Source organism: Flavobacterium johnsoniae (assembly GCF_001879205.1).
Classification (GTDB): domain Bacteria; phylum Bacteroidota; class Bacteroidia; order Flavobacteriales; family Flavobacteriaceae; genus Flavobacterium; species Flavobacterium johnsoniae_A.
Genome location: NZ_MLFK01000010.1, coordinates 1 through 57,671 on the forward strand (window position 1 = coordinate 1; position 57,671 = coordinate 57,671).

Sequence of the window (57,671 nt, forward strand, 5' to 3'; positions counted from 1 at the left end):
CCTGCAGCATTTACTGTCGCCGTAACGGCTAAAGTGGCACTTGCTCCATTAGCAAGATTACCAATCGTCCAGTCCGGTGCCGACCAAGTTCCTGCTGACGGTACAGCGCTCACAAAAGTATAACCGGCAGGAAGCACGTCATTAACCGTAACTCCCGTTGCATTTAATGGCCCTGCGTTTGAGGCTGTGATCGTAAAAGTAATGTTCTCCCCTACTTTTGGATTAATTTTATTGACTGTTTTTACAACGCTGAGATCACTATAACAATCTTCTGTTTCTAAATCTTTTGTGGTCACAGAAGTTCCTCCACAATCTGAAACAACCGAATACTGTACTTTGATGATACCTACACCGGTAAAAGTCAATGTATTTCCCGATAAAGTTCCAGGGCCGCTGACAATAGACAAGGTACCACCTGCTGGTGTAGGTGTTAATTCTACTGATGAACCGGAGCAATATTTTGTAGTTGGTCCAGTTCCTGCTGAAACAGGCAGAATAGCCGGAATAGATTCTACTCCGCATATCTGTACTGCCGCCGTATTAAAATTAAATATTGATTCCGCTGAGTCGGTATTTGTACCATCTCCCATACTTCCTCTGATTCGATGTCCTGCATAACCAAATTTGGTATCGCATTTTCTCACGACCATAGTCGTATGTCCTCCTGTTTCAACAGCTAAAATATTGTCTGCAGCTGCAATTCCTCCGGGCATAGCAGGATTTGAAGGATCTGTCGACAGCGCTAAGAGTGAATTGTTATTTTGTCCAAATGCATAAAGATTGTTCGTGTTGTTGATAATATTTACAGCAGCATACTGATCATCATGCTCCTGCGGACTAACCCATTTCACGTTATTCATTAACGGATTTCCTGCAGAAGGGTAACGAGGCTGAACCCACGACTGTCTATCTGTTGTGCTTAGATCTCCTAATTGTCTGTTACTATTTTCTCCTAAACCATATAGATTTCCATCAGTTGCTAAAACATAATAAGAATGATTACTTGTAGCTATATTTACTGTAGCACCAATCATTTTGGGTGTAATCCCAGCCGGTAAAGTCATTTTTGCCGCCAATGGCTGTGCTGCAACTATAGGCGTGTTGTTTCCAACATATATATTGTTACCCCAATTATATACAGTTCCATCTGATTTTAAAGCCATTAAACTTCCAGCTGCACCTCTACAAGCAACAACATCACTTAAAAAAGGGTTACCGGGATCATTTGTAGTGACTCTGTACCAAGTTGTTGCATTTCCTGTCGCTCCATTTCCTCTAACATTTGCATTTTGCGAAATAACCCAGACATCACCGCTGCAGGTAGTAATGGCTAATGTTTGATACGTTGCAAACAACATCTTAACATCACCCGGATTTACCCCGGCCGGAAGTCCATTGGCATTTCCTCCAATAGATATTTTCTGAAATGTGGTATTTGTTGTAAGTGAGGCATCTAGTACAACTCCTCGCGCTGACCATGCATAAAGACCATTTGTTGCCAAAATAATTCCCTGCACAGTTGTAGCTGATTTACTTCCAAGAGCTGCTTTCAAAGGTACAGCAGTCCCTAAAGCGGGATAATTAGCTGCATTTATAGTAAGCGGTGCTAATAAATCGGCCAAACCGTTATTCCCCATATCTTCTCCCCATACCTCAAGAGCTCCGCTTGAAGTTCTTACAATTGTACTATGAAAAGACGATACAAAATTATCATACTCGATAGTTGCCGCATTATTATTTGAATTAGCTCCAAAATTTGATAAGTCGGTATTGGAACATCCAACCGGCGGTGACGAACACTGACCATAAGATTCAATTCCTAAAAAAAACAATATGAAAAATAGAACTAAAAAATGTCTAAAATTCGGTATGAGTCTGGTTTTTAAGTAATTTTTTATCATAAATAACTCAATTAGTTTATTATTTGTTGAAGATTGAATGACTGTACCTCATCATTAAAATCATAAAAATCAAACATGAGGTAGCTTTCTTTATCCACTCTTCCGGATATTTTATATTTAAATACCTGAGTTCCATTTTTAATTTCAATTGTTCCGTTTACAGGTTGTGCCAGAAGTGAAGTACCTACTCCTGTAATTAAAAGTTCGGGCGCTTTAACCTCATTGGCTGTTTTCCCCTGAATATTTATTTTTCCCGGAACGCTTACAATTAGATTGTCGTAATTTATTCCTCTTCTTATTTTTTGAGAAAATCCTATTTTAGAGAAATCAAAAGACAATTTCACTGGATTTACTTTTACAATAATCTTTTTAGGAAAAGCAGGATGGTTACATCCCTCATCGTGTTTTTTTGTTTCGGAAAATTGGATTTCATACTCCCCGGCATACTGGAATATATAATCATTGATTTCACTACCGTTGAGTGTAACCCCAATCCCTTCTTTCGAATTTGTAATATTCCATCTTGCTGAAGTCTCAATCGATCCAAAATCAATTTTATCTCCAAAAGAAATTATCCTGTAGTATCCTGCTGGGTTACTATCAGGAAAATTCCCGCTGTTGAATTTGTTTTGAGCCATTATTGTATAACTTACCATAGTTAAAATGGAAAACAAAAAGTTTCTGATTACGTACATGTTTGAACTTTTAGGTTTTGAATTAAATAAATGAGTGTTTTTTGAGTCATCTCATGTTGAAATGACTCCTGTAGAATTTTTCATGCAAAGCTGGATATTTACATTCAAAAAAAATATCACTACTCTTTCTCGATTACGTAATAGGGAAATTATTTGCTCAACAACAAAAACTAAATACTTTAAATCCAAATACTTACAACTACAACAAATAGTAGTAAGGCTAAAGCTGGCCTCTTTAAAAATGGTTAAAATGCCGTAAAAAGTGTTTTTTTTAATGAAGAAAACAATTTGGGAACTGCATGTAAAATTTTTAGTTGTACAAACGACAACCCACAATCTGGTTCATTTAAGGAAGTATTCTCAGCTCAATATGTTTTCTAATGCCGGCATCTTAGGATTAAACATCAAAGGCTGCATCAATTAACAGGAAGTATCTTTCTTATAGGAGTTTACACAAAAAAATCAGAGAGAATATTTTACGTTTTGCGCAATTAGACAAAAAACTAAACCATATATCTGCTATCCTTTTATACTTTTGTGTCAAATTTTTTTGATAAATGCTGAACAAAAAATCAAAGTCAGATTCTGTTTTTTCAGAGTCGAAAAGGTTCAGACAAAAATCAAACAAATTAAAATCTTCCGACAAAAAATAGAATCATACGCAATCGAACAAAGCTGCAAATTTGAACAGAAATAAAATCGCAGGACTTTTTAACAATAAATAGTCTAAAACGTTTTTTGTTTTCTTTCTCAAATAATATCTTTCCGCTGCGTATTTTATTTGCATAAAGCCTGCTTGATTAATATTAAAATGCGAGACTAATATTCAAAGCAGTGTATAATCCGCCTTTACTATATTTTATACTCTTATGAATTTTAAATTAGTGCTTTTACTTGTTAGTTTATCCCCTTTTAGTTCTTTTTCCCAAGACTCTGAATACGATAAAATATATGCTGAAACTTCACAGGTTTTATTGACTTCGAACCCTAAACAAGCATTAAAAAATACAGATTACCTCTATAAGATTTCGAAAAACAATACAGAACGGATTAATACTTATATGCTGCGGGCAAAACTGCTTAGGCAATATGATATCAATAAGGAAGCCATACATTCTTTGGTAAAAGCAGACAGTTTAGCTAAAATTGATAAAAACCATGCTATGCGTGCCCGTATCAATGGATTTTTATCGACTCTTTATCGTGAGATAGGCGTTCCAAGTATTGGGAGTTCTTACTTAAAACAAGCCGTTAATTCAAGTAAAAAAATAGAGGACAAAGGTGCGCTGTACCGTTTTTTTGGTAATTTATGCCAGGAATTGGCTTATTATGAAATGTATAATCATAATTATGCCAAAGCCAATACCTATTTATTAAAAGGAGATAAATTCTTTTCGAATGCAGGGCCAGAAATTGATAAATCTTTTCATCTGGCTGTTAACAACGAAATAATTGCTAAAAATTACCTTGCGCTTCACCAAATTGATTCTTCACTATTTTTTTATGAAAAAGCACAGAAACAACTAAGTGCGTCGCAATCTCCGGACAGCCCTTTGAAAGGTTTTATTTATAACGGATTAGGGAATATTTACACGGGAATGGGAAATTATGAAACGGCTCTTACCAACTACACAGAAGCACTAAAAATAGCCGAATCATCAAAGTTTTACACCCTTCGTCATGAAGTATACAGTGCAATGCTTGAATATTATAAGAAAACCAAAAATAACAAGATGTACATTGCCTACAATGAAGATTATCTAAAGATGATAGAATCTGAAGAAGGCAACAGAAAAGCCATTGCTGATAATCTTATTGCGCTGCTTACTGAAAAAGCAAAAGTAAGTCATTCTAAATATCAGCAGAAAGTTTTTATTATTGTCGGAGTTTCCCTTTTGATTATTCTAATTATTGCCGGAATATATTATTACAAGAGAAAACAGGATTATAAAAAATTCAAAGATTATATTATCAAAAAGGATGAAAAGCTTCATACAGCAATAACAAATCCAGAAAAAGACATCGAAGAGAAAAAGGAAGCACAGAAAGATTATATGTCGCAGGAAACAGAAGAAAGTATCTTAAAAAGCATACGGGAATTTGAACGTGGTGAATATTATCTGGGAAAAGAACTTTCGCTGAATGTAATGGCTGCCGAATTGGGAATCAATCACCGTTACTTGTCGTATGTAATCAACAAGCATAAAGAGAAAGATTTTGCGAGTTATATAAACGAACTTAGGATTAATTATATCGTAGACTGCCTAAGAGCTGATCCTGCTTTACTGCGTTATAAAATCAGTTATCTTGCAGACAAATGTGGTTTTTCATCTCACAGCCGCTTTACCATTACCTTTAAAAAAGTAACGGGAGTATCTCCACTTACATTTATTACGTACTTAAAAGAAGAAGCTAAAGAAAAAGATATTCCGGCGGCAAGCTAAATAAACGATTTTCAAATTTATATTACAGACAATCCATTTTGTATTGTCTTTGAGAATTATCTGAAATAAAAAAAAGTAACAGCAATTTAATACTGTTACTTTTTATCTTTTATATAGAAACTAAAGTGACTTACTTTTAAAAACAGTTAATTTTTCTCTTGTCATATCTTCTATTGTATACGAAATACCTCCCATCCCCAGACCTGAAGAATCCCTGCCTCCAAACGGCATCCAATCTACCCTAAATGCAGTATTGTCATTGATCATGACTGCAGTTGCGTTTAGTTTTTTGGCTGTATCTAAAGCTGCATCAATGTTTTTTGTAAAAACAGCGGCCTGAAAATGAACATTCAATGCATTTGCTCTTTTTATGGCTTCTTCCCTATTTTTAAAAGGATATACGCAAACCACGGGACCAAAAATTTCATTGGTCGATACTTTAGAACCTTCTGAAGGATCAAACAAAATGGTAGGTTCAAAACAAGTATCCGAAATTCTTTTACCGCCTGTAATTAATCTAGCGCCTTCGGCAACAGCTTCGTTAACCCATTCTTCAACACGATCAACTTCTTTGGGTGTAATCAGGGAACCAACATCTGTGGTTTTATCAAACGGATTACCTACAATCAATTTATCCACTGCCTCAGAAAATTGTTTAATAAAGCGATCACTAATTTCCTGATTAACGTAAACTTTCTGTACAGAAACACAAACCTGCCCTGCGTGATAAAAACCTCCTTTTACCAAATCTGGAATCATTTCGGTAAAATCGGCATCACTTTCTACAATTACCGGCGCCGCGCCTCCGTGTTCTAAGGCGCATCTGGTTCCGGCAGCCAATTTACTTTTTAAATACCAGCCTACTTTCGCCGAGCCAATAAAGGTTAAAAAATGGATTCTGGGATCTGTAACTAACAATTCAGCTGTTTCATTATCACACAAAACGATCTGCAGCCATCCGTTGGGTAAACCCGCTTCCTTTAAAATAGCCGCTAATGCAATACCTGATAACGGCGTATTGCTTGAGGGCTTAAATATAACCGGACAACCTGCGGCAACAGCAGTAGCAACCTGGTGCACCGCTAAATTTAATGGATGATTAAAAGCACTAACAGCAGCAACCACTCCAATGGGTTCTTTTGAAGTAAAAGCAATTCTGTTTACTGATGCTTCTGTAAGTCCCATCGGGATTTGTTCTCCTTTTAGCTGCGATATATGCTCCGCCGCTAGTTTTACGCCTTTTATTGCTCTAAGTATTTCTGCTTTCGAATCTTTATACGGTTTTCCTCCTTCACTTATAGCGATATGAATCAGTTCTTCGCTTCTGTCGTTCATTATGACAGCTGCTTTTTCTAATATTTCAATTCTTTTATAAGCAGGAATCCAATTCGGCTGATCGTTAAACAATTGCTCAGCAGTAACCAATATATCTTCAATCTCGTTTTTATTTAGCAGCGGTAATTCTTTTACAATACTTTGATCGTATGGGAATCGTATTTGTGTGGTACTTTCCATAAATATTATTTTTTAACAGGCAGACTTAAAAAACACTCTTATTTTTAAGTCAATCTCTCTTTTATTTGTTCCTTAAATTTAACTCAAAAAATCGATGATTACAACCTCTTGCTCCATAATGTAGAAAGATGAAGGATTATTTAGGAAAATAACTTCCCTTTATAACCAGCTTTACAGATCCTATCATAACAGAAAGCGTTACAATATTCATTAAAATAAAAACTGTTAAAGCCAGCCCATTAATATTTGAATTAACAGCTGTAAAAGCAGATAATCCCTGCGATAATGTCGCAATTCCGAAAGTATACGCCCAATATCCGGGAGCAAAAGCCTGCTGCTTCAGCCATTTTAATGAGAAAGTTAAAGCTGCGAGAATAAATAAAGCATATCCCATTAAAGCGTATGCGAACGGTAAATTAAATCCTGAACCCGATAACCCCAGATATGCTGTAAATAAAACTACTGAAGGTGCCATGTAAATACCCATAAAATTTCTGGTTCTAACTGATAGTCCCCCAACAGTTAACTGCTGCATAATTACAGAATCCATAATAATCCAGGAGATAGTTCCTATTCCTAAAAGTGTAAAACCATAACTGATATATCCAAAAACTCCAGCTGCGAGTGCATTTACCATAATGCTTGCTGTATAGGTTAGAAACAAGGAAGGCGTTACGTGTTCAGCAGGACGCTCCTGAGTCCACATTTGTGAGAGTTTGAATGCACCGTAAAGTAAGTTCAGCACAGAACCAATCCAAAATATACTAATGGCAAAATTTTGATTGTAGGTATGAATGGCTAATGCTACTAAAATAATAGATTCCGGAATCAAAGCGATAAAAGAGGATTGAACAGGGTCTTTCAGTTCGCTGACCGCAGCAGTCTTGTGGCTGATCCATTTATTTATATAGACTGTAATCCACCATACAAAAGAAATGACTGCCAGAATCTCAAAAAATTCACCAATAAAAACAGGGAGCTTCCAGATTACAGAGGCATTCCGCCATGCATTACCAGTTTCCGCCAGACCAAGCGTCATGGCAAAAAATGAAACGGGTGCTAAAGGCAGTGAAAATTTGTTTATTATACTTGTGTTAGATTCTGATTTTGAAATTACTTTGTCCATATTTAAGATTTTTAATTTAACTTTACGCAAAATTATACTGAAATAACACAATTATATCAGTAAAATAATTCGTTAATTTAGTACTATCTTGTAATGGGAAACAGTAAAAATCTACATCAGCCTTTCGAAATTGTTTTCAAAAACATAACTGATTCGCTTACAACCGAAGTAGGGAATAATTTTTTTGAATTGTTATATGTACTTTCTGGTACTGGTGTTCAAATTATCAATGAAAACAAACTGTCATTTCAACCGGGACATCTTTTTTTAATTACTCCAGAAGATTCGCATTCATTAGAAATAAGCAGTCCGTCAGCTGTTTTTATATTACGATTTAATAATATTTATATAAAGAACAGTCCTTTCAGCTCCAATAGCATTTATAAACTTGAGTATATATTGCAGCACGCCAATCATATGCCCGGCTGTATTTTAAAAAAGCAAACGGACAAAAATCTGGTTCGTCCCATTGTTGAAGCATTACTTCATGAATACAACAATAATCATCTGTACAATACTGAATTAGTACAATTACTTATTAATACTCTGATTGTACTGATTGCGAGAAATATTTCAGAATTCTTCCCACAAACCATTACGAAACAATCTGATAATAAATCGCATGCGATGCTCGAATATATTCAAAACAATATTTATCAGCCCGAAAACTTAAGTGTAAGCATCATGAGTAAAGAATTTGGAATTTCAGAACGGTATTTAGGCCGGTATTTTAAAAACCAAACAAATGAAACGCTGCAAGATTATATTTCGAAATACCGCATAAAACTCGTAGAAAACAGACTTCTTTATAGTGATTTTCGTGTTGGAGAAATTGCTATGGAACTTGGGTTTAATGACGAAAGCCACCTCAACAAAATATTTAAAAAACACAATGGAACTTCTCCATCCAATTTTAGGAAAACAGCAAAACAGCGAAGCACCTCAGCAGAAGCACTTTCTAATTGAATTTTGATTCATTACTCTTAAAATATATACATTAAAGCATCTTAGCATTTTTTTGAATTACTGCTATTAATATAAGGCAGACTCCCAGCCATTGTTTCATAGCAACCTGCTCATCGAGTAAAAAATGTGCAAATAAAACTGCCACAGGAATTTCAAGTGAAGTAAGAATAGCTCCAAGTCCCATTCCTGTTAAGGGCATGCCTTTAGTAAATAATATAGGAGGCAGTATTGTACCAAATACTGAAATTAGAATACCCCAGCTTAAGAAAATACCAAAAGAAAATCCCTTTAGAAGAGAAGAACCAAATACAATAAGAACAATAATAAAACCTCCGCTTACCATTAAAAAGCTTCTTTTGATGGGTAGAAGATCCAGTTCGATGTTGTTTGATGAATAAATTGTAGCGGTATAAGATAATGCCCCCAGAATGCCCCAGCCGGCTCCTTTCCAATTAATTTGATTATAGTGATTCCATACATCCGTTGCGATGGTGGTTCCAAAAATGATTATTACAACCGTAATTATTTCATAGAACTGGGGCTTCTTCTGCTTTTGTATCATCTCTGCTACAAGACTCATCCAAACAGCCTGAACAAGAAGTACAATGCAAATACTCACGGGTATATATTGTACAGACATATAATAAAAGATACTTGTTAGTCCCAGTGAAGTTCCGGAAATGATTAGTTTTAGGTAACTCCTTACACCATTGGCAGTTCTCCTTTCAACCGATGATGATTTTCGGGAAATAACATTAATTATAAGCAATGTCAGAAAGCCCAGGAAAAACTGGGATATTGTTACCTCAGCAGTGTTATAGCCATCCCGGTAAGCCAACTTAACAAAAGTTCCCAGCATTCCGTAACAACAGGCTGCTAATATTAAGTACAAGCTTCCTTTCAAGGTATTGATATTTGCCTTCATTTTTTTAAATACAAAATTAGCGGGGTTTGGTAAGCATATCATATACCAATTCAAATAAAACACTGGATCCAGTTTGTCTTTATCCCAGCTATGATATCGGTCATTCACTTACTATTCCAATTTCATCTGGGTCCTATAGTTTGGCAAATCTGGGGTAAATTAAAAACATTCACTATAAATACCTTTGCCAATAATAATTACATAAATTAAAAATCATGGATGATAAATTTAAGATCCCGCAGCTGCTGCTAAGATATGCACTGGGGATAACGTTCCTAACTCCGGTTTCTGACAGATTAGGTCTTCTTGGTGCCGCTGGTACCGGAAATATTGAATGGGGTAACTGGCAGAATTTTATTGATTACACAACTACCCTTATGCCGGTTTTTGACAGGCCAATTGTGAATATTCTTGGAGGTATTGCCACAATCGCTGAATTATTTATTGGAATCTTTTTGATTATTGGGTTTAAGACTAAATGGTCAGCTAGAGCGGCATCACTTCTTACCCTGACTTTTATTGTCTTTATGACACTTTCAGTAGGAATTCAAAAGCCAGTAAACTATGGTGTATTTACTGCCAGTGCGGCGAGCCTGCTTCTTTCATTTATTCCAAATTATAAATGGAGCTTAGATAATCTTCTTGCGGAAAAATAATCTTCCTCCCGAATAAAATCTCTTGTACAATGAAAATAGAAGATGTAATAAAATCCGAAGTCATAGTATCAATAAATAAAAAAGTTTTATTGAATATATTATACACGCAGCATATTCTTAGTGATGGCCTGAGTAAAATATTAAAATCTTACAGCCTCTCTCATGAACAATTTGGAGTTTTGGTTTTATTAAAAGACTTAAACGGAAAATGTGCAAACATGTATATGATACAGCAAAAAATGGCTTCCAAAACAAGCAATACAACCCGTCTTGTAGACAAATTACTTCTTAAAGGACTTGTAACCAGAGAAACCTGCAGTGAAAACCGCCGGAAAATAGAAATATCAATTACCCAAAAAGGGCTTTTTATACTTAACAAAACAGAGCCCAAAATACAAGCTTATGAAACAAAGCTTGCTGATAATTTGTCTTTATATGAGATAGAAGATCTCAACCGACTATTAGAAAAATACAGAACGATCAACAACAAATAAATAATTAAAAAATGAAAACACGTATTAAAATCGATCAGACAGAACCGGCAGGATACAAAGCAATTCTTGGTCTTGAAAGTTTTATAGAAAGCACTCCACTGACCAAAACACATAAAGATTTGATAAAGATCAGAGCTTCGCAGATAAACGCTTGTGCATTCTGCATAGACATGCATACTAAAGAAGCCCGTAAAGCCGGTGAAACTGAACAGCGTATTTATGCACTCAATGCATGGCGCGACACTCCCTTTTTTACAACTGATGAACGTGCAATTCTGGCCCTTACGGAAGAAGTTACACTTATCAGCGGACACGTAAAAGACGAAACCTATCAAGCTGCCTTAGAAATATTGGGAGAAACCTATCTTGCGCAGGTTATATTGTCCATTATAACAATAAACGCCTGGAACAGAATTGGAATCACTACACAGCTCGTCCCTGCATAAAAAAATACCTCAAAAATTAAAAAAGCTGCTCCGTTTTTCATTTCGGGCAGCTTTTCTATTTGCAAAAAACGCTTACTATTTTTCTTATAGTTACAGTAGAAAATAATAAATTTACTAAATCGCCTGAGAATATATTCAATCTAAAATAATTGATATGCTTCCTTATAAATCACTAATACAGCTTAATAGAGATTCTAACGTTTCCCTGTATGTACAATTGTGCAATAATTTTATTCAGCTCATTACCAATGGCACCTTAAAACCTTCGGATATTCTGCCAAGCACAAGAGTACTTTCGGAATTAACAGGTATCAGCCGCAATACGGTGAAAGTTGCATACGAAGAGCTTATGAGCCAGGGCTGGGCAGAATCTGTTGAACGTAAAGGAATATTTGTACTTTCTAAGCTTCCTGAGCTTTCAGAAAAAAGAAAGCAGACTTCTATAATACCTTTAAAAGACCAAACAGAATCCTTTATCTGGAATAATCCTTTTTCAAAAACATTTGCCGCTGAAGATTTTCAAAAATCAATTTTAACAATCGATGACGGTTTCCCTGATGTACGTCTTACGCCGGTAGACCTACTTATGCGCGAATACAGAAGTATCTCTAAAAGATTTTACGGTAAAAACTTTCTGAAATATGGTGATCCCAAAGGTTCAGAACATCTGCGTATAGCATTGTGCCGTTATCTTTCTGAAACTAGAGGTCTTGCTGTAACTCCCGAAAACATAATCATTACAAAGGGAAGTCAAATGGGTATTTATCTTGCCACACAATTATTACTTACACCTGGAGATAAAATTGCGGTTGGATCCTCGAATTACCGTTCTGCCGATGACATATTTAAGCACACGGGAGCGTCTCTTTTAAGAATACCTGTTGACGAAAATGGAATGGACATAGATAATCTAACAGATATATTACAGAAACAAAAGATTAAAGCCGTTTACATAATTCCACATCATCACTTTCCCACAACCGTTACCATGAGTATGGATAGAAGACTGAAACTTCTTAAACTAGCAGAAGAGTATGGTTTTGCGGTAATCGAAGACGATTATGATTATGATTTTCATTATAACAACAAACCATACGTACCACTGGCCAGCATTGATCATAACCGTAACGTTATTTACATTGGCTCTATCACTAAGACCTTTGCCCCTGCACTTCGTATAGGATTTTTAATTTCAAGCAGCCAGTTTACAAATGCCTGTGCTTCTTTGCGCCAGCTGATCGATAAACAAGGGGATTCTTTACTGGAAGAAGCTTTCTCATCTCTTTACGATACCGGTGAAATGGAAAGACATTTTCGTAAATCTATTAAAATATACAAACAGAGAAGAGATCTTTTCTGTGAGATTCTTGAGGCCAATTTTAGAGACGCAATCACTTTTAAAATACCTGAAGGAGGATTAGCAGTATGGTCTTTATTTGATAAAAAAATAAATTTAAAAGAATTGGCCGTGCGAGCAGAAAAGAAAGGATTAAAAATTCCGGATGGTACATTTTATAACAATGAAGTTTTTAAACCCAATGGTCTGAGGCTGGGCTTTGCTTCCATTAATGAAAAAGAAATCGAACATTCACTTTCTATTCTCCAACAAATTATCTAAAAATAAAATCCAGCTGTTTTTTACATTGATACACTAATTCCTGCCATGCACCTGCCTGTTCCTTGCTCATGGTCATAAGCAGGCATAATCCATACCGTTGCTTTTAGTTTTGTAATGGTATATCTAAAATTTGGCCCCAGACCATGATATCGCCAATCCATGATACCCAAACTGCTATTCGCAGAAAATTCATAGAATACGTTTACCTTATACAAATAATTATCTGCACCTCTTCCCTTCTCAATTAAGGCAAGAAAACTCAAGGTTTTGTTATTTAACGCAATACTAAAAGAGTATCTAGGTGACTTCTGTCCATGTTCAATACCAGCACTGGCAGAAATAGTAATTTTTTCTATTGGAGAATAAGAGAGTCCTATTAAAGCCTGCCCCCATTTTTCCCTTGTCAGACCAAAAAACGTTAGTGCAAATTGATCATTTATTTTTCTGCTTCCAAAATAGTCTATTATGGGTTCAACTGAACCATCACTATTAAACTTAGAATATTGCTCGAGCTGTGCTTGTGCCAGCATTGGAAATACAGCAAAAGAAATAAACAAAAAGCTTTTTTTATTACAGCTCACAATATTTATACTTCTTAGAGAAAGCGTACAAATTGTTGTTTTTAAAACATTAAGAAGTAATACTGCTGCATTTAAATTTTTCATTTGTGGTATATCTGTGATCAAAGCAAAAGTAATGTCACAATCTTCCGGACGCAGACCCCAGCTGAAAGAAATCGGCTAACCCAGCGGATTTTAAGAACCTGTTTCAATAATAAACTTTGTACATTGGTTGAATTCATTTTGTACCTTTACGAGAAAATATTTTAAATCAAAATGCTTACTCCATTACAGAAATATCTGGTTGAAAAAATAACACTCTCTGAAGAAGAATTACTATTGATTGATTCTGTATCAATACTAAAAAAGATAAGGAAAAAGCAATTTCTGTTTGAGGCAGGAGAAGTATGGAAATACAATGCATTTGTTTGCCGCGGTCTGGTCAAAACATTCTCTGTTGATAAGAATGGAAAAGAACATATTATTAATTTTTCTCCGGAAAACTACTGGTTTGGAGACCGGGACAGTTTAACAAATAATACTCCTTCAAAATTTAATATTGACGCAATCGAAGATTCGGAAATCATATTAATCAAAAAAGAAGATTTTGAAATGCTTTGCCATAAGATTCCCAGTTTAAACAATTTAGTAAATACCATTTTACAAAAGAGTTTTGTGGTTTCTCAAAAACGCATCCATGACAGCATAAGTCTAGCTGCAGAAGAAAAGTATCAAAACTTTTTAGACTCCCATCCTTCCCTAATAAACCGCATTCCCCAGCATATGATTGGGGCTTATCTCGGAATAACGCCGGAAACCATAACCCGTATCCGTCGTAATTCTAATAAGTGATTTTCAGCTGTTTTTCCTTGACATTTGTCTGCTTTTTTTTCAAACAAATGTCAAGAAAATTTAATGCCCTCCTTATAGAACTTTGTATTGTTAAATTATAAATCATTACACAATGACAAAGACAATTTTTATTACCGGAACCAGTACCGGATTCGGGAAACTAACCGCCATAACACTATCTAAAGCAGGACATAATGTAATTGCAGGTATGCGTGCCGTAAATGGCAAAAATGACTTGGCGGCCAAAGAACTTTCTTCCTACCCAAATATCGATGTTGTAGAAATAGATGTTACTGATGATCTTTCGGTTCAAACTGCATTTGAAAAAGTACTTCATAAATACGGCAGTATAGATGTGTTGGTAAATAATGCCGGACTAGCAGGTTTCGGATTAGTTGAAGCTTTTTCAATCGATCAGATTAAGAACTTTTTTGAAGTAAATTTCTATGGAATCATTCGCACTTATCAGGCAGTGCTTCCTTCTATGAGAAAGGCAAAGAGCGGTTTGGTTATCAATCTTACTTCGGGCGCGAGTGGTCATTCTCTTCCTTTTATGGGTCCCTATCTTGCTTCTAAATTTAGTGTAGAGGCAATTACTGAGTCTCTTCAGGATGAACTAAAACAATTTGATATTGAAAACGTAACCATTCAGCCGGGCGTTTATCCTACCGAAATGAATAATGGAGTAAAAACGGGCAATAATGCAGATAAACCGCAAGTTGCAAAAGAGTATGATCCCATTGCAAGTGAAATGTTTGCTGCTATTGGCGCAGGATTATTTGGAAAAATGGAGCAGTTTAATATGGATCCGCAAACAATTGCTGATGGGATATTAGAACTAATTAATATGCAGGATGGCACAAGACCGCTGCGTTTTCCTCTGGATGCCATTGCAGAAGGTACGGATATCGCTTTTATAAACTCAAGAGCCGAGCATAAAGCCTTATGGCTTACTAAATATACGAGCTAAAGGCTTAGGGTAAATAAGCCAGTAAATAATATAAAACGCCTCCAATAGTGAGGCGTTTTTTTGTTTAAAATCTATGTGTGGTTACTATTTATAAAACTGTAATTCAAATAAAAACGCTTCAATTTAACACCCTAAACTGTATTTTATCATTATATTTTTAATTAAATTTACGTAGCAATTCTCAATAAATATCGTATGGAAATAAATTATTCGGAATTAGTTTCCATTAAAAATGTAAGTGTCCAAAGGATAGAAGACGCTGCAGTATCCTCATTCTTGGATACCCTTTCAATAGAAGAACCTCTTGAAATAAGAATAACTTACGGATCTAAAACAGAGCGGGTCGAGAAAAATATTTCGGTTACAATGCGCACTCCGGGCCATGATATTGAACTCGCTGCCGGCTTTTTGTTTACCGAGGGAATTATTACTTCTTTTGAAGATGTAAAGGATGCTTACCACGTAAAAATGAATTGTTTGTCACAAAAACAAAACATTGTTCAGGTTGATCTTAAGGAGAATTTCAGCCCAAATCTTATGCAGACAGACCGGAATTTCTATACTACTTCAAGCTGCGGTGTGTGCGGAAAAAGCTCCATTCAGTCTATAAAAACGGTTAGTTCTTTTGGCCATTTGTTAAAACCTTCGGTTAGGATTGAGGCATCTGTATTTTATCAGCTTCCTCAAAAATTAAGAATGGCTCAAAGTGACTTTGCCGCTACAGGCGGTCTTCATGCATCTGGACTTTTTGATAATAAAGGAGAATTGATTCTTTTAAGTGAAGATGTAGGAAGACACAATGCATTAGACAAATTAATAGGCCAGTCTTTTATTAATAAATCACTGCCGTTAAATGAGCATATTTTACTCCTTAGCGGAAGAGCCAGTTTTGAACTGATTCAAAAAGCTGCAATGGCCGGCATTTCTACTATCGCTTCTATTGGCGCTCCTTCTAGTCTTGCTGTTGAGCTTGCATTAGAATTCAATATAACACTTTTGGGATTTCTCAAAGAAAACAAATTTAATATATACAGCAGCTCAGAGCAAACCGTGATTATTACGGCCTGAAATAAATTATTCTGATACCGTAACTCAATACAAATTAAACCAAAATGTAATGAAGGAAGATCAACAAAAAGTAACAGCTGATTTAACAAATAAATTACCTGATCCGGAAAATCCATACAAACTTTCAGAACTTAAGCTGACAAAAGTAGAAAAATGGGCTGCCGGCGTACCTGCGGTAATAGCAGCGGTAAGTGATCTTATTGAAGATAAAACAGTTTTTAGAGGCGGTAAAGCTCTGTTTAAAATGAACCAAATGGGAGGTTTTGACTGCTCAAGCTGCGCCTGGCCAGATCCTGATGATGATCGGTCTCCCTTGGGCGAATATTGTGAAAATGGAGCTAAAGCTTTAGCTGAAGAAGCCACAACCAAAAAAGTTACTGCTGCTTTTTTTAAAGAAAACTCCGTATATAGTCTTTCAAAACTAGACGATTACCAAATTGGAAAAATGGGAAGGCTGACTGAACCAATGTATTTGCCTATTGGCGGTACTCATTATCAGCCCATAAGCTGGGATGATGCTTTCAAAAAAATTGCGGTTCACTTAAATTCACTCGAATCTCCCAATGAAGCGGCTTTTTATACTTCCGGAAGAACAAGTAATGAGGCTTCCTTTCTTTATCAGCTTTTTGCTAAAGAATTCGGGACCAATAATATGCCTGATTGTTCTAATATGTGTCATGAAACATCCGGAACAGCTTTAAAAACGACTATTGGTATAGGAAAAGGAACTGTCACACTAGAGGATTTTTACGATACGGATGTAATTGTAATAATAGGACAAAACCCGGGAACCAATGCACCACGAATGCTGAGTGCATTAGAAAAAGGCAAAAAAAACGGAGCCAAAATTATTGCTATTAATCCTTTGCCCGAAGCTGGTTTAATGGGATTCCATAATCCGCAGGCAATAAAAGGCATAATAGGCTCAGGCGGTAAACTTACCGACCTTTTTCTTCCCATAAAAATAAATGGCGATATGGCACTGCTAAAAGCCATTGAACTTTTATTGATTGAATTTGAAAACAAAAACCCGGGAAAAGTTTTCGATCATGAATTCATCAAAGAAAAAACAACCGGTTTTGAAAATTTTAATAAACAGTTTGAAAATGCAGATCTGGACAACCTTGCCTTTCTCTCTGGAGTTCCTAAAGATTTAATTATTGAAGCTGCAGAGATACTGGCCTTTAAAAAAAGAATTATTGTCTGCTGGGGAATGGGCCTTACACAACAGCCTAATGGTGTTGACATGATTAGAGAGATTGTCAATATTTTATTGATAAAAGGAAGTATCGGCAAACCCGGAGCCGGTGTATGTCCTGTTAGAGGACACAGCAATGTCCAGGGAAACAGAACCATGCTTATAGACGAGAAACCTACAAATGAGCAATTAGACCGTCTGCAGGCTTATTTTGGCTTTAATCCCCCAAGAAATCACGGTTATGATGTGGTTGGCACTATAAAAGCCATACACGATGAAAAAGTAAAATTTCTGTTTTGCATGGGTGGTAATTTTCTATCGGCCGCACCCGATACCAAGTATACTGCAGAGGCATTCAGAAAATTGAAACTTCTGGTGTGCGTATCAACAAAACTAAACAGAGGACATTTAATACACGGAAAAGAATCAATTATACTTCCTACCCTTTCCAGAAGTGATATGGATATCGTCAACAACGAAGTACAAATTATCAGTACAGAAAATTCTATGGGAGTAGTTCAGTCTTCAAAAGGCGTGCTTAAACCCATATCAGATCAATTGATAAACGAAACACAAATTGTCTGCCGTATGGCCATGGCTGTGCTGGCAGATAAATCGATTATTAATTGGCAGCGGTACCACGACAGTTATGATGCCGTAAGAGAAGCTATTGAAAATTGCATTCCGGGTTTTGAAAACTATAATGTCAGAGTCAGAGAAAAAGGTGGTTTTTATCTGCCAAATGCCCCTCGTCATGGCAAATTTACTGCTAAAGAATCAGCAGATCGTGCTTCGTTTACCATAACTGAAATTCCGGATAATGAATTGGCCCCAGACGAATATATGATGGCAACCACACGTACTCATGACCAGTTTAACACCACTATTTACGGTCTTGACGATCGATATAGAGGTATTAAAAATGAACGAAGAGTAATTTTCATGAATCAAAATGATATCGATAAAGCAGGATTTAAATCCGGAGAAAAAGTAGATTTATTTAACTATGATGACGGCATCGAAAGAATTGCACCTTTATTTATTATCGTTTCCTATCAAATACCGGAGCGAAATACGGTTACCTATTTTCCGGAAACCAATGTTCTGGTTTCAGTAAATAATGTGGTCAAAGAAAGTAATATGCCGGCATCTAAATATGTAAAAATAAAAGTACGAAAACACGATCCTGCTATTTATGAAAAGATAAACCTACTATGATTTTAAACTTTCGCTGTTTATTTTGAAAAAAGAAAAGAATATAAAACTTCATTCCTTAATCTAGATTAATCGATAAGTCTTTTCTTCCCTTATAAATTTGTACCAGAAATCTAATTCAAAAAAACAAATCAAAACTTAGACATTATAACAATATCAAATTAGGACATCCTAAATTTATTAATCTAAAACCAAAAAAGATGAGTACAATTACAGTAAAAGACGGAACAGAAATTTATTATAAAGATTGGGGAACAGGACAACCTATTGTTTTTCATCATGGCTGGCCTTTATCCGGCGACGATTGGGATGCTCAAATGATGTTTTTCCTAAAACAAGGATACAGAGTTATTGCCCATGACAGACGCGGACATGGCCGTTCTGGGCAAAGTTCAGAAGGAAACAACATGGAAACTTATGCATCAGATGTTGCTGAATTGACCGAAGCACTAAATTTAAAAGATGCAATACATATTGGCCATTCTACCGGCGGCGGTGAAGTAATTCGATATGCGGCAAAATATGGAAAAGACCGCGTTGCAAAAGCAGTAATAATTAGTGCCGTAACACCAATAATGATTAAAAATGAAGCCAATCCGGATGGTGTTCCGTTATCCGTTTTTGATGAAATCAGACAAGGCACAGGATTTAACAGAGCACAATATTTCTATGATTTCCCTATTCCTTTTTACGGATGGAACCGCGAAGGAAAAACAGTTCAGGAAGGGATTAAGCACAATTGGTGGCGTCAGGGAATGATGGGTTCTGTGCTTGCTCATTATGAAGGAATAAAAGCTTTCTCTGAATCAGATTTTACAGAAGATCTTAAAAGTTTAGATATTCCGGTTCTTGTGCTTCATGGCGAGGATGACCAGATAGTACCTTACAATCAGGCACCAAAAGCAGCTAAACTGTTAAAAAATGGAAAACTAATTTCGTATCCGGGATTTCCTCATGGTATGCCAACTACAGAAGCCGAAACTATTAATAAGGATATTTTAGAATTTATTAAAGCGTAATTAGAAACAACAGATTGTTTTTTAAAATAGAAAACCTCCAAAGTCAAATGATTTTGGAGGTTTTTGAGTTTAAGTCAAAAGACCTATTTGTATTGTTCAATATAGTTTTTGAATAACTGCTTATTTTATATCAAACCATAGTTTGGTAGTAAGCAGGTCTTTTCCCTGAACAGCTATTGCGGCCTGATAACTAGTTCCGTTTAAGGACTGTTCTGTACCCGGGTAAAAGAAACGTGAAGGTATTTTTCCGTCTAAAACCGTAGCCGGACCTGCTGTTAATACCGGATAGTCAAGTCTTCTCCATTCTGTAAAAGCATCAAGACCTTGTCCAAAGAAGGCAATCCATTTTTGTGTACCTATCGATTTAGCATAATTTGCCGCATCATACTTCACAGAAGCCTGATTAAGATAATTAGAAATAACCGTTGCATTGGTAATTCCAAATTGATTGAATGATGCCGTAATTGCATCTTTATATAATTGTTCTGCATCTCCAGCAATATAACCACGCGCTGCTGCTTCTGACAAATTAAACAATACTTCAGAATACGAAACAATTACCGCAGGTGAAGCCGATGTCAGGAAGTAAGTACCCGGTTTAGATGTTTTAGCAAAACCTTGGCTATTAGCATCACTATTTGATAATCCGTTAGCACCGCCAACATATTTACCCACACTGGCATCTGATGGTAACTGTGCATAAACTGGTAAACGAGGATCTGTTAGTTCAGTTAATTTGTCAACCATTGTTTTTGAAATACGGAAATCGTCACGAGTTTCAAACCAAGCCGAAGCCGGATTTTGTTGAGGTGAACTGGTATAAGTAAACTTAAAAGTATCATTGTTACTGGCCAGTACCCCCGCTGCATCACTTGTTGCATCAATTGCGGCTTGTTTTGCCAAAGCCGGTTCTCTGTCTGAAATTCTCAAAGCAATACGTAAACGAAGTGAGTTTACCAGTCTTTTCCATTTCAAAATATCTCCCTTATAAGATAAGTCACCAGTTACAGCACCATTTCCTACACCTAACAAATCCTGAGCATTTTTCAAATCTTCCAGTAATCCTGTATATACTTCTTTTTGTGTATTATATGCCGGAGTTACTTTTAAGCCTGCCTCTTTATAAGGAATGCTTCCGTAAGCATCAGTCAGTAATAAAAATGTCCAAGAACGAAGCGTTAATGCAATCCCTTTATAATTTGAATTGGCCTGGTCAGCAGGAAAATTCAAAATGGTGTTCAAATCTGTAATTAAAGTTGCATATCCTGTATTCCACAAAGAAGTGAAAGACGTATTCGACACATCATATCTGTCCGGTTCTGTATATTGGATTTTAGCCCAATGCTGTACAAATAACAAAGATGAATTAAAGTTATTTACATCTCCCCAGTATAAGTCAGCACTCTGCTTTAATGTTCCTGTTAACAGGTACGGTGCCAATGGTGTTTCAGTTGCATTTGGATTTTTATTAATTTCATCCAGGGTATCGCTGCATGAAGTCAGCGACACTGCAAATAGCGTTATATAGGCTAGTTTTTTTAGCATGATTCTGTGTTTTAAAATTTAATATTTAAATTAAGACTGAAATTTCTTGTTGTTGGCAAAGCTAAACTCTCCAACCCTTGCGCATTTCCAGTATTGAAAGCTGTTTCAGGATCGATATTTGGTGCATCTTTATAAATAAAGAACAGGTTACGACCTACTGCAGTTATACTGGCTCCTTCTAATCCTAATCTTTTTGCAAATGACTTATTGAAATTATAAGCCAGTTTAATTTCTCTCATTTTTACAAAAGTTGAGCTGTAAATGTAAGCTTCACTAATGTTGTAAGAGGCTTTGTAATACTCTTGTGCACTTAGTACTGTATTATTTGGTGTTCCATCAGCATATACTCCTTTAAAGATCATTCCATCATCATATATTACGGCACCACCCGGAGCTGTTCCGCCTGTAACTAAAGTTTTTGTAGTACCATCTAAGTAGTAACTTAATCCGCCATTCTCTGCCCCGCGTCCCGGAAGCGTCTGAGCTAATACACCTGTATAATTACCCGTTCTGTTTGTTCCTGAGAAAATTTCTCCACCTACGCTTGCATCAACAAGGAACGAAAGTTCAATATTTTTATAAGTCAGGGTGTTGGTAACACCAGCTAAGTAATCAGGAGTATAATGTCCTAATACTTTCTTTTGCGGATCTGCTTTTGGTAATCCGTTTGCACCCACTACTATATTGCCGCTTGCATCACGCTGATAAGCTGTTCCGTAAAGTGCTCCGTAAGCCTGTCCAACAGATGCTAATACATCAACACCTCCCGAAGAACCAATGGTGTAATTCTGAATCTGTTTATCGTAGTCAAGAATCTTTACTTCGCTTATATTCTTTGAGTAATTTGCACCCACATTCCATCTGAAATCTTTAGTTTGAATAGGAGTTCCATCCAGTTGGATTTCGATACCGCGGTTGTTTATCTTACCTGCATTGATCAGTTGAGAATTATAGCCGCTTGAAGCTGTTGTTTTTATTTCCAGAATCTGATCAAAACTATTCGTGTTATAATAAGCAGCATCAAAATGAAGTCTGTTTTTCCAGAAAGAAGCCTCAAGACCAACTTCCGTAGAACGAGTTGTTTCTGGTTTCAGGTTCTCATTAAGTTTCTTTTGAGAAGAAGTCTGGATTGGATTTCCGTCGAATGCAGTTTGAAAATTATAAACCGTAGACAATTGATATGGATCTGCATCATTACCAACTTCAGACCATCCGCCGCGAATCTTTAAGAAATCCAGTGTATTGCTTTTCAAATTGAAAGCTTCAGATAATATTAAACTTCCATTGATAGATGGATAAAAATAAGAACGGTTATTGCTTGGCAGTGTAGATGACCAGTCGTTACGCGCTGTTAGGTTCAGGTAAGCATAATTTTTATATCCAAATTGTGCAGAAGCATAAGCACTGTATACTCTTAATCTTGATAATATGTTTGATGACGTTAGCGGATCACGTGAATTAGTCAGTGTGTACAAATCAGGTACAGCCAAACGTGGCGCTTTTTGATAGTTGTTTGCATCGCTGTGATTACGGATATTGAATCCGGCAAGAGCATCCACACTAAAATCATCATTTAGTTTTTTAGTGTAAGTAAAAATACCTTCTGTATTTTGTTCATTTACAGTATAAGCATCTTCGGCATAAGAACCAAAAGGAGTTCCGTTTGTACCATATTTAATTTCGTATTTTCTACGATCATTATAATAGTCAACTCCTGTGCGGAATTTAAAATTAAGACCTTCAGCAAGTTTTGCATCTAAGTGAATATCCCCTATTAAACGATTACGCTGCTGGCTGGTTGTATTATAATAAGCATTCCAATACGGGTTGCTGTAATAACTGTTATTCCAGTTAACATTTCTATTATTTCTAAGTTCATTGATATCTACCTGACGTCCGAACCAAAGAAACTGAAGCATTACACCCGCAGCACGGTTACCAGACGGTCCTCCTGGCAAAGCCGGAGCATCTGTAACAATATAGTTGGCATTTACCCCTACTTTTATACCTTTAGATATTTGATAATTTGTATTAACCGTAAAGTTTGTTTTGTTTACTTCACTGTTAGGAACTGTTCCTGTTTGTTTTTGATTGTTTACTCCGATACGGAAATCTGATTTTTCATCTGATTTGGCTACGGAAATACTATTATCATACGTTAGACCTGTGTTGAAAAAGTCCTTCACATTATTTGGGTGAGCTACGAAAGGTACTGCCTGTCCATTTGAATAAAATTGAGGAATAAGACGGCCATCCAATCTTGGTCCCCAGCTTTCATCAACACCATCATTAACACCTCCACCTTTACCATCTACAAAACTGAATTTTCCGTTTGATCCTTGTCCGTATGAATTCTGGAAACTAGGCAATGTAGCAACTTGAGAGATTGTTATACCTGTATTAAAAGTTATTCCCAATCCTTTTTGATTTTTTCCTGATTTTGTAGTAATAAGAACAACACCATGCGCTGCACGTGATCCGTATAGGGCAGCGGCATTTGGTCCTTTCAGCACCGTTAAGGTTTCAATATCCTGAGGATTTAAATCGGCAATTGCATTTTTGAAATCACGAGTAGCTCCACCAACGCTTCCTAACTGAGAGTTATCTACCGGAACACCGTCTACCACAAATAACGGCTGGTTATTTCCGGCAATAGAAGTTTCACCACGAATAATAATACGAGAAGATCCCATATCACCCTGAGAATTGGTAATACGCACTCCGGCAAGTTTACCGCTCAAACTATTTAAAAAGTTCGTTTCTTTTGTATCAGATAACTCCCTGCCTTTTAGTGCCTGAGTAGTATAACCTAAAGATTTCTTTTCTTTAGAAATACCTAATGCAGTAACAACTACTTCTGACAATGCATTTTGTTCCTGAGTAAGACTAATTACAACTGAATTTCCGTTAGCTACAACTTCTGTTCTTTTATAACCCAAAAAACTTACTACCAGCGTGTAAGGGAATTTTTGTCCTGTTTGGAAAAAAAACTTCCCGTCGAAATCTGTTATAACACCATGTGTAGTACCTTTTATGTTTATCGAAGCACCAATAATAGGTTCTTTTGTAGCGGCATCTATTACTGTTCCTTCTAGTTTCGACTGGATTAACGGTTTGGTTTCCTGAGCACTAACCCCTATGGAAATCAAGAAAATACATAACCATGCGTATCTATTTAATTTTTTTTTCATTACTTTTTTTTAGTTTAATAAATAAGGTGAACCGAAGACAGATTTGCGTCACTCCCGCTTCCCTTATAGAGATGTACAATTTCTTTAAGCTTCGCCATTTCTGCCGGGACAGAAATGTTTTTTATCTGCTACACATTCGTTTTTTCATTTTTATTTTTTTTTTGATTACTATTATTAAAATTGATTTTTTACAAGATTTTAATTCCAAACTTTAAAATGCCTTCTATTCAAAAAATTTGCATGAATTGGAGATTACAACATTTTTAACAGAGGTGGTTCATTAAATTTAAATTGTTAAATGATTCTGTCTGTTCAAAAATAAAATGTCTCTAAAAGTCATAAGTCCTTTTATTTCCTGATATATTTTTAAATTCTACTAATTTGATAGAACAAAAGTATATTAAAAATATTTACCCAAAAAGTTTATTCGTTTTTTTTGCAAAAAAAAAGTTAAATAAATTTTTAGTAAACTTTTAAACTACTACAAACAAGACAGTTAATAGTTTTTATATTTTTGGAGTCATGTAAGAATTTTTCTAAACGGAAAGAAATAAATTAGAAAAAGACATCCATTTTTTACTTCATTATTAACAGAAGAAATCAAATTATCGCCAATTTATGACAATGAAATGATCGTTTATTGCAAGAAAGCTGCTATTCTTTCAGTAAAAAGATTTCAAAAAAAATAGAGAAAAAAATCAAGGGAAATTCCTCCTGACTTATTCTCTATTTTTGTTAAATTAAGATAATTTAAGAGTGCCGTTCAAAACAGCATAATCCTGGTTTTATTTCGCACAATTAAGCTGTAAAACATTCGCATTTAATGGCTGCTCGATTTTTCTTTCGAGTTTTTCATTGTTCACCGTTATATAAACTTCCATTGAACCCGTACCTACTTTTAAAGCCAGAATATGTCCGCCGTAAGCATCAAATTTTTCGTCTGTTGCAACTCCATGAATATGCAAAGATGGTTTTCCTTCGTTCCATGCAATAGAACCCGTTAAACTTCCCATTTCAACTTTATTGAATGTCTTTGGATTAAATTTCTTTTGGCTGAAATCATAAAAACCAAAAGTGACTTCCTGCGCAAAACCAATTCCGGTAAAGTTTGCCGAAGGAATCTTTTGTTCATTTGCCAGGTTTTCGATTAAGGCCAAAACATTATCTCCTTCACGAAGAACCATTAAATAACCATAAGTTGTTTTCGTATAACGGCATTTTTGGCTGTCATCTTTCTGCTGGGCATTTGCAAAACTTACAATCAGGCAAAGCGCTACTGCTGATATTATTTTTCTTGATAGTAAAAACATAGTATTGAATTTAAGTTTAAAGTATTACAATGGTTTTAATGAAGCATCCAACCATAAAAGCAATCCTAAAATTACGTGTATTTTTTCGTATTTTTGTATAAATTCAATCCTATCACATGAAACGTTCCGGCACAGCAGATCTTCCCTTGCATTATGGGCATGTTCCATTATGGCTGGCCGAACGCATGTCTAAACTGGGTTTTGCCATTGTAGAAACGATTGCAATGGAATTTTCTACTTCAGAGGTGATCAGCAAACTAAGTAATCCTTTCTGGTTTCAAAGCTTTGGCGCCGTAATGGGAATGGACTGGCATTCATCCGGAATTACAACTTCGGTACTTGGTGCATTAAAAAAATCCGTAAATCCGCATTCGAAAGAACTCGGGATTTATATCTGCGGCGGAAAAGGAAAACATTCGATGCTGACACCACAGGAACTTTTGTTTGTAGGCGAAAAAACAGGGCTTGACGGCATCAATCTTGCAAACTGCAGCAGACTTACAGCTAAGGTAGATAATACGGCCATTCAGGACGGATTTCAATTGTATCAGCATAATTTTATTGTTGATAATAAAGGTCAATGGGCGGTTATTCAGCAGGGAATGAATCCAAATTCTAAAACTGCCAGAAGATATCATTGGCATTCGCAGGATTTAAAATCTTTTGTAGAAGAACCTCATACCTTTATTTATGGCGAAAATCAAGGTGCAATTTTAAACCTTACGGCCCAGACAGCAGCAAAATCAAGAGAAGGAATTTTAGAATTAACAAAAGAATCTCCGGTTAAAATCATAAAGGAGATGCAGCATCTTTCAATGCCCGCTCATCATGATGTGAGGATGGAAGATGTTAATATGAAAAGACTCGGTGCCATGCTTTGGGCCACTCATGAAAACAAACCGGAAGATTTTGAAGAACTGCTACTTTTAAAAGGAATGGGACCAAGAGCTTTGCAGTCATTAGCATTGGTAAGCGAAGTAATTTACGGCACTCCTACCCGATTTGAAGATCCTGCACGTTTTTCATTTGCTCACGGAGGAAAAGACGGACATCCGTTTCCTGTTCCGGTAAAGATCTACGATGAAACAATTAATACTTTGCAAAAAGCCATAAATCGTGCTAAAATTGGGAACAATGATAAAATAGAAGCTATTCGCAAATTATCTGAGATTTCGAGAAAAGCAGAAGAAAGCTTTACCCCCAATTCTAACTTTGATGCCTTAGTTCAAAGAGAACGGGATGAATCGCATAAATATGGAGGCAGAACTGTTTTTGGTGATGCCAAACCTCCTAAAAAGAAATCTATAAATCCGGGAAATCAACTCGAGTTATTTTAAATTATCAAGATCAAATAAAAAAGCCTCAAATTGTACGGTTTGAGACAATTATAAAACAATAACACGGATTGCACTAATGGTCACTAATTCGTTCGTGAAATACTATTTCACTATTGAATTTTGTCCAAATTCGTGGAATCCGTGTTACAATTAATTTTTAATATTGGTTCACACAATAACTCAATTTTAATGTTCATGAAGCTTTTATTTCTTTTCTTCATTATTTAATTTATCATCAAAATCGGGTTTTTTACCTTTAAATTTGTGTGTATCAACATCATAATTTTCATCGTTTGTTAAAACTTCATCGTGATCTTGATATTGATGTTTTCTCGTGTCGCTTCGATTATCTGAACCGCTTTTTTTAGCGTTATTCGGATTTTGATTATTTGTTTTCATGTTCTGCAGTTTTAAGTTTTAATAAAATTACTCAAAAGACCAGCAGAAAGGCTTATATAATCGTTTATAAAAGTTATAAAATTTAAGCCAGTAAATTTAAAGCATCAGCAGTTCGTACAGCTTCAATAGAATTATTTACATTTAGTTTTTCCAGAATATTCTGTCTGTGCCTGTTTACAGTATTGATACTTATATTTAACTGATCGGCTATTACTTTACTGATTTCGCCTTTACTAATAAGTATCAGAATTTCTTTTTCGCGCGATGTCAGCAGCAATCTGCAATTTACATACGTATCCACATAAATGCTTTCTCCGGTTTTGGTATTGATAATCTTTCCATCAATTCCTGTTACTGCCGTATGTTTTTCAAATAAATAATTGTAGAGACAAACAGCCAGCCACAAGCCTCCCTCTGAACTGTTTTTAAGATAAAAACTGCGATGCAGAATACGCTGATATTCCTTTTTATTGTTTAAGGTTCTGATTTTGCATTTCGTTGCATAATTCAATCTTTCTTCCGGCTCTAGTGTTTTTAAGAAATTAAAAAATTCCAATTCCAAAAGATGTCTTTCAAAAAGATCCTCCGGATGAATACGCTGATAAATATCTTCTTCCCAAATAGAATCGATTGTTAAGTATCCGGAAGTATCCATTTCAAAAAAACTTCCAAAATCACCGGTAAAAATATAGCTTTTATTGTCGGCAAGATCAGACAACACTGCAACGGAGTGATCTATTTTGACGTACTCTTTCATGGTTTGAACAGCCTCCTGCAGTGCTTCCCTGCGCTTATCAGGACTGTCAATGGATTCAAAAGAAAATTGATCTTCTAATTTCGAAATAGGATTCATAACCTTAATTCTTTTATTTTCTCTATAATAGGAATTACTATTGGGACTGCTAAAAATAGACAAAAAATTCGTCTCCACGCAAAATGGTTATAAATAACTATTGCTGTAAAAATAACGAATCGCCTACTTTGTAAATTATTAATAAAATTCAAATTTAAGAAATCATGAAAAAATTGCACTTCGTTTTAATCTTTATTGGCATTATGGCAGTAAAAGGAAATGCTCAAAAGTTAAATGCAATGCACTGGCTTAATGAGCCGTCTGAGTGGGAAATAAAAGACAACAAACTTACTATGCAGGTAACACCCCAGTCTGATTACTGGAATAAGAGTCATTACGGATTTACTGTATACGACGGACCGTTTTTATATACAGAAAGAAGCGGTGAATTTGAAGCTGTTGTAAAAATGACCGGTGTTTATAAAACCAGATTTGACCAGGTATGCCTAATGCTGCGAATAGATGAAAACAATTATATTAAAACTGGAGTTGAATATGTAGAAGGTGTTTATAATATAAGTACGGTTCACACCATCGATAAAAGTTCATGGAGCGTAATGGGCTTAAAGGAAAAACCTAAAAATGTCTGGATGAAAGCCGTACGCCGATTAGATGCAGTAGAAATATTTTATTCTATTGATGGAATTAATTATACGATGACAAATACAGTATACTTTCCGGAGCATAAAACGGTACAGGTGGGTATGATGGCAGCAAGTCCGGATGGAAAAGGTTTCACTGCTGTTTTTGAAGATTTTAAAATTACGCATCTACCGGATCAAAGACGCTTAGAATGGCTGAAAAACAATCAATAATTTTTTTAGTGTAACATTTACAGCTGTTTAGAGTCTATTCTATTGTAGCACAGACAACTATCATTAACGCACCGCAAATAAAACCAAACCATGAGCACAAAATTTTTATTATATCTCGTATTAACAATTCTTGCACTTTGCCAAAAAGCTTTCTGCCAGCAAAACGAAGACCGCTTAATTCATGAAACAATAAAAACCGAAACGATCAAATTTGAATGCGGCCCGTTGACATTAGAATATTAACTTAAAAAATCTGATTTTCAAACCAATTGCCTTGCTGCATAAGCTTTTTTACTGCAAGGCAATGTTTAAAAACACCAATCATGAACAGCAAACACTTAATGTATAGTTTGACGAGAATGACTTATACGTTTCAGAAAAAAATTAAAATAATACGAGATAAAGATCGATTTCTAAATGCTTTAATTAAAAGCAATGGAAACCATAACGTCTTAGATCTCGGAGCACAAATTGGACTTGACGAGAACGCTACTATGGAAATTATTGCCCAGCTTCTTGCTGAATTTAAAATAGAATATGCCGTAAATGGTGCTTGTGATTACAGTTTAATAAGAAGAAAGAGTCAGATTAAAAAAGCAAATAGGTCAAAAAAGGGTCAAAAAGCAACTCTAATTTAATCTCTTAACATTGTTTTTTTGTTAACTACCGCAAAAAAGCCCTATCTTACAAAATCAAAAAATGCTGATTTTTCAAGACGTTGGAGAGGCATAGGTTAAATTTTAAATTAGAATAAATGAAACAATTACTTCAGTGGACCATCATCATTCCGGCATTATCCTGGATTCTTTTCTTTAGCGGACTTATAGAAGGCAGCAGTATATTTCAAATTGCGGCAAGTATTTTATTAATTTTGAGTGTAATGTCGGCCGTACATCATTCAGAAATCATAGCAGAAAGAGTTGGTGAACCCTACGGAACCATTATTCTGGCTATCTCAATAACCGTGATCGAAGTCTCCATTATTATATCCTTAATGATGTCAGATGGCCCGGAAGCAGTTTCTCTTGCCAGAGATACCGTTTATGCCGCCACAATGCTTATTCTTAACGGAATTATCGGTTTGTGTCTTTTAATTGGCGGGTTAAAACATTATGAACAAAATTTTTCTCCTTCCTCCGTTACCATTGGTTTGGTTTCCCTGGTTTCTATCATAGTATTTACTCTAGTGTTTCCTACTTTTACAGAAAGCGTTTCGGGATCTTATTATTCAGTACCACAGCTTTTTTTTGCTTCTATTGCCTGTATTGTTATTTATTCATCATTTTTATTTGCGCAGACCAGCAGATACCGCCAATATTTTCTAACCGTTGGGGATGATGAAAATGAAGATGTTGTCGAGCCTATCATAATTAACAATAAAACATTTTATACAAGCCTCGTTTTCCTGATCGTTAGTTTAGGGATTGTGGTATTATTAGCCAAAACGCTTTCTCCAACAATAGAAAGCATAATTGTGAGCTACAGTCTTCCAAAAAGTTTAGTTGGAGTGGTAATAGCCATCATTATTTTATTGCCGGAAGCCATTGCCGCTATAATCGCCGCAAGAAAAAACAGGCTGCAGACCAGTATTAATTTAGCCCTGGGTTCTGCTTTGGCAAGTATTGGTTTAACCATTCCGAGTGTTGCCGCAGTTTGTATTATGATGGATATGCCAATTATCCTTGGACTTGATATAAAATCGATCGTTTTGCTGGCTTTATCTGTATTTACCGTAATGCTCTCACTGAGTAAAGGAAAATCTAATATTGTATATGGAGTTGTTCTTCTTGTTAATCTGTTTGCATTTATATTCCTAATGATATATCCTTGATGTCCTAATATTATTCTTATTTTTGCACTTTATTTCCCCCAATAAAATGAATATCGCAGAACAGCCCCTACCACACAACGAATTAGAACGCCTTGCCGCTTTAAAACGTTATAATATACTTGACACACTTCCAGAAGATGCTTTTGATGATGCCACTAAACTTGTCTCTTATATATGTTCTGTGCCTATCGCCCATATTTCATTTATTGATGAGAACAGACAATGGTTTAAATCTGAAATAGGAATAGGAGTATCAGAAGTTCCGAGAGAAATCAGTTTCTGCCAGTATACCATTCTAGAATCTGAAATGGTGGAAATAAACGATACTTTTTTAAGCGAGAGATTTAAAAATGATCCTAATGTTACAGGCGGTTTAAAAGTCAGGTTCTACGCCGGAGTACCGCTTACTACACCAGATGGTTACAATATTGGAACCATTTGTGCAATCGACCACGTTTCTAAAGAACTGAACGAAAACCAGCGCAATGCCCTTTCGATTGTCGCAAAGCACATTATGAATCAGCTTGAACTGGGAACAAAAAATATCGAACTGGCCGCTCAGAAAAAAATTGCAGAACGTGCGGTATTGGCAAAAGATAGTTTTTTGGCTAATATGAGCCACGAGATCCGAACGCCCTTAAACGCTATTATTGGATTTACAGACCTATTGGCCCAAACAAAATTAGATGCAGCGCAGCGTGATTATGTTGACAGCGTGCAAATTGCCGAGGAAAATCTGCTTTTGATCATTAATGATATTCTGGATCTTTCTAAAATCGAATCCGGCAATCTGACTATTGAGGCACAGCCATTCAATTTAAAAAATACACTCAAACACATTTACGATTTATTAAAAGTAAAAGTTCCTGCAGGAGTTGAATTTAACTTATTTCTTGATGCTGATATGCCTGAAATGGTAATTGGAGATCAGGGAAGATTAAACCAAATACTGGTTAACCTTACCGGAAACGCGCTTAAATTTACTGAAGAAGGCGAAGTAACGGTTTCTGTAAAAAAGACCCATGAAACAGAAAGTGACTATTCGCTGAGGTTCTCTGTTAAAGATACCGGTATTGGTATTGAGGAAGATAAATTAATGGCCATTTTTGAAAGATTTACGCAAGCAGAAGAAAGTACAACCCGAAAATTTGGCGGGACTGGCCTTGGTCTTAATATTGTAAAACAATTAATAGAACTACAGGATTCTGAAATTCATGTAAAAAGCAAACAAGGAAGAGGTTCTGAATTTTTCTTCGTGCTTACTTATAAAAAAACAGATCATATTGAAACAGCAGCAGAACCCTTATTGCCCATAAACATTGATAAACTTAAAATACTGCTTTGCGAAGACAATCTTTTAAACCAGAAACTGGTAAAGAATGTTATCGATAATTTTGGTTTTGAATTAGACATTGCCGGAAATGGTGAAGAAGGAATAGAATTATTATTAAAAAACGAATACGATCTTATACTAATGGATCTTCAAATGCCTCTTAGAGATGGGTATCAAACTACATATTCTATTAGAAATGAATTAAAGCTTACCATTCCTATTATAGCCATGACCGCTCACTCTCTTGTTGGTGAGCAGGAACGTTGTTTTAAAGAAGGTATGAATGCTTACATTCCGAAGCCATTTAAACAGGCCGCTCTCTTAGAAGCCATCAGAAAAGTAACCAGCAAGAACATTCCGGTTGAAACAAATTCAAAAATAAATCTTTCATTTTTAGATGAAGTATCAGGCGGTGACAGCAGCTTTAAACAAGATATGATTAGCCTCTTTATCGAAAAAATTCCAACTGAAGTGATTCAGTTAGCCGAAGCATTCAACAATAACGACCATGATACGATAATGAGACTTTCTCATAATATGAAATCCAGTTTTGACATCTTTATGCTCAAAGACCAGAGTCATTATTTATCTACTATTGAAAAAGAAGCCAAATTACAGCAGTACAGCCCTCAAACCTTAGAAAGAATAAACAACCTGCATGCTGAAATGGCTGAAGTCATTAAAACTTTAAAAGAATTATAAAAAAACGGCCGGGTCACATACCGGCCGTTTTTTGTTTAGGATCATAAAGCATTGCCGTACACAAACAATTTTTTCTTTCTTTACTCAATAATATGGGGCAATTGACACACGATTTGCAATTCTCCCAAAAAGCTTCATCAGAAGTGAGTTCTGAATAGGTTACGGGTTCAAAGCCCAATTCGTGGTTCATTTTCATTACTGCCAGACCACTTGTCAAACTAAATATTTTGGCCTCCGGATATTTTTGACGGCTTAATTCGAATATTTTCCTTTTAATTCTTTTTGCAAGTCCGGTATGTCTAAACTGAGGTGCTACGATCAATCCGGAATTGGAAACAAATTGGTTATTATCCCAGGAAGATATAAATGAAAATCCTGCCCAGGTTCCATCTGTGGCAAAAGCAATAACAGCTTCACCTTTTTTTATTTTTTCCTTGAGCAGTTCAGGAGATCCTCCGGAGATTCCTGTTCCTCTTGCTATGGCAGATGATAAGGTAACTTCGCAAATTTCTTTTATCCAAAAAACATGATTAACATTAGTCGTTTCAATCGTAAAATCAGGAAAGTCTTCTGCAGATTGAGTGTTTACAGATAAGTTTGTTTTATTTTGAAATGGAGCAGGAGAAGCCCGTGCTACAAGTCATTTTGTGGGTTTACCGGACGAACAAATTCATTTTATGGAACTTCCTTTTTATGAAACCGGAGCAATTGAGAAAAAACCTTTAGGCAAAGAAGATATTCAGCTGACAATGGATTTGATCGAAAAAGTGAAACCACATCAAATTTACGCCGCAGGAGATTTGGCCGATCCGCACGGAACGCACAAAGTTTGCCTTGATGCTATTTTTGAGGCTGTAAAAACTTTAAAACCAAAATCTTTTATGAATGACTGCTGGGTTTGGCTTTACCGAGGCGCGTGGAAGGAATGGGGAATTGACGAAGTCGAAATGGCAGTGCCAATGAGCCCGGATCAGGTTTTGGCAAAACGCCACGGAATTTTCAAACATCAATCGCAGAAAGACGGTGTTGTTTTTCAGGGAACTGATGCCAGAGAATTTTGGCAGAGAGCCGAAGATCGAAACAGTGAAACAGCTCAATTATACAATCAGCTTGGTTTAGCACATTATGCTGCTATGGAAGCGTTTGTACGATGGGAGTTTTAATTTAAAACCCCAGCGGGGTGAAATTTTTATAGAATTACAACAAGACAATTAAAAAAGCTCCGGAGGAGCGACATATATAAAAACCGTTGAAAAAATATGCCGCTCCTCCGGAGCTTTATGTTGTAAACATTTATGCTTTGCTATAACTATTTTGCTTCTCTGAAGCTTACAAAAAAGCTGTCTTTTTGAGACAGCTTTTTTATTATTTTTTTATTAATCATCCCCTCCGTTCATAAAAGTCATTAAAAGCGTGTAAGCATTTTTAATCACAATTTTTGAAGATGTATTATTAACTGAGAATTGTATTATCTTATCAAGCATAATTTATTTGAAATTTTAAAAATAAATGCAATGCTGCCAAAACTCCCTGCGTTACATTTGGGTTTTGCCTTACAACAAAAGCAAAAGAAAAATTGCGTATAATTACTGAGGTTCAACTCGTTTTCTTTTTTTAATTTCACCTAAAATAAACCTTGTTTTTATCCTGACTCGGAACAACAAACCAAAAACAACAACCAAAAAATAGAAATCATGCCTTGGAATATCCTTGAAAACTTATGGAAACGTGCTCTACAGCCTTCAGGCCCCCAAGATGCGCCTGTAACTCAAAACTGGGATCTGGAAATTAAAACTTTGTATCAGCTGGGTATTGGTATGGAAGATACTTTGCAGTTTTTATATTTTGAAAAACCTGATTTCGAAACTTTCAAAAACTGGATTAACAACAGAAAGCAGCACAATACTACAGATAAAGAAGATGATATAGGTGATGTTTTATCTGAAAAAGATCTTGAATTCTGGAATGAGAACGGTTATATTGTAGTAAAAAATGCGATTTCAAAAGCGGATTGCGAAGCGACGCAAAAGGCAATTTGGGAGTATTTAAAAATGGATCCCAACAAAAAAGAAACCTGGTACAAAAGACATGAAAACCAAAAAGGACTGATGCTTAACTTCTCTGATCATGAAACGTTAAACAAAAACCGATTTTCGCCCAGAATAAAAAAAGCTTACGAACAGCTTTATAAAACAACGAATATCTATAAAACGATCGATAAAGTAAGTTTTAATCCACCCGAAACGGAGGATTTTACTTTCCTGGGAAGCAAACTTCACTGGGATGCCAGCTTAAAACAGCCTATGCCTTTTGCGCTTCAGGGTCTGCTCTATCTAACAGACTGCGGGCCGGACGATGGTGCTTTTCATTGCGTTGCCGGATTTCATAATAAAATAAGTAATTGGATAGAAAATCTTGCACCAAATGAAAACCCGAGAGATAAAGCAGTTGAAACCTTAAAAGCACAACCTATTCTGGGTAATGCAGGCGATTTTATTATATGGAATAATGCATTGCCGCATTGTGCTACGCCAAATAAAGGTGAAACACCAAGAATGGTGCAATACCTTACCTATTTGCCCAACAAACATGATGCTTCCGGAGAATGGATCTGATTTTTTTTACAAAAGAGATTCTTTGGGATCGCAGGGAAAATAAATTTTTATCTCTGTGCCTTCTCCCAATTTTCCAACAGCCTGAATATTGCCTCCTACAGTCTGCATAATCTTTTTACACAATGCCAGTCCTATTCCGGATCCGGTATATTGATCCTGATTGTGCAGTCGGGTAAAGACTTTAAAAATCGTTTCGGCATATTGCTGCTCAAACCCAATTCCGTTATCAGAAAAATTAACCCAGTGGCAGTAAATTTTATTAAGATGCCCTATGAGTTCCGGATCTTTAGAAGCTGTTATTTTAATAACCGGAAATCGATCAGGCGAGGCATACTTTAATGAGTTTTGTATGATATTAGAAAACAACTGACGCATTAAAAAGTTGAGCGCATACACTTCCGGAAGGCTTTCGCTCTCAATTACAACATTACTTTCGGTGATATCTTCATTCATCTCAATTATAGTCGCCTGCAAAACTTCATTCAAATCTACTTTTTGCAAAGCATCTCTGGTGTTTTTTATTCTGGTATACTTCAAAATATCTTCGAGCAAAATTCTCATTCTGCCTGCTGATTTTGATACGCGTACTAAAGAATTAGAAACAGAATCCAGCGGAATAACATCAAGCTCTGTAAGCATTTTTGAGGTAATTAACTGAATTTTTCTCAGCGGTTCCTGCAGGTCATGCGTACTAATCCAGTTGATGTTTTCTAGTTCTGAATTGGTTTCTTTGAGAATTTCACTCTGTGTGCGGTATTTCTCTTCTTCTTCACTTAGCATTATCATCATCAAATGATTATGAACGCTGTGTGCATAATGGGTTGCCGCATTTATTTCATATTGTTTCCAGATATTGCTTTGATTTTTTATAATCTGTTTCCAAATATTAAATGAATTTCTGGGATGCAGTCCTGTATTGTCTTTTATAATTGCTTTTTCCGGATCGCCTCCCCAGTTAATTTCAGATATAGTTTCGGGTCTGTACCAGATGATATGGCTAGCACTATCCAGCGAGTGATAAATTATACCTGCAAAATCTGAGCATTGTTCCATATCCGGAAAATAATCACTCAGTTTATTGGTGGCAAATGTTTTATCAGAAATACGATCGTTAATTTTTGCTGTTAACCTTACGATCTGTTCATCAGACGGCGTTAAACCATGCGTGTATATTTTATCTTTTATAGAAATAGAAACTCCTGATGCATTGCAGATCTGCAGCAATTGCGGTGCGGTTATAATAGTTTCTAATGACTCTTCTGAAAGCGGTAATTCTAAACTTGTTAGTTCTTCCAGCGCCAGCGACGTTTTTCTGGCGTTTACGTTTTCATCATTAGATTGTCTAATATCAATCTGAGATGTTATAAACTGTCCCTGAAGCTTCGCTGCCAATCTAATTTCGGGCGAAATATTCTTTTTAGAATAATGATGACACGCAATTAATCCCCATAAACGGTCATGATGAATAAGCGAAATAGTAAGTGTAGCCCCTACGCCCATATTTTTTAAATATTCGACATGAATTGGCGATGTGCTCCGAAGAATAGAAAGACTCAAATCAAGATTTTTATTCTCTTTATCATCAATCGTAAATATGGGAACCGGTTGATAATCAATATCCACAATAAGCCTGAGCTGATTTTTTATATACAGTTCTCTGGCCTGAGGCGGAATATCAGTATGCGGATAATGAAGTCCTAGAAATGGTTCAAGATCTTCTCTGCAATCTTCGGCAAATACTTCGCCGTTGTACTGCTCATCAAACCTGTAAATCATTACACGGTCGTAACCTGTGATTTTTCGGGTTCCCTCGGCAACAAGCGCACACAAATCTTTTAGAGAAGTCGTGTTGTTCATCTGTGTTACAAACTGGATTGTCTGAGTATAAACATCAGCGAGTTTTTCTCGGTCGGGGAATTTTGGTTCAGCTTCTAAAACATAGATATCCTGGCTTTTGTGTATGCTGACCTGAAATAATTTTTCGAGCAGATTAATTTCGAGCGGAAATACATTCTGAACCTTATCTTTATTGATATAATCTAAAATCTGCTCCTGTGCTTTTGAACCAAAAGCAGTAGTGAAATTCTTCCCCAAAACATCAGTATGCTGTAAATCGACAAATGAGGAAATATTTGCTGTACAAAAATCTATTTTCCAATCAGGATCAAGACCTATTAAAAAACCATGGGTTTGTATGCTCCCCGGAATATGTATGGGTTCATGTTCGCAGTTGGTTAGTGTAACAAGATCACGATTGACTATATCTTTAATATTCATTATTTTTCTATGCTCTCAAAATGATTGTAAATACTATCAAAAGCATATACAGCTCCTTCTATGATACTATCTGCACAATTATTATCCTGTTCGTATGCTGCCAGTACATTGAGGAAATTTTTCCAGTAACTGCCTGTTTTGTCTCCGTAACCTTTAAAATAAGATACACCCTGATCGTTAGAGAGCTCCGGATTGGTTACAATATTTTTTAAAATAAACCTGCCGCCCAGACTCGAACCTTCAATGACGTAAAATACTCCAAGAGCAAAAGGCACTGTCATATTTGTTTTATCAAAAACTCTATGTGCGGTAGATTTATTGTGGTGAAGAAATAAAAGATCTTCCTCAATAAGATGTTTCTTTTTTCTGTCGTCTAAATCTTCAATGATACCCGAAAGCAGCGGATAAACAATATCCTCTGTATTTTTATGAACATCGTGCATCAGACTTAGATAATGAATATAATCTTCTATTTTCATATCTGGCGATAATATAGATGCCGAAACCGAAAGATTTTCTAATTTTTTATGAGAATCTGCCGTTTGGGATTTTATATCTGTTAGAAAATCTGACGATAGTAAAGAAGTTGTGCTCATATTAAGATAAATATTATTTGGAGTTTAGGAAGAGTTAAAATAAGTGGTTATTTTTCTCTCAAAACAAATTTATAAAAAAACATGACCAATTACTTAAAATGCTAAACCAATTTCTTTTCAATTGCGCTATTTATCTGCCGAAACTAAAATTCAAAGATTCTTTCAAGCTCAACTATCGTAGTTCCAGATGTAAGAGTCTTAGTAGCTTTTACTAATTTTTCTGCCAAAAGAGGTGTCGGCATCGGCTTAAATTTCTTAAAAAGACCAATTCCGTTCAGTATACGAATTACCTTGACTGCTATTTTTTCTCCCAATCGGTCTGAATCTTCCCGTACCAAAGGTCCGGGTCTGAAAATAATATACTGTTCAAAATGAAGTGCCTGAATGTGATCTTCAAGTTTTCCTTTCATTTTAGAATAAAAAACACTGCTTTGGGCAGAAGCCCCATAGGAAGAAATCAATACAAACGATTTTACATCATTTTGTCTGGCCGCAACAGCAAATGCTGCAGGAATATCAAAGTCAATTTTCCATTGATTTTCTTTGGACCCGGCTGCTTTTAAAGTTGTTCCGAGGCAGGAAAACAAAACATATCCCGTTATTAAATCTTTGAAAGAATCGATATTTTCAAAATTGACGATGTGTTCCGTTAATTTAGGATGTTCCTTGCCGGATGATTTCCTTACAAATGTTACCACAGAAGTATACTCCTGATCTTCCAGAAGCTGTTCTACTAAAAATTTTCCCGTTGAGCCTGTAGCTCCTATTACCAATGCTTTCATAAAATAACTTTAATAGACTCTTGCGCAGAATTAAAGGTAATAAAATTATCCAAAACAGGATGACATTTTAAACAAAGTAAAATTGACGTTTTAAACAAAATCGAAAGCCTGGTGTCTATCTAATTTTGCCTCATAACATTTAAAGTTTAAATAAAATGGAACAAAATAATTATCAGGGAAAAATGCAAAAACCTTTACATTCCGGTTTTAATGCAAAATCAACAGCAACAGAAGTAATTGAAGGAATTGATCTAACCGGAAAAGTTGCCATTGTAACCGGCGGACACACCGGAATTGGACTGGAAACAACCAAAACATTATCTAAAGCGGGAGCGCTTGTTATTGTGGCTGCACGTGATACTGCAAAAGCACAAAAAAATCTGGAAGGCATTGCTAATGTCGAATTAGAATCTTTAGATTTTATGGATTCTGATTCTATTGATTCCTTTGCTGCAAAATTTCTCGCATCCGGCAGACCGCTTCACCTTCTTATCAATAATGCCGGTATTATGTGGGTACCGTTACGCAGAGATTCCCGAGGTTATGAATCTCAACTGGTAACGAATTATCTTGGGCAGTTTCAGCTTACTGCCAGATTGTGGCCGGCACTTAAGCAGGCAAACGGAGCAAGAGTTTTAAACGTATCTTCTTACGGCCACCAAATGGCGCCATTTGATTTTGATGATCCCAATTTTCTTTATCGCGAATATCAAACACTGCAAGGTTACGGGCAATCGAAAACAGCGTGCAATTTATTTGCTTTAGAATTAGACAATCGTGCTAAAGATTTCAATGTGAGAGCCTATTCGCTTCATCCTGGAAGTGTTCTCGGCACCGATTTAGGGAGAGAAGAACCTATCGAATTATTCAAACAAATAGGGACTCACGATCAGGACGGAAACTTAAAACCTGAAGTGGCTGCTTTGTTGAAAACACTTTCTCAGGGCGCTGCGACAACGGTTTGGTGTGCAACAAGTCCTCTGCTGGAAAATATAGGAGGGGTTTATTGCGAAGATGCTGATATCGCCGAACTGGATTTGGGTAACATCGAACATAAATTTGATGAACCTGAAACAATACGCGGTGTTCAGCCTTATTCGTTAGATCAGGATAATGCTAAAAGATTATGGGATTTAACCGAACGCCTTTTAGGAGTGTCCTTTGAAATTTGTGAGTAAAAAATCTAAATATAAAATACCGTCAAAAATGCTACCTTTAGTTCTCTTAAAAACAGATTTGACGGTATATAATTATTCTAAATGAAACATATCTCAAAATATTTAACTCCGGAAATAAAGCTGTCCTGCTATGAAGATAAATTCTTCAAAACTGATTTGGTATTTGAAGACCATATGCTGATTTGGTTTATTTCGGGCGAAACCAAAATCATTCAGACTGATGCTGTTTTTACCTTTAAAGCCGGAGATATTTTTTTAATTCCGAGAAATCTGCTCGCCACTATTATTAATTATCCTAAAAACGGACAGCCTCATAAAACAGTAGTCATGCATCTATCTGTAAAACGTTTAAAGGAGTTTTATAAAAGTATTGATTTAAGTGATAAAACTAATACAGAACAAAAAATTATCAGTTATAATAATCACCCGTTATTAGAAAGCTGTATGTCTTCGTTACTGCCTTATTTTGATGTTGAAGGAGAATTTCCCGAAAATATTGCCTCCTTAAAAATTACCGAAGCTATTAGTATTTTAAGAGAAATTGATAAAGGAATCGACAGTATTCTTGCCGGTTTTGACGAACCCGGAAAAATCGATTTGATCGATTTTATGCACCGAAATTTTATGTTTAATATGCCAATGGAAAAACTGGGTTATTTAACAGGACGCAGTTTATCGACTTTTAACAGAGATTTTAAAAAATATTTTAATACAACGCCCCAAAAATGGCTTACTAAAAAAAGGTTAGAACTGGCGCACTATCATTTAACCGAAAACAAGAAAAAACCAACCGAAGTTTATTTTGAAGTCGGTTTTGAAAATTTATCCCATTTTTCTTTTGCCTTTAAAAAGCAATTTGGTTATCCCCCAAACCGGTTAAATAATCAAAAAAAGCTTCACAGTTGAAGCTTTTTTTTATGCTTTTATTCCGTAAAGCAAAAGCCGTTTGAAGGAATAAATAGCTGGGAGTTTAGGAAAACTTACTGCTATTCTTTCTTTGTATGTTTTAATAAAAAGTTCTTTCTGTTCGCCTTCTAATCTTTCGATGTAAGGTATTAAAGCAGAACCTGAAATAAAGTTATATAAAGTATCATGATCATTGGCAATTATAGGATATACTTTTTGCATAATCTGAATATTTTCAAGCCCTCCGTCAAAAAGCAGCTGGGCATATTCATCTATGCTTAAAACAGGAGAATCTCTTGTATATCCTTTTAGATACGTTTTAAAAGGTTCTTCGTTTACCAGTTCAATAAGAATTTTGTTGAGTTTATTTTCAGGCTGCACAGGCATCTGCACTGCAAATTGTCCGTCCCTATTTAAAAGATTAATCAATTTAGGAAATAATGTTCCATGATCATTTGACCACTGCAGCGCCGCATTACTAAAAATTAAATCCCATTTTTCGCCTGCATTTAGGGTTTCTTCGGTTGTTGCTTTACGAAAATGCAGCCTCTCTGTCTCGAGGGATTTTGATTTTTCGAGCATTTCGGCAGAAGAATCTACCCCGAGAAAATGAGCCGCCGGAAATTTATCGGCTAAAATTGCTGTCTGCTCTCCTGTTCCGCATCCCAAATCAATAGCTTTCATTCCATTGGCTGGTTTTATTAATGCTGCCAAATCATAAAATGGCTGATAGCGAATGTCTTTAAACTTATTGTATATTTCTGGATTCCAAGGCATTTGAAGTTTTTTTTAAATTTAGAAAAAATGGCTTTTCACATAAAAACCGGTCATTTAACTAAGGTACAAATTTCTAATAAACTTTACAGCTTTTGTATTTATTAAATCTTTAACTCTTTCCTTATTTTGACTGCTATTTTTAATTAATTCTAAGTGTTTTTCGTTTTTAGGTATAAATACTCATATACAATTACTAAAAGATCTATAATTTTATATCGCTGTAATTAATCAAACCTTACAAATAAATGGAGGCTGTAAAAATGAATCATTTGGTAAAAGAAGGTGTCTCTGTTAGAAATGCCGGAATTGTATTGCTAAACAGTTATATCCCTATGCTGTTAGAAAGACTTAAATTAATTGAGGATCGACAGTTCGTTAGTATAAAAGATCAAAAAAAAGCGGTAAAGTATTTACAATATGTGGTTACCGGACTGCCTAATACAGACGAAATTTATTTACCACTCAATAAACTGCTATGCGGTCTTTCTGTCGACGATAAAGTTCCGGATGAAATCGAGATTTCACAAACAGACAAAATGCTTGTGGACGGGCTCCTAAATGCCGTAATTGGTTATTGGACTGCTATTGGAGATTGTTCTATAGACGGCTTTAGAGGTAATTGGCTTGTACGAAACGGTCTTCTTGTTGAATTCGAAGACAAATGGGAACTTACAGTAGAAAAAAGAGTTTATGATATATTAATTCTCAGGTCTCCTTTTGCTTATTCGGTTATAAAATTTCCGTGGATGGAAAAACCTCTTCATGTTTACTGGAATTTTTAAACCTTTCCTTAGTAAACATTTAAGATTAAAGAGAAGATGGTTTTTAAACTAATCTTGTATAAAAGTTTTTAACGTTCCATCGTCATTAAACTGAATAGAATATCTTTCCCGGCTCCCGCTGATAGATGATGGATACCATCGGATTTTATTGTCCCAAATGGATATATACACACTTGTTGCAGGCTTTGCTCCTTCTACTGAAGCCGCTTTTTCATTGTAGATATCAAAAACTTTAGCCGCATTTGCAAAACTGATCGTTTTAAGAGGCACTAAACGTTTTTGAACGTCATCTCTTATAGACAATTGAACAGGTTTAGGCTCAGACCATACCTTATTTTTATACTCATAAGTATCAACATATTTTTTATTTTCGGGATGCTGGAGCATAACATTTATGGTTCCGTTATTGTAAAAATACAAAGTTGAATAAACATAGATTTCCTTTCCTGAATATTGGGGCAATTGTTTTAGAGCCTCTTCGGCTTTTTTTAATCCGTTTAAATCCTTTAACAAATCTGTTGTTTTATTTTCTAAGCTGTTCTGAGCTGCGGCATGTTTTTCAAGAGCTTCATTTACAATTTTCTGAACATCTGCCTGCGGTACTTCTGTCTGAACATCAGGAGCTGCTGTTTCTTTGTTTACTATTGAATCATTGGTTTTAAATGTTTCCCTGATACTTTGTGACACCTGTTCGCATCCTAAAAACAGCGGACAGCAACTTAATATGATAAGTGATTTTCTCATTCTTTTAAATAGTATTTAGATCTGCCGCAAGAGCAATCAAATTTGGATTTTCCGGCAGATAAAAAATTTCCAAGTGTTGTTGTTTTGTTATATCGAGTTCTAAAAACCCTACGATTTTCTTTAAGCTGTTTCGATGAACATGATGTTTGTTATCTGTATATTCAAGTTCAAAACGCATCATGGGCTGTTCGTTAATATAAGTTCCGGTCTGGCTCACGCTAATTACTTTTGCCTCGGTTTTTATTCCCTTGAATTTTATTGATGCCGAACCGCTATTTAAGCCCGTTAGTTTTCTAAAAATAAACCGAAGCAGATATCGATAGAAAATCAATACTGCAGGACACACAAACAGCGGATGTCCAAAACTCATAAAGCGCCAACCATAGCCTGGCTTTCATCGTGATAAGAATAAAGATAATATCCCGCAACGGCACTCAAAAACAAAAGCCAGCCTAAAACTCTTAAAAATAAGCCTTTTATATTTATTTTTCCTTCTGATGATGCGATAATAAAATACGGCTCTTTATTGAATTCTCTATTGAGGATGAGTTTGATCTTTTTTCCGGTTTCAAAACGGCGCTCATGAGGTTTCATGTCCATAATTTCTGTTTTATGTGTAATCTCAGTATCGCTAAGATTTCTAAACAGTAATTGCAGTTCGTATGTATTAAATTTTGCTTTTCTGCCGGATATTTTTACAGCATTTATAATTTTTGCTTCCCGAATTAATCCACCATTTTTTATGCGTTCCATATTATTACTGGTGATAAAAATCTGCAGAATCCATTTCTGAAAATAACCAATTAAAAGTATCAGCCAAAGCAGTATGGACAGCCCCAAAATACTCAATGCCAGCCAGGGATTTTGATCTTTTAAGGTTGTAACATCAAATTCGCTGTTTATGGCGTAATATAAAATCATAGGAAACGGAATCGCAAAAAAGAGCATGTAAAGCAGCCAAAATCCGGGCATAAGATATTTCTTCATTCCTGATAGTATTCGGGGTTATTACTTAAAATTAATGTAAAAAAATTAAAAGAGAAAACTTTATCGATTTTCTTTAACATCCTTCAAATCAAATTTACATAAAAAATTGGGGTTTAAATGCAATTCTTATTGCGGCAGAAAAAAACAACCCGAATCTAGAAATATTATTTTTCTAAATTCGGGATATTTTTAAAGTCCTTTAGGGCTGATTTTAAATTTAATGAATGCCATTATGGTTGACTCCGGTTTATTATCATTTTTTATTTCTGATGAAATTATTTTGCGATAAAAACTTAGCATCTCAGAAACTTAAAGAGAAAACTCCCCATCCCTCACCTTAAAAGCCCAGTTTGCCATTTCATGTATAACAGGCATTAAACCTCTTCCGGCATTACTGAGCCTGTATGTTACAAAAGGAGGAACAACTGGTTTTGCTTCTCTAATTACAAGCCCGTCGGATTCTAATTGTTTTAGGTGCTGAATCAGCATTTTTTCGGTTACCGCCGGAATTGCTCTTTTTAATTCGCTGTAACGTTTATCGCCCGTTGACAAATGATATAAAATTATAGGTTTCCAGTAACCGCCAATTTTTTCCATTACAAAAGTAACGGGGCATTTTTCTAATGCGTACTGCTTATTTTCCTGAATTGTCGATGATTCTTTAATCGCTGTCATAATACATACTTTAGGGTAAGTACTTGTATAAAAGTAAGTACAAAGATACCTTTGTAACTGTAATAAAAAAAATTATATATCATGAAAATTATAGTATCAGGTTCTTTAGGAAACATTGGAAAACCATTAACAGCAAAATTGGTTAACGCAGGACACGAAGTAATCGTAATAAGCAGCAATGCCGACCGAAAAAACGAAATAGAAAATTTAGGAGCCAAAGCCGCAATTGGTTCAGTTAGTAACAGTACATTTTTGGCTGAAACATTAAAAGGTGCCGATGCGCTGTTTGCCATGACTCCGCCAAATTTAGGAAGTCAGAATGTAATCGCCAATACAACAGAAGCCGGCCGTGCTTTCGCAAAAGCCATTTCTGAAACTAACATTAACCGAGTAGTAATGCTAAGCAGTATTGGTGCTGATTTACCAACCGGAAACGGGCCGATTGCAGGACTTTACAATATCGAAAAATTGTATAATGCTTTAGAAACTTCGATTACTTTTTTAAGAGCAGGTTATTTTTACACGAACTTTTACAATGATGTCCCAATGATTCAGGGAGCAGGAATTATGGGTGGAAATTATCCTGCAGATACAAAAATTCCGTTGGTGCATCCCGAAGATATTGCTCAGGCGGCTGCCGAAGAATTGGTAAAAACGTCTTCCGGAAAAAACATTCGTTACATCATCAGTGATGTTCGCACTCCGCAAGATATTGCCAAAGCTTTAGGAACTGCAATTGAAAAAGCAGATTTATCCTGGGTTGAATTTACTGACGAACAATCATTGCAGGGAATGACTCAAGCAGGATTACCAGAAGAAATTGCCCAGTTATATACCGAAATGGGAACAGGCTTGCGCAGTGGAAAAATTGCTGAAGATTTCCTGAAAAGCAATTTAGCCGCAGATGGAAAAACCAAACTGGAAGATTTTGCAAAACAATTTGCATCAAAATTCTAAATAGTTTTATCCTTATTTTGTCCTGTTGAGCGAAGCCGAAGCACTTTCATGCATTAAAAGGTCTTAGACTTGGCTCAGACTGACAAACTTTATCAAAAAAAAGCAGCAGATTTCTCTGCTGCTTTTTTGTTTTTTGATAAACGATATCTGCTTAAAACTATTGCAGATTTTTTTTTCTTAATTTACAAAGCCAACTATTTGTCTATGTGTTTAGACAAAAGTAATTAATCCGGATTGGCCAGGATTTTATACAATTCGGCATTCGAAATATAAAATTGATTCTCGATTCCTATTTGAGATAACTTGGCGCTGACCAGATTATTTTCTCTTGAATTAATTAAGAAAATTGAACTTTCACCAAAAGAAAACAACTTCTCCTCTGAATTCAGCATCGTTGTATAATCTTTTACCAGATTATCAATTACATTTTTTTGTCTTTTTAAAGAGGCAATTTCAGTCTGCTGGGCTTTTATTTTGTTTTTAAGTTCCAATCGCTGCTGTTCGATATCAAACTTTAAATCCTGAATTTTCAGCTTTGCTATTTTAAGGCTTCCACGTTCTTTTCTCAGGAAAATCGGAATACTGAAATCGACGTTAAATTTATAATCATCAGCATTAAAAGAATCAAAATAAGCCGGCTCTGAAATATAATTATAACCTACATTTAATTTTGGAAGCAGTGAATTTGCTTTCAACTTTCGGCCAATTTCAAGCATGTCCATTTTGGTTTCCAGAGCCTGAATTTTAGGATGAGATTCCAGACTTTCAACATTTACCATCATGGCATCGGTTTTTAATGTCTGCTCCAAAGTCAAAATTAAATTGTCTTCCGGTCTTACGACATCTCCCAATTCAACCGGAACATTTTCAATCCAGAGATAATTAGAAAGATACAATTTTGCTTTTGCCAATTTCAAATTTCCGTTTTCTACATTTAATTCTCGGTTTCTAACTGTGATTCCGGCTTCAACGCTGTCAATTGCAGGAGAATCTCCCAGTTCTATGAGCTTTTTAACTCCTTTAAAACGAGTGCTGGCATAACCCAGATAACTTTTGTAGAGTTCTGCTTCATTATAACTTTTTCTCCATTCAAAATAGGCCTCACTCGCTTTATACAAAACTTCTATAGCTTTTAGTTTCCGCTGTGCATCACTTAATTTCAACTGCAATTTTCCTTCCCTTACATCGGCCATACGCTGATTAATAAACAAACCCTGTCCTAATGCAACGCTGATTCCTAATGAGGTTAAACCTGCCTCCGGAGTACGATTCTGCGGATTGTAATATTGTCCGTCAGTATCATCAAATCCTGCCTTTATTTCAACACCATACCAGGTCGGAATTTTAAAACTGCTGTTTAAAAGCGAATAATATTCGGTTCCTTTAAATTCTTTTTTACTGTAATCTACTTCAATTTTAGGATCAAATCCGCCGCGTGCCACCATAAGCGCCGCCTGAGCATTGCTTAGCTCCAGATTCGCTTGTTTTACCAGCGGATGGTATTTTTTTACGTATCCTAAAAACTCGCTGTAACTTAGTTCCTCTTTATTAAAATCCTGGCTGTACATACTAGAAAAGCCTAGTAAAAATAAAAGAGAAAACAGCAATGCAACGTATTTCAATTTATTTTTTGTCCTTACCATCCTTTGTTTCTTTTTCGCCTGAATTATAATAGTTTGGCGGAAAACCATTTAGGTTTCGCCATATTTCATACCATACCGAAACAGTTTCCAGCAAAGCAATACTCTGCGCTCCTGCTCCAATACTCAATTCTTTTGGCCACTTAGAATCTTCACCATCCGGCGAAACCAGAATTCTATATTTTCCATTGGCACTTATAAAATTTTCAATCGCTACTACTTTACCGCCAAAAGTTCCATAAGACAATCCCGGCCAGCCCGAAAATACAATTCTCGGCCAACCGTCAAACCAAACACGAACTTTTGCGCCTCGGTGCACCAATGGTAAATCGATAGGATCTACGTAAGTTTCTACCGCAATGTCATAACTTGCCGGCATAATGCTGATAATAGGTGTTCCTTCCTTAATTGTTTCACCAAGTCCGGCCAGTAGCGCACGGTTTACATAACCGCTTTGCGGCGCTGTTATGTAATACAAACCATTTCTCAGGCTGTAGTTTACATATTGATTTTCTAATTTGTTTACCTGTGCTTTGGTATCGTATTGGGTGCTCAAAGCCGTAAACTTATCACTTTTTGACTTCGAAATTTTCTCTGCATATTCAGCCGTAATTCGGTTTATTTCGACTCTCGCATTTATCAATTCGTTTTTACTGCTCAAAAGCTTGTTTTGCTGGGTGATAATATACGCTTCAGATTCCTGCAGTTTCAATCTTTTCTGCTCCACATCTGTTAAGGGTTTTAAACCTTCTTTGTTAAGCGCTGTTGACCGGTCAAACTGTGTTTTAGCGATTCTTAATTGTGTTTTTACCGCTTCAAGATCCATGCTGTCGCTTTTAATTTTCAGCTGGGCTTGTTTTATTTTATTCTGAGCCTGTTGTAATTTTAATTCTCTTTCTGTATTAAGAGACTGAGCCTGAACATCCAGCGAGTTAACTTTGTCTCCGTACGATTCTACTGCCATTTTTTTGGCATCGACCTGATCTTTGGTATTTCCAACCAAATTAGGATCTAAATAGTCTTCTTTTGTTTCAGAAATAAACAAAATAGTATCGCCTTTTTTCACATAATCACCTTCCTGTACATACCATTTCTCGATTCTTCCGGCAATAGCATTATGCACAGTCTGCGGTCTCTGATCTGGCTTTAAAGTTGTTACAGAACCACTTCCGGAAATATTTTGTGTCCAGGGCAGAAAAAGACAGGCAACTCCAAACAATAAAAAACCAATTATTACTCTGTTTAATATTTTATAATGAGGCCTGCGGGCTACACTGGTAATAGATTTGTATTTGCCCGGAGTGATAATTATATTATTATCTTTTGATATATTGAGCATGATTAAAGCTTTATGTCGTTAATAATTTTTCCATCATCGATCGTTATCATTCGGTCGCATTTGTTCTTCCAGATATCATTTTTAGAAGTCACAATTACCGTCCAGTCATTTTCTTCAGAAAGTAAAAAATTGACAATTTTACCCGAAGTCAGTTCATCCATTTTATCTACAGGATCTTCAAGGAATAATATATTGGGTTTATGAACAATGCTTCGTGCCAAAAGTATTTTCTGAACATCTGAAGCCGAAAGCTCACGTCCGCCGGGATGAATCTGATGTTCCAGTCCATTAGGGAAAGTTTTAATATCAGGTGTTAATCCCACATTATCAAGGGCCCATTTTAAATCATCGTTATTAAGCATTTCATTGCCAAAAAGAATATTTTCCCTGATGGTTCCTGCAAAAAGCGTATCACCTTGTAAATAAGTTCCGGCTTCTGCTCTAAATGTGTCTTCATCTACACGGTTCATAAAATTGTCCGTTACATACATGGCGCCGCTTTCCGGCTCTAGTAATCCCGAAAGCAAACGCAGCAAAGTACTTTTTCCGGCACCATTTGTTCCTCTTAATAATATTTTTTCTCCCTGATTGATTTTCAGGTTAATATTTTTGAGTGACTTTTTATTGTGCTGCGGATAGTTGTACCCAACACTTTCTGTTTCTATATTAATTCCGGTATCGCTTACGGCTGATGTATTAGGAATACAAGAAATTTCCATATCAGTAACCTGGCCGATTTTTTCTACAGAAGTCAAAACATCATAGAAAGATTCCAGTCCGAAAATTATTTTTTCTACCGAATTAATCAGCAATACAATAACAATTTCAGCTGCCACGAACTGCCCAATATTCATTTGATGGTGAATTACCAGAAAACCACCAATAGACAATAGGGCAGCCGTAACAATAACTTTAAAAATAGTAAGCTGAATGTATTGTTTTTTCATTACCTGAAAGTGCTTTTCGCGGTAATTTACATATTGACTGACATAGCCGTCGTTTCTTTCCAATGCATATTCGAAACCTCCTTTTCGGCGAAAACTTTCTCGGTTTCGTGCAATTTCCTGAAGCCAGGCTGCTACTTTATATTTAAACTTCGATTCGTTAAGACTTGTTTCGAGCCCGTCTTTGTACGAAAATTTAAAAATGATGTATAAAATAGCAATAAATAAAAGCCCGATAACCATAAAAAAGGAATGGTACAAGACCAATAAAATAATCCCCAGACCCACCTGCAGGAATGCAGTACAAAAGTCTAGTAATAGCTTTGCTGTTCCTTTCTGCACCATTAAAGTATCGAAAAAACGGTTTGCTTTTTCTGGTGCATATTCAGAATACATTTCTTTAAACTTAATTAAAGGCATTCTGTAAGCAAATTCAAAAGAGGAACGAACAAAAATTCGCTGCTGCAGATTCTCTACAATTCGAAGCTGTAAAATAGTTAAAACACCACCAAAGCCAACTCCAATTGTGACCAGAATTACAAGAACAATCCAGGAAACACTCAGCTGTCCGCTTTGGATAAAATTAATAATAGCCTGAATTCCTAATGGCAGAGAAAGGTTTACCAAACCCGCAAAGGCTGCATAAAATATAATTTGGTATACGTCGCGCTTATCAAGGCTCAGTAAGTTGTAAAAACGTTTTAAGGGTGTCATGAATTTATATATAAATACAAGATTAATAGATAGATACTAATATACGGCAAATACCGCATTAAGGATTACAAAAAAAATCATAATCCTAAAAAAAAAATTAAGTATTTATATAATAACCCGAGGAGGCGGTAAATCGATTTTACCATGAAAACCAAATGAAAAAACAGAATTGTCTATGTAATTTTTTCCCTGCGCCTTTAACGGAAAAGGAAAACCAGCTAATGAAGTATAGGCCGGCACTAAATATTCTAATAACGGAACTCCTTTTGCAAGCTTAGTCGTCTTAGTTTCTTTTGTTTCGTAATCATCTAATTCTTCAGGAATGCCGTCGCATTTGAAAATTTTCTTTAGAAAACTGCAAGTCATCCCCTTAACAGAATGAGTTTCTGTATTATTATTGATAAGTCGGCCGAAACTACTCGATATATTAACGCTGCTCATTAAAAAATAGCCGATTAGTAACGCCTGAAGGCATTTACATAAAAGACTATTTTTGATTCTGTTGAGCATTGCAAAAAAATAAATTAAGGGCGCAAGTTAAAACTAAATTTTTATCGCAACATTAGAATAACATTAGAATTCAAATTATTATCAGCCCTTTATTCTCAAGGGTTTCCTACTAATAAAAACATAAAGAAAACAAAAAATACAGTCTTACATTTTTAAAATTTAAAGGTTGTTTTTTGACTTAAAATTCTTTTTTTGAGATATTGATTTTTCTTCACTAAAAAAATATTTTTCATAAGTAAGCAAGCATTCATTTATTATTCTATATTTGCATCTAAATTAAAATCCTTTTAGATTGAGAACAAGAGATGTTAATAAAGAAGAACTAGTCAAACAAAAAACTATAGAAATGATCGTAAAGCATGGCATCGAGGGCTTTGCGATGAACCGTCTCGCCAAAGAATGCGGTATCTCTGTAGCGACTCTTTACATTTATTATGCGGACAAAGAAGATTTAATCAAAAAAATTGGGACTGAAATGGGCACTTATTTTTTTAAAAGCTCCCTGAAAGATTTCTCGCCTGACATGCCTTTTGCAGAAGGTCTTGCCAAGCAGTGGGAAAATCGATCTGAGTTTATGCTGAAAAACAAAGATAAAATTGCCTTTTGGGAAATTCTTCAAAATTCTAATTATGGAGAATATATCGTAAACGAAAGCCTGATCGAATTAAAAGAGATTATGACGCAGTTTTTGCATGGAGCAATTGAAAGAAAAGAAATCATTCCCGTATCAAAAGAAGTTTTCTGGAGCATTGCTTATGGCCCTTTATACAATTTACTGCGTTTTCATGAAAAAGGAAAAGGACTTGGAGGCACCACTCCGTTTAAATTAACAGCTGAAATTCAACAAGAAGCATTAAGCTTAGTAATTAAAGCACTAAAACCTTAAATAATTATGTTATGAATGTCTTGATATTTGCAACTAATATAAAAACAGAAAAAAACAAAGATAAAATCGCAACATTTTTAAATGCAAACAAATCTATTTTGCAATGGACTATTGATCAAGAAGATATTGATTGCGTACTAAGAATTATAAGCGAGAAACTAAACGCAGGCCAAATAATCGAACTATTGAATTTTCACGATTTTGACTGCAAAGAACTACAATAATATATGAACGAAAAACAAACTCTGGCACCAAGTTTTAATGGCTATCAAAAACTTGTTATTTTTCTTTTAGCCATTACACAATTTACTGTTGTGCTTGATTTTATGGTAATGTCTCCTCTGGGCGATATTATGATGAAAACTTTAAAAATTACGGCATCTCAATTTGGTGTTGCCGTTTCTGCTTATGCATTCAGCGCTGGTATTTCAGGATTGCTGACCGCGGGATTCGCAGATAAATTTGACCGAAAAAAGCTGTTGCTTTTCTTTTACATTGGCTTTACAGTAGGAACTTTGTTTTGTGCAATAGCTCCCAACTTTTTTCTATTGGTAGCGGCCCGAATTTTCACCGGTTTATTTGGCGGTGTAATTGGTTCTATCTCTATGGCTATTGTAGCTGATTTATTCAGCTTGCAGCAGCGTGGTAAAGTAATGGGATTTATTCAGATGGGATTTGGCGTAAGTCAGGTTCTTGGTATCCCGATTGGTTTATACATTGCAAATGCCTGGGGCTGGCACGTGCCATTTTTATGGATTGCGGCAATGGCAGCAATTATTACGATGGTTTTGTATTTAAAATTAAATCCAATTACAGAGCATTTAAAATTAAAACAAGAGAAAACTGCCTTATTGCATTTAATCCATACTATTTCAAAAAAGAACTATCAGGTAGGTTTTTTATCTACTGCCCTGCTCTCTATTGGAGGTTTCATGATGATGCCTTTTGGAAGTGCTTTTGCCATAAACAACCTTAAAGTAACTAACGAAGAATTACCTTTGTTATTTATGATTACCGGAATCGCTACTTTAATTACAATGCCTTTTATTGGTAAACTGAGCGATAAGGTAAATAAATTTAAAATCTTTGCAGTGGCAACGGTAATGGCGGTTATTTTAATTAATATTTACTCTCATTTTGGTCCAACACCATTTTGGATTGTATTAGTTATCAACGTTTTTATGATGGCTACTATTATGAGCAGAATGGTTCCGTCTACAACTTTAACTTCTGCAGTTCCTGATCCGCAGGATCGTGGTGCCTTTATGAGTATCAACTCGTCTTTACAGCAGATGGCAGGAGGTTTTGGAGCCGTAATTGCCGGATTTATTATTTATCAAAAAGACAGTTATGCACCGCTGGAACATTATGACATTTTAGCCATGGTTGCTTCTGCCATCATGTTACTTACTATTTATTTGGTATTCAGGGTGAGTAAGATTGTCGAAGCTAAACCGAATAAGTTTTAATTTCTTTAAAAGAAAACAAATAGAAAACTCCCAAGTATATTGGGAGTTTTTTTTATTAAAAGACTTTAATTTATTGAGGTTGAATCTGCGTGATTCTCATATAATCCTTTAAATATTTATCAGGGTCAGAAGCCGCATATTCGTTTTCGGGTTCCGGAATAGTGTGAATTTTTGAATCTGTGACAGCAACCACTGCAGAACAGACATAGATTCCTATTTTTCCTTCACTGTATTTAAAATCCAGTAAAGTCAGTTTTACAATTTCATTTATAGACAGCTCATAATAATTTCCGTAACGGATTATCTTAAAATAGATTTGCTTGTTTTCGTGAATCTCAAATTGATTGGTTTGAATGTTTTCAAAAATAAAATTATTCTTCACGTCCTTTTCATTAAATCCCCAAGCCCTGAACTGTACAAAACCATTCATAAAATCTATTGAAATATAATATCCTGTTCCTTCTTTATCACATTCGATTACAAATCCGGTTTTTCCCATTCCTTCTACAGAAAGCGTTCCTTCCCAGACAAAATCCATTGAAGGTTTTTCGAAACAATAAATTTCATAACCGCTTCGGCAGCCAAATCTCCATTTGCTTTCGTTTTCGATTTGAAATTCGGCGGTGGGATTTCCTAAAATGGGCAAAGGATGCGGCAGATCTTTCTGCAATATTGACTTTTGATATAAATTCTCCCAATGATGGTACGTTTTCAGTAAAAGCCTTCCGCTTGGATCAATATCAAGTTCTTTTGGGGGCGGAATTACGCGATGTGTATTCACATTTCCATCGGCAAAATAAAAATTATAGAGTAAAAAATGCTCTCCATCCTTTACGACTCTCGCTGCATAATTTCCCTGCGGAAGCAATACATTATTATGAAAAGCACAATATTCGCCTTTAAATTCCGGAGCCATCCAATACCGAACTTTAATATCTTCCCTTATTGAACCCAGCAGATAATGCGAACCTTTAATTTCGACCACGCAAGGGCATTCTACATCGTCATAAACATACGGAATATGAAGTGGTTTTTGAAGTACAAAACCATCGTCTTCTTTTTTGGCTACACCAATACAGCCTCTTCTATAAGTTGGTCCGGAAGCACTTCTTGCACAAATCAGCAGATAATCTTCTCCTTGATATTGATATTTAAAAGGATCCCGAAAGCTAATCCATTTGCGTGGATTATTGGTTGCGCTTTCGTAATGTGGTGCTTCACTTTTAAAGGGAAGTCCGTGCAAATTTTCTTTTTTCCAATGAATTAAATCTATTGAAACAGCTCTTCCAATTTTCTGTTCAATTCCTTTATCCTGACGTTTGAGACCGGTATAGTACATTTCATAACCTCCTCCATCTGTCTTTTTGCTCACGTGCATGGTCCACAACATATCATCGTCCCATTCTCCCGGTTCTCCTACCCAAAGGGCATTTTTTACCCTTTTCCACGAAAGTCCGTCTTTTGATACCGCATGTGCAATATAATCGTGATTGGGAATAATCAAATGAAACAAATGATGCACTCCGTTTTCATCAATAAATATATCAACGTCTCCTATTTCCCAGTTGCTAAATCCTGATCCTGAATACATTTTATTACTTATTTAATTATTTTATAATGTTTTAATCCTTCCAAAATTCCTTCAGAAGCATTGGTTTTGGCTACATAAATACTTTTTGTAGTTTCATATTCAGCGAGTTCTGCGCTTCTGTTGCCTACTATAATGCCTTTTACAGGTCCCCTGAACATATCAATATCGTTACCGGAATCTCCGGCAGCGATGACATTACTTAACGGAATTGCCCATTTTCGGCACAAAAACTTTATCGCATTTCCTTTAGATGCACGTTTCGGAATAAAATCCAGAAACTGACCGTGACTCGGAATTATATTAACCTTATACCATCCCGTTCCTAAAACCCTGATTAATTCTTCATGGTTATAATGTTCCTTTTCATAATAATAGGAAATTTTATAAGGATTTTGGGCATTTTCTTCCTGAAGCTGAATCCATTTAACCTCCTTAAGACGGTTTACAATATCTTCTCTTTTCCATCTCCCGGCCAGGAATTTTGCCCAGCCTTTGTCTAAAATATAATCTTTCCCGTTTGTGTAATAAATCTCAGTTCCTACAGAACAGATTATAAAATCAGGCAGTGGAAACTGTTCTTCATTTATAATTTTTTTTACAAGCGTTAAATTCCTGCCCGAAGCCATCGCAAAAGCCATTTTTCCTGTACGGTTTACGAGATATGCTTTTAACTCCTTTAGCCCCGGATTGTTCAATTTGGGTTCGATCAGCGTTCCGTCAATATCAGAAACTAATAAATGGTCAATTTTTCTTTTCAAACGATCAACATTAATATTGGGATAATGCAGTTTTTTTATTCCCGCGCCGGAAGACAAGGATAAATTTTCGTTGACCAATTCTACATATTGATTCACATGGCTCAGCCAGCTGTAATGCTTTTGAATGTTTATAGCGCCGTTATTCGAATAATATTTCCATTGATTTTCATCGGTTAGAATATTTCTAAGGGCTTTTTTAATTTGATTTTCATCTTGCGGATCAACTAATTCACCGTTTTGGCAGACCGGAATAATTTCTGAAGGTCCGCCGTTTTTTGTAACCACAACCGGAAGTCCTGAACTAGCCGATTCTATAACGGTTAAACCGAAATTTTCATGCAGCGCCAGATTTACAAATACGCCTCGTTTTTCGGCAGCATAACGATAGATAATAGAAACTTCATTCTCAACATCGTGCTTTTTTGGAATCGCCATTTTTCCGTACAAATCGTATTTATCCATTAAAAGTAATAAATCGGTTAAAACGTCTTTTTCAGACTCGGGCATTTTGGCAATGTCTTTACGTATTCCCGCAAAAATGACCAGATTGGCAATACTCTGCAATTCTTTGTCTTTCCATAAACATCAATCAGAGTATGAAGATTTTTATGACGGTCCGGCCTTGAAAGTGCCAGAATAAAAGGTTTGTGCGGATTGGTTAAGAATTTAGAAATAGTCTCCGATACCCAGTATTTCCGCTGGGTTTCTTCCATTTGCTTATCAATATCGGTTTCCTGAAAATAATAAGGAGCAAATTTTCGGGTATCAATTCCGGGAGAAATAGCGTGGTATTTTCCTAATTCAAAGTTTTTATAGGCTTTATAAGTTTCGATTTCCTGCTCGGTAGAAGTAACTATAAATTCTGAAAGTTCTAATGTTTTTTCTTCTGCGGCGATTCTTTCTTTAAACTTAAATCTTTTTTCAAGTTCTTCTTCGTTTTGACCGCTTTCGAGTAGTTTTTTCTTTTTATAAAAACCAAGCGAATGGCCTGTATGGGCAAATGGAATATTTAATATTGCCGACAATTCTGCCGCGGCATATCCGGCATCGCCGTAATGAGAATGAATCCAGTCCGGAAAAATATTGTGCGACTTAATATGCTGTACAACGCCGTTTACAAAAGTGTCGAGTCCTTCCCATAATTGTTCTTTGGCTTTGTATTTTTTTCCCAGAAAGGGAATTCGGCGTATGTCTAATTTTTCATTGATTATTTCAACAGGAACAGCATATTCCGGCGAAAGCGCAGGATCATCAATCAATCTGGTAAATAAATGTACCTGTTCTACATCTTCATGCTGTGATAAAAATTCGGCTAGTTCGTATACATATTTCGTTTGTCCGCCATTATCAGCGTCGCGTCCTATTTCAAGACCTGACCCCTTTAAAAGTCCGTGAATATTAATTAATGAGATTCGTAATTTTTTCATCATTCGTGCATTGTTGTTTTGAAAGTTCAAGTTACTATGCCTCCAGCGATAAAATTGAAATAATTACAGTTTAAATTTACATAGTTCCCACATGAAAAAACCTTGAAAACATTTGATTTATTAAAACAGAATT

At 35.7% G+C, this 57,671-nt stretch carries 54 protein-coding genes and 1 pseudogene; 28 read left to right on the top strand and 27 right to left on the bottom strand.

The window, feature by feature from the left end; all coding sequences use genetic code 11:
- Positions 1-1,901: DUF11 domain-containing protein (locus BKM63_RS19080; protein WP_123907095.1), on the bottom strand; the 1,901-nt coding region annotated here is incomplete at its 3' end.
- 11 nt (positions 1,902-1,912) lie between these two features.
- Entirely contained in the window at positions 1,913-2,596 is a 684-nt protein-coding gene (locus BKM63_RS19085; RefSeq protein WP_123907096.1) for a hypothetical protein, read from the bottom strand.
- Positions 2,597-2,870: 274 nt separating this feature from the next.
- Between BKM63_RS19085 and BKM63_RS23690 the strand changes: the two genes are divergently transcribed.
- Both BKM63_RS23690 and BKM63_RS19090 read left to right on the top strand, forming a co-directional pair.
- Entirely contained in the window at positions 2,871-3,020 is a 150-nt protein-coding gene (locus tag BKM63_RS23690) for a hypothetical protein (protein WP_165608788.1), read from the top strand.
- A gap of 445 nt (positions 3,021-3,465) precedes the next feature.
- Positions 3,466-5,040 carry a helix-turn-helix domain-containing protein gene (locus BKM63_RS19090; RefSeq protein ID WP_071638181.1) on the top strand — a complete coding sequence of 525 codons (1,575 nt, stop codon included), beginning with the start codon at positions 3,466-3,468 and terminating at the stop codon, positions 5,038-5,040.
- A gap of 120 nt (positions 5,041-5,160) precedes the next feature.
- On the opposite strand, the gene BKM63_RS19095 is transcribed toward BKM63_RS19090, so the two are convergent.
- On the bottom strand, positions 5,161-6,555 hold the full coding sequence (locus BKM63_RS19095; RefSeq protein WP_071638182.1) for an aldehyde dehydrogenase family protein: 1,395 nt from the start codon (positions 6,553-6,555) through the stop codon (positions 5,161-5,163).
- 136 nt (positions 6,556-6,691) lie between these two features.
- Positions 6,692-7,681: a hypothetical protein gene (locus BKM63_RS19100; protein WP_071638183.1), complete on the bottom strand. Its 990-nt coding sequence runs from the start codon at positions 7,679-7,681 to the stop codon at positions 6,692-6,694.
- Positions 7,682-7,774: 93 nt separating this feature from the next.
- Between BKM63_RS19100 and BKM63_RS19105 the strand changes: the two genes are divergently transcribed.
- Entirely contained in the window at positions 7,775-8,647 is an 873-nt protein-coding gene (locus BKM63_RS19105; protein WP_071638184.1) for an AraC family transcriptional regulator, read from the top strand.
- A 31-nt stretch (positions 8,648-8,678) separates the two neighbouring features.
- Here the strand turns inward: BKM63_RS19105 and BKM63_RS19110 are convergent, their stop codons facing one another.
- On the bottom strand, positions 8,679-9,572 hold the full coding sequence (locus BKM63_RS19110; RefSeq protein WP_071638483.1) for an EamA family transporter: 894 nt from the start codon (positions 9,570-9,572) through the stop codon (positions 8,679-8,681).
- A gap of 215 nt (positions 9,573-9,787) precedes the next feature.
- Between BKM63_RS19110 and BKM63_RS19115 the strand changes: the two genes are divergently transcribed.
- The 4 genes from BKM63_RS19115 (at position 9,788) to BKM63_RS19130 (ending at position 12,786) form a co-directional block, all read left to right on the top strand.
- On the top strand, positions 9,788-10,228 hold the full coding sequence (locus tag BKM63_RS19115) for a DoxX family protein (RefSeq protein ID WP_071638185.1): 441 nt from the start codon (positions 9,788-9,790) through the stop codon (positions 10,226-10,228).
- Between the two features lie 29 nt (positions 10,229-10,257).
- Positions 10,258-10,722 (top strand): MarR family winged helix-turn-helix transcriptional regulator, encoded by a 465-nt coding sequence (locus BKM63_RS19120; protein WP_071638186.1) that lies wholly within the window; start codon positions 10,258-10,260, stop codon positions 10,720-10,722.
- An 11-nt stretch (positions 10,723-10,733) separates the two neighbouring features.
- Positions 10,734-11,168 (top strand): carboxymuconolactone decarboxylase family protein, encoded by a 435-nt coding sequence (locus BKM63_RS19125; protein WP_071638187.1) that lies wholly within the window; start codon positions 10,734-10,736, stop codon positions 11,166-11,168.
- A 154-nt stretch (positions 11,169-11,322) separates the two neighbouring features.
- Positions 11,323-12,786, top strand: coding sequence for a PLP-dependent aminotransferase family protein (locus BKM63_RS19130; protein ID WP_071638188.1), 1,464 nt, complete (start codon positions 11,323-11,325; stop codon positions 12,784-12,786).
- A gap of 20 nt (positions 12,787-12,806) precedes the next feature.
- On the opposite strand, the gene BKM63_RS19135 is transcribed toward BKM63_RS19130, so the two are convergent.
- The gene (locus BKM63_RS19135) at positions 12,807-13,451 is read right to left on the bottom strand and encodes a hypothetical protein (protein WP_071638189.1); all 645 of its coding nucleotides are present in this window, start codon (positions 13,449-13,451) and stop codon (positions 12,807-12,809) included.
- 171 nt (positions 13,452-13,622) lie between these two features.
- Here BKM63_RS19135 and BKM63_RS19140 point away from each other — a divergent pair, with 171 nt between their 5' ends.
- The 5 genes from BKM63_RS19140 (at position 13,623) to BKM63_RS19160 (ending at position 19,668) form a co-directional block, all read left to right on the top strand.
- Positions 13,623-14,198 carry a Crp/Fnr family transcriptional regulator gene (locus tag BKM63_RS19140; protein WP_071638190.1) on the top strand — a complete coding sequence of 192 codons (576 nt, stop codon included), beginning with the start codon at positions 13,623-13,625 and terminating at the stop codon, positions 14,196-14,198.
- Between the two features lie 112 nt (positions 14,199-14,310).
- A complete protein-coding gene (locus BKM63_RS19145; RefSeq protein WP_071638191.1) occupies positions 14,311-15,168 on the top strand; it encodes an SDR family oxidoreductase in 858 nt (285 codons plus the stop codon).
- Between the two features lie 195 nt (positions 15,169-15,363).
- The gene (fdhD, locus tag BKM63_RS19150; RefSeq protein ID WP_071638192.1) at positions 15,364-16,236 is read left to right on the top strand and encodes a formate dehydrogenase accessory sulfurtransferase FdhD; all 873 of its coding nucleotides are present in this window, start codon (positions 15,364-15,366) and stop codon (positions 16,234-16,236) included.
- Between the two features lie 49 nt (positions 16,237-16,285).
- On the top strand, positions 16,286-18,652 hold the full coding sequence (locus BKM63_RS19155) for an FdhF/YdeP family oxidoreductase (RefSeq protein WP_071638193.1): 2,367 nt from the start codon (positions 16,286-16,288) through the stop codon (positions 18,650-18,652).
- A 197-nt stretch (positions 18,653-18,849) separates the two neighbouring features.
- The gene (locus BKM63_RS19160) at positions 18,850-19,668 is read left to right on the top strand and encodes an alpha/beta fold hydrolase (protein ID WP_071638194.1); all 819 of its coding nucleotides are present in this window, start codon (positions 18,850-18,852) and stop codon (positions 19,666-19,668) included.
- Positions 19,669-19,788: 120 nt separating this feature from the next.
- Here BKM63_RS19160 and BKM63_RS19165 read toward each other — a convergent pair whose 3' ends face one another.
- From BKM63_RS19165 to BKM63_RS19175, 3 genes are all read right to left on the bottom strand, one after another.
- Complete coding sequence (locus tag BKM63_RS19165; RefSeq protein ID WP_071638195.1) at positions 19,789-21,213, bottom strand: SusD/RagB family nutrient-binding outer membrane lipoprotein; 1,425 nt, start codon at positions 21,211-21,213, stop codon at positions 19,789-19,791.
- A gap of 11 nt (positions 21,214-21,224) precedes the next feature.
- Positions 21,225-24,404, bottom strand: coding sequence for a SusC/RagA family TonB-linked outer membrane protein (locus BKM63_RS19170; RefSeq protein ID WP_071638196.1), 3,180 nt, complete (start codon positions 24,402-24,404; stop codon positions 21,225-21,227).
- 785 nt (positions 24,405-25,189) lie between these two features.
- Positions 25,190-25,714 carry a PPC domain-containing DNA-binding protein gene (locus tag BKM63_RS19175; protein ID WP_071638197.1) on the bottom strand — a complete coding sequence of 175 codons (525 nt, stop codon included), beginning with the start codon at positions 25,712-25,714 and terminating at the stop codon, positions 25,190-25,192.
- Between the two features lie 116 nt (positions 25,715-25,830).
- Between BKM63_RS19175 and BKM63_RS19180 the strand changes: the two genes are divergently transcribed.
- Complete coding sequence (locus BKM63_RS19180; protein ID WP_071638198.1) at positions 25,831-27,051, top strand: DUF763 domain-containing protein; 1,221 nt, start codon at positions 25,831-25,833, stop codon at positions 27,049-27,051.
- 204 nt (positions 27,052-27,255) lie between these two features.
- Here the strand turns inward: BKM63_RS19180 and BKM63_RS19185 are convergent, their stop codons facing one another.
- Both BKM63_RS19185 and BKM63_RS19190 read right to left on the bottom strand, forming a co-directional pair.
- On the bottom strand, positions 27,256-27,450 hold the full coding sequence (locus tag BKM63_RS19185) for a hypothetical protein (protein WP_071638199.1): 195 nt from the start codon (positions 27,448-27,450) through the stop codon (positions 27,256-27,258).
- Positions 27,451-27,532: 82 nt separating this feature from the next.
- Positions 27,533-28,303, bottom strand: coding sequence for a response regulator transcription factor (locus tag BKM63_RS19190; RefSeq protein WP_071638200.1), 771 nt, complete (start codon positions 28,301-28,303; stop codon positions 27,533-27,535).
- Between the two features lie 164 nt (positions 28,304-28,467).
- Here BKM63_RS19190 and BKM63_RS19195 point away from each other — a divergent pair, with 164 nt between their 5' ends.
- The 5 genes from BKM63_RS19195 to BKM63_RS19210 all read left to right on the top strand — a co-directional run bounded on the left by BKM63_RS19195 (position 28,468) and on the right by BKM63_RS19210 (position 32,984).
- Positions 28,468-29,118, top strand: a complete 651-nt coding sequence (locus BKM63_RS19195) for a DUF1349 domain-containing protein (RefSeq protein ID WP_071638201.1) — start codon at positions 28,468-28,470, stop codon at positions 29,116-29,118.
- Positions 29,119-29,208: 90 nt separating this feature from the next.
- Positions 29,209-29,361 (top strand): hypothetical protein, encoded by a 153-nt coding sequence (locus tag BKM63_RS23695; protein WP_165608789.1) that lies wholly within the window; start codon positions 29,209-29,211, stop codon positions 29,359-29,361.
- 80 nt (positions 29,362-29,441) lie between these two features.
- Positions 29,442-29,756, top strand: coding sequence for a hypothetical protein (locus BKM63_RS19200; RefSeq protein ID WP_207539279.1), 315 nt, complete (start codon positions 29,442-29,444; stop codon positions 29,754-29,756).
- 116 nt (positions 29,757-29,872) lie between these two features.
- A complete protein-coding gene (locus BKM63_RS19205) occupies positions 29,873-30,949 on the top strand; it encodes a calcium:proton antiporter (RefSeq protein ID WP_071638202.1) in 1,077 nt (358 codons plus the stop codon).
- A gap of 46 nt (positions 30,950-30,995) precedes the next feature.
- A complete protein-coding gene (locus BKM63_RS19210; protein ID WP_071638203.1) occupies positions 30,996-32,984 on the top strand; it encodes an ATP-binding protein in 1,989 nt (662 codons plus the stop codon).
- Between the two features lie 13 nt (positions 32,985-32,997).
- On the opposite strand, the gene BKM63_RS24120 is transcribed toward BKM63_RS19210, so the two are convergent.
- Entirely contained in the window at positions 32,998-33,306 is a 309-nt protein-coding gene (locus BKM63_RS24120; RefSeq protein ID WP_431733028.1) for a hypothetical protein, read from the bottom strand.
- Between the two features lie 7 nt (positions 33,307-33,313).
- Here BKM63_RS24120 and BKM63_RS24125 point away from each other — a divergent pair, with 7 nt between their 5' ends.
- From BKM63_RS24125 to BKM63_RS19225, 3 genes and pseudogenes are all read left to right on the top strand, one after another.
- Positions 33,314-33,514, top strand: coding sequence for a hypothetical protein (locus BKM63_RS24125; protein ID WP_431733029.1), 201 nt, complete (start codon positions 33,314-33,316; stop codon positions 33,512-33,514).
- 90 nt (positions 33,515-33,604) lie between these two features.
- Positions 33,605-34,147: pseudogene (locus BKM63_RS19220) on the top strand (glucosamine-6-phosphate deaminase); the annotation flags it as partial.
- 531 nt (positions 34,148-34,678) lie between these two features.
- On the top strand, positions 34,679-35,599 hold the full coding sequence (locus BKM63_RS19225; RefSeq protein ID WP_071638204.1) for a phytanoyl-CoA dioxygenase family protein: 921 nt from the start codon (positions 34,679-34,681) through the stop codon (positions 35,597-35,599).
- 6 nt (positions 35,600-35,605) lie between these two features.
- Here the strand turns inward: BKM63_RS19225 and BKM63_RS19230 are convergent, their stop codons facing one another.
- The 3 genes from BKM63_RS19230 to BKM63_RS19240 form a co-directional block, all read right to left on the bottom strand.
- Positions 35,606-37,876 (bottom strand): ATP-binding protein, encoded by a 2,271-nt coding sequence (locus BKM63_RS19230; protein WP_071638205.1) that lies wholly within the window; start codon positions 37,874-37,876, stop codon positions 35,606-35,608.
- Positions 37,876-38,472 carry a biliverdin-producing heme oxygenase gene (locus BKM63_RS19235; RefSeq protein WP_071638206.1) on the bottom strand — a complete coding sequence of 199 codons (597 nt, stop codon included), beginning with the start codon at positions 38,470-38,472 and terminating at the stop codon, positions 37,876-37,878. Before BKM63_RS19235 ends, BKM63_RS19230 begins: the two co-directional genes overlap by 1 nt.
- 143 nt (positions 38,473-38,615) lie before the next feature.
- A complete protein-coding gene (locus BKM63_RS19240) occupies positions 38,616-39,254 on the bottom strand; it encodes an NAD(P)H-binding protein (protein ID WP_071638207.1) in 639 nt (212 codons plus the stop codon).
- Between the two features lie 155 nt (positions 39,255-39,409).
- Here BKM63_RS19240 and BKM63_RS19245 point away from each other — a divergent pair, with 155 nt between their 5' ends.
- Both BKM63_RS19245 and BKM63_RS19250 read left to right on the top strand, forming a co-directional pair.
- Positions 39,410-40,432 (top strand): SDR family NAD(P)-dependent oxidoreductase, encoded by a 1,023-nt coding sequence (locus BKM63_RS19245; protein ID WP_071638208.1) that lies wholly within the window; start codon positions 39,410-39,412, stop codon positions 40,430-40,432.
- 81 nt (positions 40,433-40,513) lie between these two features.
- Positions 40,514-41,338, top strand: coding sequence for a helix-turn-helix domain-containing protein (locus tag BKM63_RS19250; RefSeq protein WP_071638209.1), 825 nt, complete (start codon positions 40,514-40,516; stop codon positions 41,336-41,338).
- 9 nt (positions 41,339-41,347) lie between these two features.
- Here BKM63_RS19250 and BKM63_RS19255 read toward each other — a convergent pair whose 3' ends face one another.
- On the bottom strand, positions 41,348-42,115 hold the full coding sequence (locus tag BKM63_RS19255; RefSeq protein WP_071638210.1) for a methyltransferase domain-containing protein: 768 nt from the start codon (positions 42,113-42,115) through the stop codon (positions 41,348-41,350).
- A 245-nt stretch (positions 42,116-42,360) separates the two neighbouring features.
- Between BKM63_RS19255 and BKM63_RS19260 the strand changes: the two genes are divergently transcribed.
- Positions 42,361-42,897, top strand: coding sequence for a contractile injection system tape measure protein (locus BKM63_RS19260; protein WP_071638211.1), 537 nt, complete (start codon positions 42,361-42,363; stop codon positions 42,895-42,897).
- 48 nt (positions 42,898-42,945) lie between these two features.
- On the opposite strand, the gene BKM63_RS19265 is transcribed toward BKM63_RS19260, so the two are convergent.
- The 4 genes from BKM63_RS19265 to BKM63_RS19275 form a co-directional block, all read right to left on the bottom strand.
- On the bottom strand, positions 42,946-43,641 hold the full coding sequence (locus BKM63_RS19265) for a hypothetical protein (protein ID WP_071638212.1): 696 nt from the start codon (positions 43,639-43,641) through the stop codon (positions 42,946-42,948).
- A 4-nt stretch (positions 43,642-43,645) separates the two neighbouring features.
- A complete protein-coding gene (locus BKM63_RS23960) occupies positions 43,646-44,011 on the bottom strand; it encodes a hypothetical protein (protein WP_242661185.1) in 366 nt (121 codons plus the stop codon).
- Complete coding sequence (locus tag BKM63_RS23965) at positions 44,008-44,628, bottom strand: hypothetical protein (RefSeq protein ID WP_242661186.1); 621 nt, start codon at positions 44,626-44,628, stop codon at positions 44,008-44,010. The genes BKM63_RS23960 and BKM63_RS23965 overlap by 4 nt, the downstream gene beginning before the upstream one ends.
- Before the next feature lie 309 nt (positions 44,629-44,937).
- The gene (locus BKM63_RS19275) at positions 44,938-45,303 is read right to left on the bottom strand and encodes a winged helix-turn-helix transcriptional regulator (protein ID WP_071638213.1); all 366 of its coding nucleotides are present in this window, start codon (positions 45,301-45,303) and stop codon (positions 44,938-44,940) included.
- Positions 45,304-45,384: 81 nt separating this feature from the next.
- On the opposite strand from BKM63_RS19275, the gene BKM63_RS19280 reads away from it, so the two are divergent.
- Positions 45,385-46,260 (top strand): SDR family oxidoreductase, encoded by an 876-nt coding sequence (locus tag BKM63_RS19280; RefSeq protein ID WP_071638214.1) that lies wholly within the window; start codon positions 45,385-45,387, stop codon positions 46,258-46,260.
- A 224-nt stretch (positions 46,261-46,484) separates the two neighbouring features.
- On the opposite strand, the gene BKM63_RS19285 is transcribed toward BKM63_RS19280, so the two are convergent.
- The 4 genes from BKM63_RS19285 to BKM63_RS19300 form a co-directional block, all read right to left on the bottom strand.
- A complete protein-coding gene (locus BKM63_RS19285) occupies positions 46,485-47,903 on the bottom strand; it encodes a TolC family protein (RefSeq protein WP_071638215.1) in 1,419 nt (472 codons plus the stop codon).
- On the bottom strand, positions 47,884-49,239 hold the full coding sequence (locus tag BKM63_RS19290) for an HlyD family secretion protein (protein ID WP_071638216.1): 1,356 nt from the start codon (positions 49,237-49,239) through the stop codon (positions 47,884-47,886). Before BKM63_RS19290 ends, BKM63_RS19285 begins: the two co-directional genes overlap by 20 nt.
- A gap of 2 nt (positions 49,240-49,241) precedes the next feature.
- Positions 49,242-50,897 carry a peptidase domain-containing ABC transporter gene (locus BKM63_RS19295; protein ID WP_071638217.1) on the bottom strand — a complete coding sequence of 552 codons (1,656 nt, stop codon included), beginning with the start codon at positions 50,895-50,897 and terminating at the stop codon, positions 49,242-49,244.
- A 105-nt stretch (positions 50,898-51,002) separates the two neighbouring features.
- Positions 51,003-51,338 (bottom strand): hypothetical protein, encoded by a 336-nt coding sequence (locus BKM63_RS19300; protein WP_242661187.1) that lies wholly within the window; start codon positions 51,336-51,338, stop codon positions 51,003-51,005.
- Between the two features lie 361 nt (positions 51,339-51,699).
- Between BKM63_RS19300 and BKM63_RS19305 the strand changes: the two genes are divergently transcribed.
- Genes BKM63_RS19305 through BKM63_RS19315 form a run of 3 tightly spaced genes read left to right on the top strand, consistent with a single transcriptional unit; the run spans position 51,700 to position 53,762 of the window.
- Positions 51,700-52,293, top strand: coding sequence for a TetR/AcrR family transcriptional regulator (locus BKM63_RS19305; RefSeq protein WP_071638219.1), 594 nt, complete (start codon positions 51,700-51,702; stop codon positions 52,291-52,293).
- 11 nt (positions 52,294-52,304) lie between these two features.
- Positions 52,305-52,517, top strand: a complete 213-nt coding sequence (locus BKM63_RS19310) for a hypothetical protein (RefSeq protein WP_071638220.1) — start codon at positions 52,305-52,307, stop codon at positions 52,515-52,517.
- Positions 52,518-52,520: 3 nt separating this feature from the next.
- Positions 52,521-53,762, top strand: coding sequence for an MFS transporter (locus BKM63_RS19315; RefSeq protein WP_071638221.1), 1,242 nt, complete (start codon positions 52,521-52,523; stop codon positions 53,760-53,762).
- 70 nt (positions 53,763-53,832) lie between these two features.
- Here the strand turns inward: BKM63_RS19315 and BKM63_RS19320 are convergent, their stop codons facing one another.
- Genes BKM63_RS19320 through BKM63_RS23975 form a run of 3 tightly spaced genes read right to left on the bottom strand, consistent with a single transcriptional unit; the run spans position 53,833 to position 57,541 of the window.
- Positions 53,833-55,353, bottom strand: coding sequence for a glycosyl hydrolase family 32 (locus tag BKM63_RS19320; RefSeq protein WP_071638222.1), 1,521 nt, complete (start codon positions 55,351-55,353; stop codon positions 53,833-53,835).
- An 8-nt stretch (positions 55,354-55,361) separates the two neighbouring features.
- The gene (locus BKM63_RS23970) at positions 55,362-56,675 is read right to left on the bottom strand and encodes an HAD-IIB family hydrolase (RefSeq protein ID WP_242661188.1); all 1,314 of its coding nucleotides are present in this window, start codon (positions 56,673-56,675) and stop codon (positions 55,362-55,364) included.
- Positions 56,591-57,541, bottom strand: a complete 951-nt coding sequence (locus BKM63_RS23975; protein WP_242661189.1) for a glycosyltransferase — start codon at positions 57,539-57,541, stop codon at positions 56,591-56,593. Before BKM63_RS23975 ends, BKM63_RS23970 begins: the two co-directional genes overlap by 85 nt.
- Positions 57,542-57,671 lie beyond the last annotated feature (130 nt).

Excerpts from the sequence above, each read along its gene's own strand:
- BKM63_RS19315 (WP_071638221.1), top strand. The coding sequence starts at position 52,521 with ATGAACGAAAAACAAACTCTGGCACCAAGTTTTAATGGCTATCAAAAA.
- BKM63_RS19115 (WP_071638185.1), top strand. The coding sequence starts at position 9,788 with ATGGATGATAAATTTAAGATCCCGCAGCTGCTGCTAAGATATGCACTG.
- BKM63_RS19235 (WP_071638206.1), bottom strand. The coding sequence starts at position 38,472 with ATGAGCACAACTTCTTTACTATCGTCAGATTTTCTAACAGATATAAAA.
- BKM63_RS19145 (WP_071638191.1), top strand. The coding sequence starts at position 14,311 with ATGACAAAGACAATTTTTATTACCGGAACCAGTACCGGATTCGGGAAA.
- BKM63_RS19230 (WP_071638205.1), bottom strand. The coding sequence starts at position 37,876 with ATGAATATTAAAGATATAGTCAATCGTGATCTTGTTACACTAACCAAC.
- BKM63_RS19090 (WP_071638181.1), top strand. The coding sequence starts at position 3,466 with ATGAATTTTAAATTAGTGCTTTTACTTGTTAGTTTATCCCCTTTTAGT.
- BKM63_RS19130 (WP_071638188.1), top strand. The coding sequence starts at position 11,323 with ATGCTTCCTTATAAATCACTAATACAGCTTAATAGAGATTCTAACGTT.
- BKM63_RS19320 (WP_071638222.1), bottom strand. The coding sequence starts at position 55,353 with ATGTATTCAGGATCAGGATTTAGCAACTGGGAAATAGGAGACGTTGAT.
- BKM63_RS19295 (WP_071638217.1), bottom strand. The coding sequence starts at position 50,897 with ATGACACCCTTAAAACGTTTTTACAACTTACTGAGCCTTGATAAGCGC.
- BKM63_RS19120 (WP_071638186.1), top strand. The coding sequence starts at position 10,258 with ATGAAAATAGAAGATGTAATAAAATCCGAAGTCATAGTATCAATAAAT.
- BKM63_RS19290 (WP_071638216.1), bottom strand. The coding sequence starts at position 49,239 with ATGCTCAATATATCAAAAGATAATAATATAATTATCACTCCGGGCAAA.
- BKM63_RS19240 (WP_071638207.1), bottom strand. The coding sequence starts at position 39,254 with ATGAAAGCATTGGTAATAGGAGCTACAGGCTCAACGGGAAAATTTTTA.
- BKM63_RS19100 (WP_071638183.1), bottom strand. The coding sequence starts at position 7,681 with ATGGACAAAGTAATTTCAAAATCAGAATCTAACACAAGTATAATAAAC.
- BKM63_RS23975 (WP_242661189.1), bottom strand. The coding sequence starts at position 57,541 with ATGATGAAAAAATTACGAATCTCATTAATTAATATTCACGGACTTTTA.
- BKM63_RS19170 (WP_071638196.1), bottom strand. The coding sequence starts at position 24,404 with ATGAAAAAAAAATTAAATAGATACGCATGGTTATGTATTTTCTTGATT.
- fdhD (WP_071638192.1), top strand. The coding sequence starts at position 15,364 with ATGGAAATAAATTATTCGGAATTAGTTTCCATTAAAAATGTAAGTGTC.
- BKM63_RS19190 (WP_071638200.1), bottom strand. The coding sequence starts at position 28,303 with ATGAATCCTATTTCGAAATTAGAAGATCAATTTTCTTTTGAATCCATT.
- BKM63_RS19165 (WP_071638195.1), bottom strand. The coding sequence starts at position 21,213 with ATGCTAAAAAAACTAGCCTATATAACGCTATTTGCAGTGTCGCTGACT.
- BKM63_RS19085 (WP_123907096.1), bottom strand. The coding sequence starts at position 2,596 with ATGTACGTAATCAGAAACTTTTTGTTTTCCATTTTAACTATGGTAAGT.
- BKM63_RS19110 (WP_071638483.1), bottom strand. The coding sequence starts at position 9,572 with ATGAAGGCAAATATCAATACCTTGAAAGGAAGCTTGTACTTAATATTA.
- BKM63_RS19245 (WP_071638208.1), top strand. The coding sequence starts at position 39,410 with ATGGAACAAAATAATTATCAGGGAAAAATGCAAAAACCTTTACATTCC.
- BKM63_RS19175 (WP_071638197.1), bottom strand. The coding sequence starts at position 25,714 with ATGTTTTTACTATCAAGAAAAATAATATCAGCAGTAGCGCTTTGCCTG.
- BKM63_RS19205 (WP_071638202.1), top strand. The coding sequence starts at position 29,873 with ATGAAACAATTACTTCAGTGGACCATCATCATTCCGGCATTATCCTGG.
- BKM63_RS19265 (WP_071638212.1), bottom strand. The coding sequence starts at position 43,641 with ATGAGAAAATCACTTATCATATTAAGTTGCTGTCCGCTGTTTTTAGGA.
- BKM63_RS23965 (WP_242661186.1), bottom strand. The coding sequence starts at position 44,628 with ATGAAGAAATATCTTATGCCCGGATTTTGGCTGCTTTACATGCTCTTT.
- BKM63_RS23960 (WP_242661185.1), bottom strand. The coding sequence starts at position 44,011 with ATGAGTTTTGGACATCCGCTGTTTGTGTGTCCTGCAGTATTGATTTTC.
- BKM63_RS19250 (WP_071638209.1), top strand. The coding sequence starts at position 40,514 with ATGAAACATATCTCAAAATATTTAACTCCGGAAATAAAGCTGTCCTGC.
- BKM63_RS23695 (WP_165608789.1), top strand. The coding sequence starts at position 29,209 with ATGAGCACAAAATTTTTATTATATCTCGTATTAACAATTCTTGCACTT.
- BKM63_RS19135 (WP_071638189.1), bottom strand. The coding sequence starts at position 13,451 with ATGAAAAATTTAAATGCAGCAGTATTACTTCTTAATGTTTTAAAAACA.
- BKM63_RS19260 (WP_071638211.1), top strand. The coding sequence starts at position 42,361 with ATGGAGGCTGTAAAAATGAATCATTTGGTAAAAGAAGGTGTCTCTGTT.
- BKM63_RS19285 (WP_071638215.1), bottom strand. The coding sequence starts at position 47,903 with ATGGTAAGGACAAAAAATAAATTGAAATACGTTGCATTGCTGTTTTCT.
- BKM63_RS19300 (WP_242661187.1), bottom strand. The coding sequence starts at position 51,338 with ATGAGCAGCGTTAATATATCGAGTAGTTTCGGCCGACTTATCAATAAT.
- BKM63_RS19105 (WP_071638184.1), top strand. The coding sequence starts at position 7,775 with ATGGGAAACAGTAAAAATCTACATCAGCCTTTCGAAATTGTTTTCAAA.
- BKM63_RS19225 (WP_071638204.1), top strand. The coding sequence starts at position 34,679 with ATGCCTTGGAATATCCTTGAAAACTTATGGAAACGTGCTCTACAGCCT.
- BKM63_RS19210 (WP_071638203.1), top strand. The coding sequence starts at position 30,996 with ATGAATATCGCAGAACAGCCCCTACCACACAACGAATTAGAACGCCTT.
- BKM63_RS19310 (WP_071638220.1), top strand. The coding sequence starts at position 52,305 with ATGAATGTCTTGATATTTGCAACTAATATAAAAACAGAAAAAAACAAA.
- BKM63_RS19125 (WP_071638187.1), top strand. The coding sequence starts at position 10,734 with ATGAAAACACGTATTAAAATCGATCAGACAGAACCGGCAGGATACAAA.
- BKM63_RS19195 (WP_071638201.1), top strand. The coding sequence starts at position 28,468 with ATGAAAAAATTGCACTTCGTTTTAATCTTTATTGGCATTATGGCAGTA.
- BKM63_RS19160 (WP_071638194.1), top strand. The coding sequence starts at position 18,850 with ATGAGTACAATTACAGTAAAAGACGGAACAGAAATTTATTATAAAGAT.
- BKM63_RS19280 (WP_071638214.1), top strand. The coding sequence starts at position 45,385 with ATGAAAATTATAGTATCAGGTTCTTTAGGAAACATTGGAAAACCATTA.
- BKM63_RS19275 (WP_071638213.1), bottom strand. The coding sequence starts at position 45,303 with ATGACAGCGATTAAAGAATCATCGACAATTCAGGAAAATAAGCAGTAC.
- BKM63_RS19095 (WP_071638182.1), bottom strand. The coding sequence starts at position 6,555 with ATGGAAAGTACCACACAAATACGATTCCCATACGATCAAAGTATTGTA.
- BKM63_RS19140 (WP_071638190.1), top strand. The coding sequence starts at position 13,623 with ATGCTTACTCCATTACAGAAATATCTGGTTGAAAAAATAACACTCTCT.
- BKM63_RS23690 (WP_165608788.1), top strand. The coding sequence starts at position 2,871 with ATGAAGAAAACAATTTGGGAACTGCATGTAAAATTTTTAGTTGTACAA.
- BKM63_RS19185 (WP_071638199.1), bottom strand. The coding sequence starts at position 27,450 with ATGAAAACAAATAATCAAAATCCGAATAACGCTAAAAAAAGCGGTTCA.
- BKM63_RS19155 (WP_071638193.1), top strand. The coding sequence starts at position 16,286 with ATGAAGGAAGATCAACAAAAAGTAACAGCTGATTTAACAAATAAATTA.
- BKM63_RS19180 (WP_071638198.1), top strand. The coding sequence starts at position 25,831 with ATGAAACGTTCCGGCACAGCAGATCTTCCCTTGCATTATGGGCATGTT.
- BKM63_RS19200 (WP_207539279.1), top strand. The coding sequence starts at position 29,442 with ATGAACAGCAAACACTTAATGTATAGTTTGACGAGAATGACTTATACG.
- BKM63_RS19255 (WP_071638210.1), bottom strand. The coding sequence starts at position 42,115 with ATGCCTTGGAATCCAGAAATATACAATAAGTTTAAAGACATTCGCTAT.